The organism is Pantoea sp. Mhis (assembly GCF_009830015.1).
The window spans coordinates 1-57671 of the sequence record NZ_SZZX01000005.1 but is presented as its reverse complement, the minus strand read 5'-3'; the positions used below and the strand labels follow the sequence as shown (position 1 = coordinate 57671).

Here is a 57671-nt window from a genome sequence, read left to right as displayed (position 1 = left end):
TGATTGATCGATCAAGCGATGATCAAATGCTTTAAGACGGATACGGATCCTTTGATTTTGCATAAGACCATAGCTCCAAATATTTTATGAAATACCACTTACATCTATTATAATATAATGACGAACGTAACTTTTCAATATATAACTCTATGATTAAGAGTATTAGTGAGTAAAAATTTATTTTATCTTTATAATTAAATTGAGCAATGCTAACACAAATAAACTATGTAGTATAGTTAAATTAATTTAATTAAGCAATGCTTATAAAATATTTATATAATAAATATTTTTCTACAAAAAGAATAGTAAAATCTAATATAAAAAAGAGCACTTTGGTGCTCTTTTTTAGAAACATATAAAATTATTAAGAAATCAACTCAATAACAACACCCGCACCAACAGTACGACCACCTTCTCGAATTGCAAAACGCAAACCTACATCCATCGCGATAGGATGAATTAAAGCAACAGTTATTTTAATGTTATCTCCGGGCATCACCATTTCAACACCGTCTGGTAATTCAATATTACCAGTTACATCAGTTGTGCGAAAATAAAATTGCGGACGGTATCCTTTAAAAAAGGGAGTATGTCTACCTCCTTCATCCTTAGATAATACATATACTTCTGATATAAATTTAATATGTGGTTTAATGACACCTGGTTTAGCTAATACCTGACCACGTTGAATATCTTCTCGTTTAATACTACGTAGAAGAATACCACAATTTTCACCAGCTTGACCTTGATCTAATAATTTTCTAAACATTTCTACACCAGTACAAATAGATTTTGTAGTATTTTTAATGCCTACAATCTCAACTTCATCACCTACCTTAATTATACCACTTTCAACACGACCCGTAACAACTGTACCACGGCCAGAAATTGAAAAAACATCTTCGATCGGTAATAAAAATGGTTTATCAATAGCTCGAACTGGATCCGGGATATGTCTATCCAAATGACCAGCTAACTCAATAATTTTAGATTCCCATTTAGTATCACCTTCTAATGCTTTCAAGGCAGAACCACGAATAATTGGTGTATCATCACCTGGAAAATCGTATTGTGATAGCAAATCACGAACTTCCATCTCAACTAATTCCATTAATTCTTCGTCATCGACCATATCACATTTATTTAAAAATACAATCATGTATGGAACACCAACTTGACGCGCTAACAAAATATGCTCACGAGTCTGTGGCATTGGTCCATCAGTTGCAGCAACAACCAAAATCGCACCATCCATCTGTGCAGCACCTGTAATCATATTTTTCACGTAATCAGCATGACCAGGACAATCAACATGTGCATAGTGACGGTTTAAGGTTTCGTATTCAACATGAGAAGTGTTAATGGTAATTCCACGCGCTTTTTCTTCTGGAGCATTGTCTATTTGATCAAACGCACGAGCTTGACCACCATATTTTTTAGCAAGTACAGTAGTAATCGCTGCAGTTAAAGTGGTCTTACCATGGTCCACATGACCAATGGTACCTACATTTATGTGTAGTTTATTACGTTGAAATTGCTCTTTCGCCATCACAATAATCCTTACATTATATACCTTCATCAAGAATGATGAGATGAAAAACATTAGTGAACAATTTAAAATTGTTGTCTTATTTACTACGAGCTTCAATAACGGCTTGAGCAACGTTATTTGGTGCATCATCGTACCTCAAAAATTCCATAGAATAAGAAGCACGACCTCTGGTTAAAGATCTTAATTGAGTTGCATATCCAAACATTTCAGATAAAGGAACTTCGGCATGAATTTGAACTCCACTAGAGTTAGATTCTTGCCCTTTAAGCATACCTCGACGACGACTAAGATCACCGATAACGTCCCCTGTATTTTCTTCTGGCGTTTCTACTTCAACCTTCATAATTGGTTCAAGTAAAACAGGATCAGCTTTATTAAAAGCATTCTTAAAAGCTATAGAAGCAGCTATTTTAAAAGCTAATTCGGAAGAATCAACATCATGATAAGAACCAAAATGTAGACGAACGCCTAAATTAACTACTGGATATCCTGCCAATGGTCCTGATTTTAATTGTTCTTGTATACCCTTATCAACGGCAGGTATAAATTCGTTAGGAATTGAACCTCCTTTAATATCATTAATAAATTCATATCCTTTTGAATTTAAACCTGGTTCTAAAGGATACATATCAATAACAACATGACCATATTGTCCGCGACCTCCAGATTGCTTAGCATGTTTTCCTTCAATATTAGTTACTTTAAAACTGATTGCTTCACGATAAGCTACTTGTGGTTTACCTATGTTTGCTTCAACGTGAAACTCACGTTTCATGCGATCAACAATAATATCAAGATGTAATTCTCCCATACCAGCAATAATAGTTTGATTAGATTCTTCGTCAATCCATACACGAAATGATGGATCTTCTTTAGCTAAACGATTTAAAGCTAATCCCATTTTCTCCTGATCAGCTTTAGTTTTTGGTTCAACGGCAATAGATATAACCGGCTCAGGAAACTCCATGCGCTCCAATATAATTGGATTATTAGGATCACATAGAGTATCACCTGTAATTACATCTTTTAATCCAATTGCTGCTGCAATATCTCCAGCTCTAACTTCATTTATTTCTTCACGTTTATTAGCATGCATTTGAACAATGCGTCCAAAGCGCTCACGTATAGATTTTACAGAATTTAAAACTGTATCACCTGAATTAACTACACCAGAATATACGCGAAAGAATGTTAGATTACCTACAAATGGATCATTAGCAATTTTGAAAGCTAAAGCAGAAAAAGGTTCTTCATCAGCTGCCTTTCTCTCAGCTGAAGTATCGATTCCATCAACTAAAACACCATTGATTGCAGGAATATCAATCGGAGCTGGTAAATATTCAATAACTGCATCAAGCATTGCTTGTACACCTTTATTTTTAAATGCTGAACCACAAGTTACTAAAATAATTTCATTATTCAATACACGCTGACGTAATGCGCTTTTAAGCTCACTTTCGCTCAATTCTTCTCCATTTAGATATTTATCCATTAAATGTTCAGATGTTTCGACTGCAGATTCAATTAAATACTGACGCCATTCTTCTACTAAACCTTGCATATGAACAGGAATTTTTTCATAAAAGAAAGTCACTCCTGAATCTTGATCATTCCATTTAATGGCCTTCATCTTAATAAGATCGACGACACCAGTAAAGTTTTCTTCAGAACCAATTGCTAATTGTAATGGAACTGGATTTCTTCCTAAACGTTCTTTAATTTGTTTTACTACTTTTAAAAAGTTTGCACCTATCCGATCCATTTTATTAACAAATGCAATACTTGGTACTTTATATTTATTTGCTTGACGCCATACTGTTTCAGACTGTGGTTGCACTCCACCTACAGCACAATAAATCATAACTGCTCCATCAAGTACGCGCATAGAACGTTCTACCTCGATAGTAAAATCAACATGTCCTGGAGTATCTATGATATTTATACGATGAGGTTCAAATTGTTTAGCCATACCTGACCAAAATGCAGTAGTCGCTGCTGATGTAATAGTTATTCCACGTTCTTGCTCTTGTGCCATCCAATCCATGGTGGCAGCACCATCATGTACTTCACCAATTTTATGGTTAATACCTGTGTAGAATAAAATACGTTCTGTGGTAGTTGTTTTACCAGCGTCAATGTGCGCGCTGATACCAATATTACGATAGCGCGCAATAGGTGTTATACGAGCCATTTAATTCCTCAGTTTTCGAACGATGCCATCTGCTGGGCAGAGATAATTATTAATGTTTATGAAAATTTATCGCTAATAGCTGTTACCAGCGATAATGTGCAAATGCTTTATTAGCTTCTGCCATACGATGAACTTCTTCACGTTTTTTAACTGCAGAACCTTTGTTTTCTGAGGCTTCAATTAACTCATTTGCTAAACGTAAAAACATAGATTTATCAGTACGTTTACGTGCTGATTCTACTATCCAACGCATTGCTAATGCATTACGACGCACTGGACGAACCTCAACTGGAACCTGATAAGTAGAACCACCAACGCGACGTGATTTAACTTCAACAGTAGGGCGTACATTCTCTAGAGAAATTTCAAAAGCTTCTAATTCTTTTTTATTAGAACGTTGAGCTAAAATCTCAAGAGCATTATAAACTATTGATTCAGAAATAGATTTCTTGCCATCAACCATTAATATATTTATAAATTTAGCCAATAATTCTGATCCAAATTTAGGATCAGGTAAAATTTTACGTTGACCAATAATACGACGACGTGGCATTAGGAAAACTCCGTTGTTCAATCAACAATTACTAAAATATATGTTTTTATTTTAAATTGTATTTAGAATACAAGCTTTATCAAATAATCATTTAATTAAGTTTTTAATTTCTTTACACCATATTTAGAACGTCCTTGTTTACGATCTTTTACGCCAGAACAGTCTAATGCACCACGAACAGTATGATATCTTACTCCCGGTAAATCTTTAACACGTCCTCCACGAATAAGAATTACAGAATGTTCTTGTAAATTATGACCTTCACCACCTATATAAGAAGTAACTTCGAAACCATTAGTTAAACGCACCCGGCATACTTTACGTAAAGCTGAATTTGGTTTTTTGGGAGTAGTAGTATAGACACGAGTACAAACACCACGTTTTTGTGGACAACCTGCTAGGGCAGGTACATTACTTTTCATAATTTTTCTTACACGAGGTTTTCTAACCAGTTGGTTAACTGTTGCCATTAAATAGCTCCTAGATTGTCTTATCATTTATAAAAACACAGCAAGTCCCTTCATATTGCAACTGGATTTATAGAATTTTAGGACTGTGTCGATTAGAGTGTCAAGCAGGAAATTAATAAGATCTATGAATTACCATGCAACTTGTTGTTGATTTTTTATAGTCAATTCGACAAAACCTGCATAGTTTAATAATAGTACTTGAGATGAAATTTGTGTAACTAGGCCGCGTGCAATTACGTCTTCTTCTAGAATCCATAAATTTGCTAAAGTAGTATTTAACTTTAAATACATTTGACTATTTTTTAAAGCTGCTGTGACACCATCCTGTAACAGTAATAAATCATCACCTTCTTGTAAAAGCAATATTAAGCTATCAAAGTCGCATTGCCAAGGAGAATGAAATAATGTATAAAACATAATATTTTCTCAGAAGCGAATAATATGATTATATGTTTTGAGTTTTTGATAGAAATTATCCGATCTCAATATGACAGCAGACAAAATACGTTCATCAGTCATATTTTGGCCACGCATTTGCAATGATTCTTTACATATAAAAATTTGATTAATCTGACACAATTCTAAAACAGCAAAAGTTGTAATATAATTACGTGCTAAAATTTTTTCTGGTTTTTGATTACAATTCAGTTGTAAAATACCATCCCCAATGAAAAATAAACCTATATTTTTATTAAATACACCAGATGCTGCTAATACAGCATCTAATCCTTCTCTACCAGAACTATTACCATGAGGTACTTGAGTAAATAAAAATGCCAGTGTATTTTTCATTAAAATTGAATTAAACGTTCAGAATTTAATATTGCTTTTGCTAAAGTTCTTAAACCAGTCATTTTAAAACTTGAATATAAATTATTACTTATTAATTTGAAATCTATATCCTTATTATCATCAATATTCATCATCCCTCTTCGTAATGCTGATGCTATACAAATATTTAACGTTACTCCATATTGTAAATATAATTCTTGCCATGCACGTACCATATCAAATTCATCACTAACTGGTACATTTAATTGATTAGCATTTAAAACTCCTTCACGATAAAAGAAAATGCTTTTCAATTCATGTTCAGTTTCTAGCAAAGCTCTAGCAAATAATAATGCACTGCTAGCATGTTGTGTTCCATATGCTGGACCAGTAACTAATAAAGTATATTTCATTATCCTTTATGTTTCTAAACATACCTATTAATTCATCAGTTATATCTTAGTTAATAATCGTTAAAGATAGCATATTAGTTATCAATAATCTAATATTAATAATAATTACATGTATTTTAAATGTTCATACTTATCATTTAAAGGATTATTTTATTTATTTAATTCAATAAATTATTTCAAAAAATTAAAAATACTCATAAAGTATTAAATATATTTATTTTTAATACATAAAATTTAATACGCAAGAATATCAAACTAATTAAATTTATTTATTATGATTTATCTATAATTTTGACATACATTCTAATGAGATATGATCTTCATCATAATTAATTATAGTTTTCCTTATAAAAAAAATGAAATATGATATGTAAAGTACATATTTATTATTTTTGATATTAGCCAATGCTAAAATTCACTAGTTATAAAAAGTATCAATATCAATACTGATTTTAATTAAATAGTAATATTATAAATTTAAATTATTAATTTTAAATAAATTAATAATTTGTATAATAAATATTGATTATATAAATATTCAATATCATTATTGGTCAATTTATATAACATATGTTAATAATGTTATCTATAATCTAATGATATATAATGAAATATATCTAAAAACTGCTATATTAATTTAATTTATAAAATTAAATTAATAATAATAAATTTTATTATATGTTTTTAAAAATAATTTATTGCATTGATTTATTTACTCCTTTATCTAAAAGAATAAATACTAATATTATTAATTCTAGAGGTATATCATTTTCTTTCAATGGAAAGCCACCAGCGATCATATCAAAAATTAACTATTTATGATATAGTTAATTTTTACTTTATTCAAACAATAGATAATTTAAATTCATGCTTTAACTATATTTTTTGAAATAATTATTTTATTTTTTAATATTATTAAAAAATTTTATATCTATTATTCTCTATTCCAAAAAAGATATTTAATATTAGATATATATATTACTTTAATATTTATAAATATTAAAATATGATTTTTAATCAATCTGGTTATATAATATAGCTTCTAACAATATTATATATTAAACTCAACCATGCTAAATGAGCATTAAACATAATAATCTATATGTCAATAAAAATTATTTATTAGATCAGGATAAATATATAAATAATTGATTAGTTTATGTTTATAATTTTAAATACATGAATTATGATCAAATCTTGATTATATACGATATAACATAGTATTACAATTTTGATTATATACTAGTTATAGTAATCTTTAATTGTTAAGATTATCATAATAATAACCTTATCCATAACTAGCTTCATAAAAATGTTCGATTTTTCTTTGAATATATTGAAATACAATCAAAATGATATAAAGATAAATTTAAATAATTTAAAGAAAACAATAAAAATATTTTGCAAAAACTAAGTTACAACATAATATTGAACATATTTTTTTAAATAAGTAAATACAGTAGAAATATACTAGCAACTCAAGATATTTTTTAAAAATATCTTGATAAATTTAATATATTATGAAGAAATCTACTTATATTTTGTATGAATTATTTTTTTTTATTATTATAAAAGGTAAGAGCGCATGGTTCTTGATAAGCCACAAATAAATCCTACACTTGAATGGTTTTTATCTCATTGTAAAACACAGAGATTTTTATCTAAAAGTATATTAATACATGAAGGTGAAAAAGCAGAAAAATTATACTACCTCATAAAAGGTACAGTTGTAGTCCTAATTAAAAATGAAAATGGTAAGGAAATAATTCTTTCTTATCTCAATTCTGGAGATTTTATTGGTGAACTTGGTTTTTTTGAAGAAAGACAAGAACGTAGTGCATGGGTACGTACAAAAACATCTTGTGATATAGCAGAAATTTCTTATAAAAAATTTCGCCAATTAATTCAAATAAACCAAGATATTTTAATAAACTTATCGACACAGATGGCTAGGCGTTTAAAAATAACATCAGAAAAAGTTGGCAACTTAGCCTTTCTTGATGTTAATAGAAGAATTTCGCAAACTTTACTCAGTTTAACCAAGCAACCAGATGCAATAACTCATCCAGATGGGATGCAAATTAAAATAACCCGTCAAGAGATTGGTCAAATCGTTGGTTGTTCTCGAGAAACAGTAGGTCGCATTTTAAAAAATTTAGAAGTCCAAAACTTAATATCTGCTCGTGGTAAAACTATTGTTGTATATGGTACACGTTAATTATACAATTAATGACTAATTATATCATATAATTATATTATATTGATAATCTTAAAAGATTTTTATCTTGGATAGTATCCATTAATATGGTATATATAATAATTATTAGCAAAATACAATTGAATTGTATTTTACATGTATATGTATTTGTATAAATTTAAAAGCTTATTTTATATTCAATATGTAAAAGCTGTATCAGTTATCATAATTTAATTATATATTTAATATATTATTAAAATAATAAATATTTTATAATTTTTAGCATACTAAAATTAGTTAAAAACATTAATGTATAATACTAATAAATTATAATTATTTAGTTATTAATAAATTTAATTGATATTAAGATGAAATAATTATAAATAAGTTAACATATATATTAATAGTAATAGTTGTATTTTTAAATAAAAATATTATTCTAGAATTATTACTTAATATATAGAATAATTCTAATAAAATCAATAAATTAATATTGAACTTTAAAAATTATGATTTAAATTAATTCATTTTAATTAAGTTACAAATCCTATAGCATTATACACTTTGTCAAGTGTATCTTTAGATTGTACGTATGCTTTTGCTGCTCCCTCACGTATCACCTGATTAAGAAAGTTTTCGTCGCTGCGAAAAAAATAATAACGTTTTTGTATTTCTATTAAAATAGCAGAAATTTCATCAGCAACAGCATTTTTTAAATCCTTATACATTCTACCTTCAAATTCTTTTTCTAGTTGTACAATGCTTTTATTAGAAAGAGCAGAAAGAATATTTAATAAATTAGACACACCTGCTTTTTTTTTAAGATCATATCGGATTATTGGGGGATTATCTGAATCGGTTACTGCTTGATGGATTCTCTTAATAGCAATGTTAGTATTTTCAAGTAATCTAATTACATTATTTCGATTAGAGTCAGATTTTGACATCTTCTTAATAGGATTACATAATGACATTACGCGTGCTCCAGAATTTGCAATGAATGCTTCTGGAATTTTCAAGATATTACCATATATAGCATTAAATCGCTTAGCTATATTACGACTTAGTTCTAAATGTTGTTTTTGATCTTCCCCAATAGGAACTTTATTGGCTTGATATAATAAAATATCTGCTGCCATAAGTACAGGATAACTGAATAAACCATTGTTAATATTTTGTTTATAACTTATAATTTTTTCTTTAAATTGTGTCATTCGTCTTAATTCACCAAAATAAGTAAAACAATTTAATATCCAACTTAATTGAGTATGAGAAGGAACATGTGATTGAATAAAAACAATACTTTTATTAGGATCTAGACCACATGCAAGATATAATGCAAGATTATCGAACGTAACTTTACGTAAGGTAATTGGATCTTGACGCACGGTGATAGCATGTAAATCCACGAGACAATAAATACATTGAAAATCATCCTGCATTTGTACCCAATGACGTAATGCTCCTATATAGTTACCAATAGTAATATCCCCAGATGGTTGTGTTGCGCTAAAAACTATCGATTTATCCATATTTTTCCAGAAATTCAAATTTAAATAAAATTTATTTAAAAAAAAATATATAACTGATTAAAAAATCACTATATCATTTATCCTATGCTACTATGTATATACTTATACGAGCATATAACATTATTGTTTATTATGTTAATTTAACAATAGGTATTATTGCTATTATTGAAGTTCGAATAATTCATTCAACCATTATTATATGTAAGATTATATATAAATATTACAACCTTTAATAAAGGATATGCTATAAAATCATAATAACTTTACTGGATTGATAAATCTAAATATTTTAGTATGCAATATTAAAATATTTAATCTAAATTATTTATCAGTCACAACATAGCTAAATTAGCTATGAACTTTTTCTAACTCATTAGATATAAGATAAATAATTTTTTTATAATCTGGATAAGAAAAAATACCTGAACCAATCACAAATATATCTGCACCTGCTAATGCAATCTGATAGATGTTATCTATCTTTATACCTCCATCTACTTCTAATAATATATTATAACCCGTTTCATCAATTAATCGTCGCACTTGACTTAATTTATCAAGAGTTTTATAAATAAAATTTTGACCACTAAACCCAGGATTAACTGACATTAATAATATCAAATCTAATTTATCCATTACATAACTAAGATAGTTAATTGGAGTTGCTGGATTTAATGCTAATCCAGTTTTACAACCATTTTTTTTTATTAATTCTAATGTACGATCAATATGTTCACTAGCTTCTACATGAAAAGTAATGAAATCAGCACCGGCTTTAATAAAATCATAAATTAAAGAATCACTCACTGGTTTAATCATTAGATGTACATCAATAGGAGCTATAATACCATATGTACGTAACGCTTTCAGCACAATAGGTCCTACTGTTAAATTAGGTACATAATGGTTATCCATTACATCAAAATGAATGATATCACCGCCCGCTTCTAATACTTTAACTGTTTCTTCTCCTAAGCGAGCAAAATCTGCAGCCAGAATTGAAGGAGCTAAAAAAAATTGTTTCATTTTGATCTCTCAATTTTATTTCTAACCTAATTTCCTATCATTAAGTTTTTAATGAACTAATTTAATTAAAAATAGCTAATAGTTCATTAACTTTAGTTCGACTATTGATGTTTCGACTAATAGTTCTTCTAACTTTAATTACATATAAATTAGCTTTTTGATACCATTGCCGTGTTAATGATGTATCATTATTAGAAATCAAAACTGGTATACAATTATCTTTTGATAATTTAATAGCTAGATTAGCTAGATTTATTTGTTCAATCGAAGTAAAATTTTTTTTATAATAAGTAGTAAAATTTGCTGTCGTAGACAATGGAGAATATGGAGGATCACAATATACAACAGAACCGCTGTGAGCGTTGTTATTTAAAGTATTTTCATAAGATTCGCAAACAAAAGTGGCTTTTTGTGCTCGTTCCGCAAACAATAATAATTCGTATTCCGGAAAATATGGTTTATAATATCGACCAAAAGGTACATTGAATTCACCGCGAAGATTATAACGACATAGACCATTATAACCATGACGATTAAGATAAAGAAATAGTACTGAGCGTTGATATATATCTTTGCTAGTATTAAAGATCATACGATATGTATAATAATTTTCAGCTCTATTAGAATTAGAATTGAATAATTGCTTAGCATCCTTAATAAATTCTGTCGTGTGTGTCTTGACAATGTTAAAAAGATTAATGAGATCTTTATTAATATCTGCTAAGTAATAACTTTCATAATCAGTATTTAGAAATATTGAACCAGCACCAACAAATGGCTCAACCAAACATCTACCTGTAGGTAAATGATTACATATATCATTAATTAATAAATGTTTACCTCCAGCCCATTTCAAAAAAGCACGTTTCTTTTTCATCTATTATATTCAGTAAATAGTATTGTCAATGTTAATAAGAACCAATAAGTTATATTTTATATATAGAAAATAAATTTTTATGTTTCATAAATCTAAAAATATTATCTTTATTATATATAACTTAAAGATTTTAATATATGTTAATTATTAGTAAATAACTCATTACATTATACATTCTTTAACTTTAAATAAAATGCTCAATTTTTAATATATTTATAATCAATATAGATGTTTTTAATTTTGTAAAATTATAAAAATCATTATAATTTAAAATTAAATTAATAACTTTATTAAAAGTTAACATATCTAATAACATATATATCTATATATATTAGATATTAAATATTTAGTATTTATATTAACAAATATGAATTTACATTGATACTATCGGCTTTTTATTAATATTATTAAATTGTTATCAACAAATTGCGGCTCTTACTATATTAAGAGGCACATCTGTACATATTTCAGAATGACCAATCATAAGAGGTATAACTAATCGTAATTTACCTTGTACTACTTTTTTATCACGCATCATGTATTCTAGATATCTTTCTGCACTCATATTCTTGGGTCCACATACAGGTAACCCTGCACGTTGTAATAATTTAATAATACGTTTAGTATTACTTGAAGAAAATTGACCAAGATATTCAGCAACACGCGCTGCCATTACCATTCCTGCAGCTACTGCTTCGCCATGCAACCAATTCCCATATCCCATATATGCTTCGATGGCATGACCAAAAGTATGACCTAAATTAAGTAAACTACGTATACCATATTCATATTCATCAGCTATGACTAATTTTACTTTTAATTCACAACATCGACGTATACAATAGGCAATAACTTTACTATTTAATGATAAAATTAAATCAATATTTAGCTCTAACCATTCAAAAAATTCAGCATCAAGAATAATACCATATTTAATTACTTCCGCTAAGCCCGATACTAACTCACGCAAAGGTAAAGTAAACAAACAATCAGTATCTACCACTACAGATTGAGGTTGATAAAAAGAACCAATCATATTTTTACCAAGGGAATGATTAACAGAGGTTTTACCTCCTACCGAAGCATCAACTTGAGATAATAACGTAGTAGGGACCTGGATAAAACGTACTCCACGCTGATAACTAGCAGCAGCAAATCCAGTTAAATCACCAATAACTCCCCCACCTAATGCAATAAGTGTAGTATCACGACCATATAATCTTTCTAATAACGCAGTAAAAATTTTATTCATAATGAATAAAGTTTTATATTGTTCACCGTCTGGTAAAATTATTTTATCTACTATTATTCCAGCACTTTCAAGTAACGTTGATAATACTTTCAAATAGAGAGGAGCTACTGTTTGATTAGTTACTAACATTGCACTATCACCTTTTTTCAACGGCCAAAAAGAAGATGAGCTTTTGAAAAGTCCACTAGCAATATTAATTGAATAACTCCGTTTATCTAATGAAACGTTAATTTTCTCTATGATATCCATACCTATTAATTTTAAATCCTCAAAGTTTGAGATTATCTTGTTCTAAAAGAAAAATAATCTGATTAGCTACAACTTTTGCACTTTGGTTATCAGTACGAATACTAATATCAGCTATTTCTTGGTAAAGCGGATTACGATCATTTGCTAATTCTTCTAAAACTTCACGTTGAAGAGAGTTGACTTGTAGTAACGGTCGTTTTTTATCACGCTGTGTACGAATAAGTTGTTTTTCAATAGTAGTTTCAAGATAAACTACTACTCCACGGGAAGAAAGACGATTACGAGTTTTTCTAGATTTAATAGAACCTCCACCTGTAGCTAATACAATTCCTTGCTTTTCAGTTAGCTCGTTAATAATTTTTTCTTCACGCGCACGAAAGCCTACTTCTCCTTCCACATCAAATACCCAACTTATATCTGCTCCAGTACGTCGTTCAATTTCATGATCAGAATCGAAAAATTCCATACTAAGTTGATGCGCTAACTGACGACCAATAGTACTTTTACCTGCGCCCATTGGTCCAACCAGGAAGATATTACGTTTCTCTGCCATTTTGTCACTATTATTACTAATTTGTTGAGATAGAACCCCGCATTTTTTAAAATCTTACTAGCGGGCCAGAAACTAAGGTCTCATGAGAAATAAGGAAAGTGAGCAATAAATTTTATTAGTATGTAATGGTACGTCACGACCGAACAATTATCCTTTTTTTAAAAATCCATTTATAAATCTTTAATACATATTATATTTACACTTTATTTTCTTTGAAACCAATTTATTTAGTTAAATATATACTTAATAAGTACACTTTAAATACTTTATTTTTAACGATCATAAATTTTTTATTTTTTAAATTTATAATTCATAATTTATTATAGCTTATATGTTATATACTATAAAAAACATTATTGATGTAAAATATATATTTATATTTTAAACATTTATATTAAGATTTTTATATTATATATAATATAAAATACAATGGCTCATCTAATACTTTGCATAAGCATAATTTTATATTAACAAAATTAACAATGGAAGAAAACTCGAAAACAATTTATTACTATTTTATACTAATTTTTTAATATTTTAGAATCCAGTCATGTATTGGTTACACTTACTATATTGTACAGTATAATTAAAAGCAATAAATAAATAGACGATTAATAACAATATTTTGCCATGTATATAATCAATATACTATTAGTATATTGATTAATAGTATTTATCAACGACTAATTAAATATACATATTATTTCTAATATTTAATAAAATATCTTTATTTGAACTAATTTAAAAAAACATTATAATTTTTAGATAAAATTATGCAAATATACGAATATCATAATTTCTATTTATTACACTATGTATATGTTAGATATCATTATTGATTAATATGAATTTAAATTAGTTGCTAGTTTGTTATTAAACATCAATTTATTACTAAGATATTATTATTAACTAATAAACTCTAAAATATAATTTTTATTATTCTTATTCATTATTATTAATAAGTTAATCTTCCTTGCTTTACTAACCATTCTCTTACCATAAATAAAGCACTGACATTTCGTGCATCGCGAAAATTTGGTTCATCTAATAAAGATAAAAGATTATCAAGTGGCCATTTTTGTATAATGAGTGGTTCTGGTTCATCACCTTCTAATTTTTCTCTATACAATTCTTCTGCTATAAGAATATGCATTTCACTAGAAAAGTAAGATGGTGCCATAGTTAATTGTCCGAGTGTTTGAATTTTTTTTGAACCAAATCCTACTTCTTCTTTAAGCTCACGATTTGCGGCTTCATATGTATCTTCACCTGATTCAATTAATCCTTTAGGAAAACTTAATACATAATTTTCTAAAGCAACTGCATATTCTTGGATTAAAAGTATATCAGTATCATCAAGTATTGCTACAATCATTACTGATTCTCGTTTGAAAGATTTCATACGTTCATAAATACGCCGTACACCATTAGGAAAAGTAAGTTCCACTGCTTCAATGGTAAATAATCTAGATTGAGCTACTGATTGAACTTTAATGATTTTGGGTTTTTTAATTAAATTATTCATATAAATCTTAAAATTATCATATTATTTGTGCAATAAGATGATATCTGATATATATCAATTAATATTGATCTGATCAATATTAATTAAATATATTTTTATCAACTATTTCATATAATGAAGATATGTATATAACAATAAATTATATGAATTTAACACAATAAGATTTTATCTTTATAAGATTAAAGTTAATTAACTTAACATTCATAATGTTAATTGTATTTTATAGAACATATTATGTACTATATAAACATAATTATAGTAATAAAATTTTACAACGTAAGTAATTAGCATAATTAGTAAACATATTAGAAATTACTTTTCTGTAATAAAATATTGCATATTATTTATATAATAATTTACTTAACTTTTAATGATTGTATAAGAATAAAAATTCTTATGTTTTATATTACTTAATTATTTATTTGATAATAAATAATTATTTTTAAAAATTTTACTCATCAATTTTAATAATTTATTTATCAGTTAAAATATTTAATTTTATCTATTTAATGACAATATTTGAATTGAAATATTATTTCAATAATCGATTTGATATAGCACTATATTATAGTCATATACTAAACTGAATAATTTATCTTAATTAAAAAAATTAGATATATTTTTATAGTACTAACTAATAAAATACATAAATATTTTTATAAATAAAAATAATATATTATTGTTATTTAAACAACTATAATCAAAATTATATTATTGATAATATCAAATGTTATTAGAAATAATGCTTTTAGAGGATTGGCGGGTTCAATGATATTCATTTATTCAAGAAATTTAAATAAAATGCATAGTTTATCTATTAAAAATATTATAAATTAGGTATTTTAGTTTATATATAGGATATGCATATTAGTTAGTAAATTTCTTATAAAAAAATCATTTCTTAAGTCAAAACTAATTAATTATTCATTAGTATTTTAAATGAATATATTTTCTTTGATTATCTTTCATGTAGCATTTTGCCTTACAATATTTTACTAGTTTATAACAGATAGTAAACTATAAGAATATATTTTATACATAAATTATATTCTATTTATTATAAGTCATAATAAATACTGAAAAAATTAATAACTATACAGCACAAATATCGAGCAAGGAATATTCAAATGTGTGTTAACAACCTAATATGGAAAGAACTTAACACTATAGGTATTATTAATACTACAGAAATATTATATAATCCTGATTATGACACTTTATTTAAAGAAGAAATTAAACCAGGTTTAAAAGGATATGAGCGAGGGATTATAACAAAAAGCGGAGCAATAGCGGTAGATACCGGTATTTTTACTGGACGTTCTCCCAGAGATAGATATATTGTACATGATGTAAATACACGCGATATGCTATGGTGGAATAATACAAATAATATAAAAAATGATAATCAATCATTATCGCAAAAAACTTGGGAATATCTAAAAAAACTTTGTATAAAACAGCTTTCAGATAAACGTTTATTTATTATAGATGCTTTTTGTGGTTCTAGTCCTGATAATCGTTTACGAGTTCGTTTTATCATGGAAGTTGCATGGCAAGCACATTTTGTAAAGAATATGTTCATTCGTCCTAATAGACATGAATTAACTAACTTTAAACCAGATTTTATAGTATTAAATGCTTCAAAGTGTATAAATCCACACTGGAAGGAACAAGGTTTACATTCCGAAAATTTTATTGCTTTCAATCTAACTGAACATATGCAACTTATTGGCGGAACTTGGTATGGTGGTGAAATGAAAAAAGGTTTATTTTCAGTTATGAATTATTTACTTCCTCCAAAAAATATTGCTTCAATGCATTGCTCAGCAAATATGGGTAAAATGAATGATGTAGCAGTATTTTTCGGTTTATCCGGTACTGGAAAAACTACACTTTCCACAGATCCACAGCGTCAACTGATTGGAGATGATGAACATGGTTGGGATGATAATGGAATATTTAATTTTGAAGGAGGTTGTTATGCTAAGACTATTAATTTAGTTGAAAATACAGAACCAGAAATTTATAGAGCCATTCGTCGTAATGCATTATTAGAAAATGTTGTAGTAAATATAGATGGTTGTATTGATTATAGCGATAATAGTAAAACTGAAAATACTCGTGTATCTTATCCAATTGATCATATTGATAATATCGTACGACCCGTTTCCAGAGCTGGTCATGCTAAAAGAGTAATATTTCTTACTGCCGATGCTTTTGGTGTATTACCTCCAGTCTCATGTTTAACATCTGAACAAATTCAATATTATTTTTTGTCTGGATTTACTTCTAAAGTAGCAGGTACTGAACTAGGCATAAAACAACCAATTCCTACATTTTCTGCATGTTTTAGCGCAGCATTTCTAACATTGCATCCAATGCAATATGCAAGTGTGCTAATAAAACGTATACAAAATGCTCACGCACAAGCTTATCTTGTGAATACTGGATGGAATGGAAAGGGTAAGCGTATATCCTTAAAAGATACACGTGCTATAATCAATGCAATTCTTTCTGGTGAACTGGACAGTGTTCCAACAGAAACATTACCTATATTTAATTTAAAAATACCAAAAGAATTATCAAAAATAAATACAGCAATCCTTGACCCTAGAATCAGTTGGTCAAGTATGACTTCATGGCGATATGCTGCACAGAATTTAGGATATCGTTTCATTAGTAATTTTAAACAATATACTAATAATCATATATGTAAAACTCTCACACAATGTGGTCCACAATTGCATGGTAAAGATAGCTTATAAAATAAAATACATAATATGATAATGCAGGATATATTTTAATTAAAAAATATTAAAATATAAATATATAATATAATAAATATTATGTAATTAGCTTATAATAGTAATTTATTTAATATTAGGTATATAAATATAAATAATACTAATAAGTTATATTATATCTGAATTTATTAGAAACTCATTGTATTTATGATTAATTTAATTATTATGAATATAACTTTATCTTATATATAAATAAATATTATTTAACTTCTTAATTTAAAAAATTTAAATAATTAAAATAATTTTATATGTTTATAAATATTAAATTTAATGCTTTTTTATTAAAAGCAAATGCTATCAATTAGTTCTTATAACCTGTATATACATTTTTACTATTTCTATATGTTCGAAATATTATTTTTTATTACATTATGTAACTTCCTAAAGTTTATATTTATGTATTAACTTGATGAGATGCTTAATAGCAATGTACTATTGTAGTGATTTCGATAAATGATATAGCTGATGTAATTGTAATTAAATGTCAATTAATTTTATATAATTAATAATATTCAAACAAAATTCATCTGGATGTGAAAGAAATGGTATATGAGTAGCTTTTTGCATTACAATAGATAGAGAAGTTGGAATATCTTTGTCAAGATATGAAGCAATACAACATGGAACTATATTATCTAATGAACCATATAAACGCAAAAATGGCATTTTTAATTTAGGAAGTGCTTTACGAAAATCTATTTCACGCAGAATAGTTAAAGTAGCTTTTAGTACTACTACTGAGGGCATAGGTTTAGAAAGAACTACATTTTTTAATTGTTCTATATCAACATGGTTATTTTTAGTAAATTTATTACCCATTATCTGTAATTCTAGAAAACGTTCAATAGTACGTTGAAAATCATTACTCAATTGTTTTTGAAAGGTGTTAAGTCTATCTATTTTTATACCTGGCCAATCATCTCGAGCCGTAAAACAAGGAGAAGAGGCCACACTAATTAATGCTTTAACGTATTCAGGATAATTTAAAGCTATTTGAGTTGCAACTAATCCACCAAATGACCAACCCAGTAACAATGAATTATATGGTAAATAAGGCATAAGTTTTTTCTCTATTTCAGATAAAGTTAAAGCTTCCATTGCACGACTATGCCCAAATCCTGGTAAATCTACTAAATGCAATTTAAAATATGGACTGAGAAGAGGAATTATACTCTGCCATATGGCAGAATTTAAACCCCAACCATGTAATAATACAAGGTTATTAGGACCCTTACCAGTAATATTCCAATAAAGTGAATGCATTGCTTAAATTCCTAGAAAATAAATAATTAATTTACTATATTAGTATCTTTAGTAAAATTGTATTGTTATTTATTTAAATATCAAATATTGAAAGTAATATAATGGAATACAAAATATCTAAAATTTTGGTTTATTGTAGGAATTTATAATTAAGAGTATTATAAATTATAAAAATATAAAACTATTGAGTCATCTTCATGATAAAAATTACTGATGTAGCACAAAATCATTTTGTATCACTGTTATCAAGTAAACCTAATAACACTCAAATTCGTGTATTTGTTATTCATCCAGGAACTCCGTATGCTGAATGTGGAATTTCTTATTGTCCTCCAGATTCTGTTGAAATAACAGATACAAAGTTAAACTATAAAAATTTTTCAGTGTATGTGGATAATATTAGTATAAAATATATTAAGGATGCTGAAATTGATTTAATTACAGATCAGACAACTTCACAACTCTCATTAAAAGCACCAAATATTAGAATTTGTGAAATTTCAAAAAACACTCCTTTATCTGAACGTATAGAATATTTATTACAAGCTAAGATTAACTCACAACTTGCTGAACATGGTGGTCGTGTTTCTTTAATCAAAATTACCGACGACGGTTATGCTGTTTTACAATTCGATGGAGGTTGTAATGGTTGCTCAATGATTAATATTACTTTAAAAGGATGTATTGAAAAAGAGCTACTATTAGCTTTCCCTGAAGAACTTAAGGGAGTTAAAGATATTACTGAACATCAACATGGTGTTCATTCATATTATTAAATTTTAATATAAAATCGAATCTGTTAAGATTTGTGTATTAACGTATTAAATAAATCAGCAATGCAATATTAATTGCAATTAATTGTTAGATCATTCTCATGCTAATGATCATTCATTTATTACATATAACTAAAATAATATAAAATGATTATCATAATATCTTGATTTATTTATATAATAAATTTACTTCATATATTGATTTTGAATTTTAAATGCATTTAAATGCTATTTGCTGATAAATTCATGAACCAATAATATATATATATATATTTTATACCTTTATGACATATATAATACAATATAAAAATTTAAATATTGTTTATGTTAATCATATAATAATAATTATTAATAAACTTTAATATATTATTTAATATTTTTAATAAATAATATATTAAATATCATTTAACATAATTAAGCGTTAATTGGATCAATTTAATAATTGAATAACAAAAAATTTATTTATTTCTTTATTTATACATAGACAAATTATACCAATGAACATAGATTGATTTATTTATAAATACAATACATTGTTGTATATCAAAAGCATATAAAATAAATGTATATAATAGATGTACATATTTTATACAAGAGATATTAGCTGATTATAATAACTGTTGCTCAAACTAAATATTTAGTTACTTGATACAACAGCTTGCATTTTATACATATAATTACGTAATTTAATACCAACCAATTCTATTGGATGTTGCTGAATAAATTTATTAACATTATATAATTGCATATTATCAATTTGTACATCTATAATATGTTCTCCTAGATCGCTAGAGTTCAAGGTATTCATAAAATCTTTTAGTAAATTCATAGCGTTAAAAGCAAATAAGTAATTACCATATTCTGCCGTATCAGAAATAACTAAATTCATTTCATATAATCGCTTACGGGCTATAGTATTTGCAATTAATGGTAACTCATGTAGTGATTCATAATAAGCTGATTCTGCAGATATACCAGTATTTATCATAGTTTCAAAAGCTAACTCGACACCGGCTTTTACTATAGCTATCATTAATATGCCTTTATCATAATACTCCTGCTCTATAATATTTTTTTCATAATATGGTGCCTGTTCGAAAGCAGTTTTACGAGTTATTTTTCGCCCATGTAATAAATTTTGATCTCTATTGGCCCAATCATTCATCATTTTTTTAGAAAAATCACCAGATATAATCTCATCCATATGATTTTGAAATAGTTTAGCTAAAATAGTTTTTATTTGCTCTGATAATATATAAGCACGTAGTTTAGCTGAATTAGACAATCTATCCATCATTAAAGTAATACCACCTAATTTCAATGAACTTGTAATAACTTCCCAACCACATTGAATAAATTTAGCAGTGTATGCTGGATCGTAACCTTTATCTACTAAATGATTGAAACATAATATAGAACTTGCTTGTAATAAACCACACAAAATTGTTTGTTCTCCCATTAAATCAGATTTTACTTCTGCAATAAATGAAGATTCTAATATACCTGCGCGATCAGCACCAAGAGCAGATGCCCAAGCTTTAGCAACTAATATTCCTATTTGTTTATGATCGTTTTCTGGATGAACAGCAATTAAAGCTGGTACGCCAAAGCCACGCTTATATTCTTCACGTAATTGAGTACCTGGACACTTTGGAGCAACCATTACTACAGTAATATCTTTTCTAATAATTTCACCTACTTCAACGATATTAAAACCATGGGAATAACCCAATATAGCATTATTGTGCATTAATGGTTGAATAGTCTGTATTACAGCTGAATGTTGTTTATCTGGGGTTAAGTTGATAACTAAATCAGCATTTGGAATTAAATTTTCATAAGTATCTACTTTAAAACCATGAGCATTTGCTTTACAAAAAGAAATACTTTTCTGAATGATAGAATCATTACGTAGAGCATACGATACATCAAGACCGGAATCACGCATATTTAATCCTTGATTAAAACCTTGAGCACCACATCCAATTATAACAATTTTCTTTCCTTTTAAAAAAGTAATATTATCAGTAAATTCATCCCGTGACATGAAACGACATTTACTCAGTTGCATTAGCTTATTACGAAAATTTAATTGATTAAAATAATTAATCATATTTACTCCAAGTCTATACACAGTATATAACTGGTATTCATTTAATGACAATTTAACATTATAAATATATAACATTAAATGTTTATCTGTTTACTTGAAAAGTAAATTTAATAGGTCTTTTGGCTATATATAATATTTTATTTTCATAGAATAAAATATTGTTATATATAAAAAAAATAGAACACCTGTACAATTTTAGAACCTAACAAATTTATAAAAACTAAAGTTTTTTCTTAAAATTACTATGTAGATTGCATAAATTTACATATGCCTATTAATAAGTTAATAGTTAATATTTATTAATACAAGCTAATTTTGCCAGACTTATTATAACCAGTAATAAGTAATGGTAGTTAATAACTAATATTTAATTTTCTCTACAAAGAAAGCAATTAAATGATGAATTATTATCTTCATCATTCCGTTCATAACCTAATGTATTGAGATAATCTTCAAAATAAGTTTTATAGATGTTTATTCAAAAGCTGATAATACCGATCGTAGTCACTTCCATGGCTAAGATAATAAAATAAGGAAATATTCTAGTATGTTACAAATATTTGTAAAATTTTAATAATGCTTAAGAAGATTCTGCAAATTCAATGCTAACAAGACAATCATTTAATCGTTTTTAAGGTAATCCTCTAATAATATAACGTACATGTAACTTTGTGATTTCATCATTTGATAAATTTATCTCTATATAATCACTATGTTTTAATTCATTTATGATGGAATTACGTTCCTCTGGTGATCATGTGTTAAATGCATTCCAAGTAAAATATAAGCTTTTTTAGAATTAAAGTAACGAGAATTAAATTCTGTTATGATGCGCCTGTGTATTATTTGACAGAATTGCAGAAAACTTCTCGGGTTATCTGGAATAATTACCGCAATCCATGATTGAAGTTTTTTAACAGCTCTGCAATATTCAGATACATAACGCAAGTCATGAAAATTCAAATTCACACCAAATAGTATATGTGCTAATCTTTCTTCCATAATTTTATGATGAGGGGTATATTTTTTCATGCTCGCTAATGCTAAAGCACCAATAGGTGCTGCTACTGCTCTGATATTTTCAAATGAATCTTTCATAGCTAAGCAAATAGCACTATTATTATCTATAGTAATAATATCGTTAAGCTAACGTTGGCATAAACGAAATGTTTCAATATTAATATGCTTTACAGCAACACCTTTATCAAATAAACTTACAAGTGCTAAATCGACCAGTTTTCCAGCTTTAAATACTGCTTTTAGGTAAGCCAAGCTGAATCTTCAGTTTTAACTCAAATAATTTTAATTTACGGCATTAACTGTTTCATTAATACTCATACTCCAGTAGCTAAATCACCACATTCAACTGGTAGAAATACACGATCTAAATGTGCAACCATAGTCAACTATTACTGCTTCATTCTCCAAGGCTAAAATAAAATTAAAACCTTTTTAGCTAATTCTATTGCTTTGATTTTTGCTTTATCAAAATTATTTCCATATCAATAAACTTATCCACCAAAACTTTTACTGCATCCATTTTAATTTCACTTGCGGATATTGGCATTGCAAATAATAATTTAATTTGTAATTTACTACCTCAAAATATTACATCCTGAGCATAATTTCCAGCTAAAGGACTATATACCATGTCTGTTTTGTTCTTTAGTTAATACAGCAATGACTGGCATAACCTTTAAGTAGTTTAAAAGTATTATCTTACTGATAATCCTCACGCTTTACAAAAATATTATTTTCAAAACCATAGAAATTTTTGCATTTTTGTAAAGATGTAATTTGTATAACTTCATATACTGGTAAACGTAATACTGTACATAAATATTTTGCGGCATCAAGTTTTTCAGAAAATAATTGTGTTTGATGATACATAAATTAATTTCCTAATTTAGATTTATCACGTACCGCACCTTTATCAGCACTAGTTGCCAATAATGCATAGGCACGTAAAGCAAAAGAAACATGACGAATACGATTATAAGGAGTATAACTTATTGTACTACCACGTTTTTCTTCTTTAATCTGACGAATACGTAATTCCTTATTAGAAACCATTAATTTAATAATACGATTTGGAATATCAATTTTAATCATATCTCCATCTTTTACTAGTGCTATAGCTCCGCCACTGGCTGCTTCTGGAGAAGCATGACCGATTGAAAGACCTGAACTTCCACCTGAAAATCTACCATCTGTAAATAATGCACAACTTTTTTCTAATCCCATAGCTTTAAGATAACTAGTTGGATATAACATTTCTTGCATACCTGGTCCTCCCTTTGGACCTTCATAGCGAATTACTACTACATCTCCAGCTATTATTTTACAACCTAAGATTGCTTTAACAGCATCATCTTGACTTTCATATACTTTAGCTGTACCAGAAAATTTTAATTGATCTTTATCAATACCTGCAGTTTTTACAATACACCCATCTTTAGCTATATTTCCATATAATACAGCTAACCCACCTTCTTGTGAAAAGGCATGTTTATAATTACGAATACATCCTTTTTTACGATCATTATCTAGTGTATTCCATCTAAAATTTTGAGAAAATGCTTGAATAGTGTGAATACCTGCAGGAGCGGCAAGAAACATCTTTTTTATTGTTTCATTTTTGGTAATTAGAATATCATATTGCTCTAATGTTTCACGTAAATTTAAGCCTAATATATTATGTACATTAGTATGTAGTAAATTAGCACGATATAACTCCCCCAGGATACCGTATATTCCGCCAGCACGATGTACATCTTCCATATAATATTCTTTTGTACTAGGTGATACTTTGCAAAGTTGAGGAACTTTACGTGAAAGACGGTCAATATCATAAAGTGTAAAATCTACTTGACCTTCTTGAGCCGCAGCTAGTAAATGTAAAACTGTGTTGGTAGAACCTCCCATAGAAATATCTAACATCATAGCATTTTCAAATGCAGCCTTATTAGCAATATTACGTGGCAGTACGCAACTTTTATTTTGTTCATAGTATTCTTTAGTAAGTTTTACTATACGTTTACCAGCTTGGATGAATAAATTTTTACGATCAATATGAGTTGCCAGTAATGTTCCGTTGCCTGGTTGTGAAAGCCCTAGTGCTTCTGTTAAACAATTCATTGAATTTGCAGTAAACATCCCAGAACATGAACCACATGTGGGACATGCAACACGTTCAATCTGTTGACGTTCTATGTCATGAACATGCGGAGTTGCTCCTTGTAATATTGCATCTATTAAATCTAATTTAATAGTATTATCTGATGATTTAAATCTACCTGCCTCCATGGGACCACCCGATACAAAAATTACTGGAATATTAAGACGTAATGAAGCCATTAGCATTCCTGGAGTAATTTTATCGCAATTAGAAATACACACCATAGCATCAATACAATGTGCATTAATCATATATTCAACTGAATCAGCAATAAGTTCACGGGAAGGTAATGAATATAACATTCCGCTATGTCCCATGGCTATACCATCATCTATAGCAATAGTATTAAATTCTTTAGCAATACCACCTGCTTCTTTAATTTGTTCAGAAACTAATTTACCTAATTCACGTAAATGAATATGACCTGGAACTAGTTCTGTAAAAGAATTAACTATAGCAATAATTGGTTTACCAAAATCTTCTTCTCTCACTCCTGTAGCACGCCATAAAGCACGAGCTCCGGACATATTTTGACCAGAGGTAGTAGTCATAGAACGATAATTAGGCATGCTTGTACTCCTATCTAGAAATTAAGCTAATGATTATATTACATACACGTAATTTTATACATTAACCAGATCTAACCAACCATGTGTATCTTTGGTTTCACCAGTAAAAAGTCCAAAAAAAGTTTTTTGAATTTGTGTAGTCACTGGGCCAGGTTGACCAACACCAATTTGAATACCATCAACACTACATACTGGAGTAATCTCAGCTGCAGTGCCACACATGAAGATTTCATCTGCTAAATATAATGATTCACGTGATAATATTTTTTCTTGTGCTTTTATACCAAGATCTTCTGCTAATTTAATTACCGAATCACGCGTAATACCAGGTAATATTGAAGAAATCAACGGTGGTGTTAATAAAATATTATTTTTTACTTCAAATAAATTTTCACCAGCTCCTTCTGAAATATAACCATTAGTATCAAGTGTAATGCCCTCTTGATATCCATGACGTCGCGCTTCACTACTTACCAGTAATGAGGAAAGATAATTACCGCCAGCTTTAGCTGCAGTTGGAAGTGTGTTAGGTGCTACACGGTTCCAAGAGGAAACCATTGCATGAATACCATTTTCTAATGCTTCTGTTCCAAAATATGAACTCCAAGGAAAAGCAGCAATAATTACATCAGTGTTATAACTATTTGGTGGATTCATACCTAAACCAACATCTCCTACAAATGCTAAAGGACGAATGTATGCATTATCTAATTTATTAGATATTAATACATTATGAGTAGCTTCCATTAATTCTTTTATTTTATATTTTAAAGGAAAACGGTAAATTTTTGCTGAATCGTGTAAACGTTGCATATGATCATAATGACGAAATATTACTGAACCTTTATATGAGTTATAACAACGTAAGCCTTCAAAAACTGAAGTACCATAATGTAAAGCATGGGACATTACGCTAATTTTTGCATCTTCCCATTTCACTATATTACCGTTAAACCAAATAAACTTTGCTTTTTCATTACTCATTATTATTTCCTTGAGTAGCTAGATATGAATTTATTATGTAATATATTGTTAATTATCATAATGATATATATAGGTGTGTCTAATATTATTTAATTACGAAAACATTAATAGATCAATCTACACTTAAGTAAAAAACAATTAGTTTGATATTTTTATTTTTAAAAAATAATAAAAGTTGAAGAGGTAAATAACATAGAAAATATACAATCTTTATCTAGATTAAGATATATTCGTACAAGATATTAAATTTTGATTTAATATTAAAAATATAATATATAAACAACATTATATAATTTTATTCAATAACATTCATTTAGATAAATACATCTTGTATAGATTAAAACAAATTATGAAATAAAAGAATATATATAATATGCAAAATTGATATTGTAATATATGATTTAAATAATATTTTATATAAATAATGATAAATGAAATTTTCATTAATACTGTAAAATATATGGATATTTTAATTTTTAATCATAGCTATCAAAGTCTTCCGTAGTTTCCATTTGTGCGTTTCCTCCAGATAATGTATGGAAACGTTTAGGACGTTTAATACGTTTGATATATTTTAACCATACAATTTCAGCTTCTGTTTGTGGTTTACGTAAACCTTTACATACTTGTAGGAATAGACGTTCGTCTTCTGTTATAGGTGCACGTTTTTCTGAATGCAATTCATTAAATGCATAACCATAACGTTCTAAAATCTGAGCTTCTTTAATAGTGAAATCGCCATGACGAGAAAAACCATGAGGATAATGTTTGTTATCAAAAAACCTTTTTATTGTTATAAAACTATCTACCATGATAATATCTCTAATTTTATATAACAGAACCTATCATTAATGCATAGAATATTAAATGAAATAGACAATATATTAAAATATATTTTAATTAATAAATAAAAACTAATATAATGTATTAGGTAATGAGTTACTCAACTAATAAAGATTATTAAATAATAAAATGAATCATAGAACATTTAATTGCCATTATATGGTGATACCATATTTTCATATGAAAAAACTCTTATTTCTAGTCGCTTATGTATTTTGCTAGTAAGTTTGTTATTCTTTGAGATACTTATAACTAGTTAATATTACTTAAATATTGTTTATATTAAGAATATACCTAATTGATTTTTTGAAATTAATTAGATAAAATATTATTATATTTTTTAAACCTTTCTAATATTATAAATATTGCTTTTATCTATTATTAGATTTAATTAATTTTACATATTATTATAGTTAGATCTCTAATCTATCAAAAATATAATATATTTCAAACTTATTTTAGAACACTATTACTTTCATAGCTAATCTATGTTAAGTAAAGAATTATACTTAAATATTTTTAACATTTATCTGTTACAATTTGAAGAATTGAATAACATTATCAGTATTGTAATTGAAATATTCATGCTATCTACTCTGAGATATTTTATATTAAAATAAAGGATGTTAATTGTCTAAGTTCCAAAATAGATAAGTAATAAACAGTATTATACTCTTACAATAATTAGTTTTAATATACTTTAAACGTCAAAAACAATCCTTTACTCTTGCAACTGAATATAGATTCAGAGTATAAGCAGCGCTGCTGCGCATTAAAATGATTAAACATGATCGTTGATATGAATGTTCTTAAACATTATACTCAAATTGTCCTTGAGCTCTAATTCATTACACGTTATAAGGAAAATAAGCTAAGTAAATTATATGCTAAATACTCTTCATAATACGTATAATGAGTTTAAATTAGTACTTGAAATACTGTAGGATATTTTTCGAAAATATCTTTATATAAGCTCAAACTAACTAACTATGCTTATATTTCATTATTAAATTATATCAAAGTAAGAAGTAATCTTACTATTATTTTCATGTTCGTAGACTATAGTTTTAAACTAATTTGAATTCTTCTAGTGAATCTTAGTTGAAAACTATCGACTCTAGCATTATGCTATTTTCTAATTACAAATTAACGTTGATAAAGGATTTTATTATCTTAAAATCATTAAAGTGACTAATTACCAATTAGTAATTAAAATCAAAAGTTTATGCATTAATAAACAATATTGACTATTAATTAAGCTTACATAATTTAGCTGATAATCATATTCTGTATATGTATAATTTTTTATTTGTAGAGTACTATATAGTTAAGAACTAACTGTTATAACACCTCTTATTTTCAATTGATTTCAAGTATAGAATCAAATTCTTTTAGCAATATTAAAGGATATTATTCTTTTTAGATGATAATAATATTTGCTCCAATACCTTTTTACTTTAGTTTTCTCAAAAATAGAAATAATTTTATCTAATTAACTGCAACTGATTAATTTATCATTTCATATTATATGTATCTTAAAGATTTTTCTATATGTATAGAATTAATTATTTTACGCACATGATAGTCATGATTATTTTTTAACTTTAACTTTTACAATTTATTCTAAGAATTAGTATTAATGTTATTTAGCCAGTTATGTTAACTTACGTTAATTCTACTGTCTCTTACGATAATAATCATATTCATAGTAATATGAATATATTGTTGTTCATTAAGTGAATATTTTATCCTAATCGTATATTTAGTTTAAATGACTTACATTTGATAAAAATTCTTAATTTTTCAAAAAGTACGTTTTTATCTAACTTATAAATACTTATGCAGAAATTATCATTTCTGGACTTTTTAATAAATGTTATAATTTATCTTCAATAGTTTATAAAATCATCCTCTAATTAATAACATCTTAGTTATTATTGTACTTGTATTGTTTAATTTAGATGCATCACATTGTGTAATAAGCTACATATCAATAATAAGCTAATAATTAGCTTTTTTAAAAATGCTATTTTCAAGCTAATATCATGAACATTTATATTTGCTAGTTAATTGATTACTTAATTATAAATTAATATACTTTAGCTAGTAATATTAGAAAAAATTTATTTTTTAGCGATATAAGTTATATTTATTGTTTGTTTTATATAAAGATATATACTAGTTATTATTAATAATTTAATTGAAATTAAAATTCAAGATATTCTATAACCAAAATGGTGCTATAACTTAACCTATTATTTTATCAGATATTATCTAAGTAATTTTAAATGGAGATGAACTATAATCAATTTTGATAGGATTGTATCCTTATACTAATCATATTTCATAAATTAATTTTAATTTTATTCAGTTTGCTTCCTTAGATATGTTATTTAAGATACATTTATTTATAATTAACTTATCGAGCTAAGTTATGTATTTTGTAACTAAAAACTTCTACTATGTTGTCCTATAATTATTTTTTATACAGTTATAAATTATCTTTTATTGATTTGAGCTAAATTTTACCTTTATTGTATAATACTAGTTACTAACTAGTAGTTAAGAAAATACTAATCTGAAAGATAAAATGTTCTATATAGATATAGATATAGATATAGATATAGATATAGATATAGATATAGATATATATATAGATATAGATATAGATGGAGATGGAGATAGTAATTCTATATATACTTATCTAAATCATAAGTTAAAATATTCTTTTATGTACAAAGTTATTCTACAATGTTAACTGATTTTTTAATATTTTAATAGTTTTAGGTTAACTAATAATTTTAAATTATTAGTTTTCTATTTCATACTATTAATAAAATATTGATATATTTGTTTTAAAATACTATATGTCTATCTCAAGCTAATATACTTCAATATAATTAGATTCTTACGTTAATTTATTCCGAATAATAACAATTATTAATATTAGTTAATTTGACTTTTTAAGAATTTATATTTACTTTTTGACTATAATGACTTGAATATCCACATGTTATAGTGGTTAGTTAATTAAAATTAATGCTATAATATTATTAATTTTTTTAGTAAGCAGCTACAAATATGTTATAATCTATTAGTTAAGAGTCAATAGACACACAATTTTAATTTAATTTTATTCTAACTGATTTAAAATAAATAACAAATATCAATGTACAATATTATGAGTGTATTTGTCAAAGAAATTAAATATTAAACTATTTTATATAAAATAGATCTTTTTAAATTGAATTATAGTTTTCATGAAATAGTATGGTATATCTTTTAATATTCCATGTAATCAAAATACATAAAAATAATTATACTTGCTGATAATTTATAAAAATTTTGACATAAAATATATTAAAATAAAAAGTTAATCTAAGTGTACTTTTCATCATTTTGATGATTATAAATTACTTCAAAATTAATCAATATTTTTTCTAATGTAGTTAATATACATATTTATTTTACAATTAACTATAGTATAAATAAGTTTGATAGACACAAAATACAGACTTATTTATTATAAGATTTAACCTGGGATTATTGTCAATTAAAATTTGATATCATCAAGTTATAATCTCAATCTAGATTATGTTATGTTTTATAACATATAGTTGTTTTGAGTAATCCTTTATTTTAAAATATAACACATATATGTTACATATATATAATCTTAATAGTATTTTATTTTCATAGACGATGTAATATCCTCTATAATACCTTTTAACATTTTATTATTTATACTTTATTTTATGTTATTTGATTAGAAGATGATAATAAAATATAGGTGTGTGATATATCGATGATATCATGTTTTATAACATGATGTTGATCAGAGGTTCAAACAATACATATTTCAAAACTTTTAACAATAGCATTCTATAGATAAAATATTTATATATACCAATATTAATTAAAAATTAAAAGTTACACTAAATAAATTAAAATCATTTTGTTTATTTTTAAATTTTATAAACATATTCTGTAGTAGAATAACTTAATCTATCAATTTTTAAATTATATTGACAGGATACACCCTCAACTTGATATTATTTATACAGTGTTAACATGATTTATTATCATATTTAATATGCCTTATTTAATTATGATATTGAGTATCAATAGCAGTTTTGTTAAATTCAATCGATTGTTACCATTAGCTTTTGTAAAAATTTAATTATTCAAGTATTGTATTCAGAATTCTGCTAATTTATTGTTATAATAAATATATTGGTTGTAAATATAAGAGTTCAATTAAAAATTGAATGGGATTTATTTATATCTCGCTTAACAAGCTATTCGCATACTCTTTAAATTATTTTAATTAATATTTTTGGTCTATTTCTTATTATTACGAATTACTGGTATATTATTAGTAATAATCTAATAGTAATAATTTATACTTATTTGAGATATATAGTATCAATAAATAGTAAAAAATATTAGTTTTTTGTCATAAATGCGATGCAATTTCAATCGTTTTATATATATAGGCACATAAGAAACTACCTATTATATTCATTGTAAATATGATTTACAATGAAATATTACTTTCAATGAATTTTTGAATTGTCTCTTAGCATCTAACATGTTTAGAGGTTATAACTTTACTACTCACAGTAACCAAAAAATTTGCCTATATAAGCATTTATCATTATCTCCTAACCACATATTATCTAAAACTTTACATATATCTAATAACATGAAACTTATCTGAGTGTAATATTTGATAATAATGATTTTTATATTATTGGTTAGTTCTATATATTAATTTCTTAATTAGTAATCTTTAATCAGATAGTCATTGCTTTATAATAAGTTAAATTGATTTTATAATCATGTACTTTTAGTTATGATCAAGCTATTTAATCAAAGTTTGATTAATTTTAATTTATAAAATTGAATTCTATTTATTAAAATAAATTATTATATGTAATATTTTATTTTAATAAGTAACTTATTATTACTATCGTTGAAATATAAAAATCAATGACACGAATATCCAGATATATTATCTAATCAATTGTTAAAGACTGACATAATTAATATTGATTAAATTAATTGTTATGATATTGCAATACATCTATTGTGTTTTTAAATTTTTTATTTTTTTAATTATTTTATCTATAATTGTATACATAAAGTATATAAGAACATTATTTATATATATGGATAATATTTAATCTACCTAAAAGATAAATAAATTATATTTAATTGTAAAAATATAGAAATGTATTTTATACAATATTTTATTTATATTTATAATATAAATAAAATATTACAACTTAATATCTTCATTTTCATTTAAGTGAACTATATTAAAAATATTATTTTTTATTTCATATTGCGTATATTAATAAATATACCAATTCAATTAATATATTTATTAATATTTAAGGATTCCAAGAGATGGGACAAGAAAGTCCAATTCGCCGTGCCTTACTGAGTGTATCGGAAAGAAAAGGTATTGTAAAATTTGCTCAAGAATTATCTAATAGAGGTATTGAGTTATTATCAACTGGTAGTACTGCTGTACTATTAAGCAGTGTAGGAGTTCCGGTTATTAATATTTCTGATTATACTGGTTTTCCAGAAATGATGGATGGAAGAATTAAAACGTTACATCCAAAAATACATGGAGGTATTCTTGGTCGTCGTGGTGAAGACGATAAACTTATGAGTGAATATAATATCAATCCAATTGATATGGTTATAGTAAATTTTTATCCATTTAATAACTCTATACAAAAAAATAATTTTACTTTACAAGATGTAATTGAATCAATTGATATTGGAGGACCAGCTATGGTCCGTGCTGCTGCTAAAAATTATAAAGATGTAGTAATTGTCGTTGATCATAATGATTATAATGATGTCATTGCAGAAATGGATACTAATATAAATTTCCTAACATTAGAAAGCAAATTACATTATGCAACTAAAGCATTTGAATATACAGCGTCTTATGATAGTACAATTGCCAATTACTTTGGTAAAATAGTACCAGATTACTTTAATAAAAGTAAAAATCCATCTGGTCATTTTCCAAGAACATTAAATCTTAATTTTATTAAAAAACACAATGTATGTTATGGCGAAAATAAACATCAACGTGCTGCTTTTTATATTGAAGAAAAATCAATAAACTATTCTACTATTGCAACTTCAAAACAAATACAGGGTAAAGAATTATCTTACAACAATATCGTTGATATCGATACTGCACTTCAGTGTGTAAAAGAATTTCATGAACCAACGTGTGTTATTGTTAAACATGCTAATCCATGCGCAGTAGCTATTGGAAATACAATCTTTCATGCTTACCAACGAGCTTATTTAGCTGATCCAACATCTGCTTTTGGCGGTATTATTGCTTTTAATAGAGAATTAGATGAATGTACTGTACAATCTATTATAACACAACAATTTGTAGAAGTAATTATAGCTCCTTCTATTAAGAAATCTGTCTTAAAGATTACTAAATCAAAAGAAAACTTAAGATTATTAATCTGTGATTATCTGAATAATAGTAATCAAATTACTAGTTTAGATTTTAAATGTGTTTATGGCGGTTTATTAGTACAAGATAGGGATTTAGCCATGATCACTTCTAAGCAATTAAATATAGTTACTAATCGACAACCAACTGATCAAGAACTAGAAGATGCGTTATTTTCCTGGAAAGTCGTAAAGTTTGTAAGGTCTAATGCTATTGTTTTTGCTCATGATAATATGACTATTGGTATTGGCGCTGGACAAATGAGTCGTATCTATGCTGCTAAAATAGCTAATTTAAAAGCTAAAGATCAACATTTAAACATTAAGGGTTCTACAATGGCTTCTGATGCTTTTTTGCCGTTTAGAGATAGTATAGATACAGCTTTTAGTATTGGTGTTAGTTGTGTTATTCAACCAGGTGGTTCAATACGTGATAGTGAAATTATCGATGCTGCTAATGAACATAATATTTCTATGATGTTTACTGGTATACGACATTTTCGTCATTAATGTTTAGGAATTATATAGGTGAAAATACTAATAGTTGGTAACGGTGCTCGTGAACATGCTTTAGCATGGAAAGCTGCTCAATCACCTATGGTGAAAATTGTATTTGTTGCACCTGGTAATGCTGGAACTGCATCAGAATTAAAATTACAAAATATAGCTATTAATGCTACAAATATACCTTTATTATTAGAATTTGCAAAAGCAAAAAATATCGATTTAACAATTGTTGGTCCTGAAATGCCTTTGGTTCTAGGTATAGTAGATATATTTCGTAATGCAGGGCTAAGAATTTTTGGTCCCACTAAGGCTGCTTCTCAATTAGAAGGATCGAAAACTTTTGCGAAAGAATTTTTTATTAGACATCATATTCCTACTGGAATATACAAAAGTTTTACTGATCTAGATGCTGCATTAAATTATTTAAGTACACAAAGTATACCAATTGTTATTAAAGCTGATGGAATAGCAAGCGGAAAAGGTGTTATTGTTGCAAAGACACGAAAAGAAGCAGAAGTAGCAATATATAACTTATTAATCAATCATATTGTAGAACATCATCAAGAATCTATAAATCGTATTATTATCGAGGAATATCTTGACGGTGAAGAAGCTAGTTTTATTGTAATAGTAGATGGAGAGAATGTATTACCATTAGCTACTAGTCAAGATCATAAACAAGTTGGTAATGGAGATACCGGACCAAATACCGGTGGAATGGGTGCATATTCACCTGCTACAGTAATAAATAACGCAGTTCATCAGAGAATAATGAATCAGATTATTTTACCTACTGTAAAAGGTATGAAAGAGGAAGGAAATATTTATACCGGTATCCTCTATGCTGGTGTAATCATTGATAAGGTTGGTCAACCTAAGGTAATTGAATTTAATTGTCGTTTTGGTGATCCTGAAGCACAAACACTTATGATGCGTTTACGTTCTGATTTAATTACGTTATGTTTATTTGCTCTCCGTAAACAATTAAATAAACAAATTATCCAATGGGACGCCCGGACTTCAATTAGTGTTGTATTGGCTACAAAAGGTTATCCTGGTAAATATGCTATAGGTTCTGAAATTCATGGTGTACCATTATTTGAATCTAATGATAAGAAAATATTTCATGCAGGTACTATTATTACAGACAATAATATACTAGTTACTAATGGAGGAAGGGTGTTATGTATAACAACTTTAGGTAAAGATATTGCAGAAGCACGAAAAAATGCTTATGACTTAGCAAAAAGTATTTTTTGGGAAGATATGTTTTATAGAACAGATATTGGACATCGTGCTATGAAAATTATAAATTAATATCATGTATTTATTATGAATTGTTATTTCATATTGATTTTAGATAAATCAATATAATTTAATTATTAATTTCATTTTTTATTTATTAATAAATGAAATTATATTAGGAGGTATATGCTTATAGCATATACCTCCTGATATACATAAAATATACAATTAAAATAATATTTATATATTTTAAGATATATAGATAATTTTATATCCTATCCTACTCTTATCTGTAATGCTATCAAATTTAATATTTTAATTTAAATTTAATTTAAAGCATCTTTAAGTGTTTTTCCTGATATAAAGGTAGGTACATTTGCTGATGCAATTCTAATTACTTTACCAGTTTGTGGATTACGACCTGGTCTTTCAGAACGAAAATTAACTTTAAATGTTCCAAAACCAATTAGTTGTACACTATTACCATTTTTTAGAGACTCAGTTATTGCAGTTAATATGCAATCTAATGCAGCTTTAGCTTGTATTTTAGATAAATCCACTTTTTCTGCGATTACATTAATTAATTGAGTCTTATTCATAAATTATCCTTGAATTGTATTTATTTATTTATTATCTATTAAAAATATGTGCGAATAATATTCATATTTTAAAAAAAAATAACTATATCTATGAATTTATATTACTAATTAGTATATATTACTAAATGCAAAATAAATTTGCAGATAATATAAAAATTAAGGAGATTTTTATTTTTATTTTAAAATAAAAATTTATATAATTTCGTTATATAAATTTAAATAAAATATGTATCTCTTAAATTCAACCGTAACGATTTTAAATTATAATATAAATTTTATGATATTCTGCTTAATTACAATTAATAGTTATTAATATTAATTAACAGTTATCGTTTATACGATATTCAAATTAATTTATTTATTTTTAATAATTTTATAAAAATTATATAACTTTTTATTTTGTATATATTACATTTTATACTTATTTTAAATGATAGTTAGTAGATAAACGATGTACAGCATTAACACAAACTTTTACATGATTGTAGGATATATCTTGATATACACCATGACCTAAGCTAAATATATGTCCTTCACCTATACCAAAATTTTTTAGAATATAAGCAACTTCAAGTTCAATACGTTCAGGTGAAGCATAGAGTATTGAAGGATCCATATTGCCCTGTAAAGCAACTTTATTACCTACTCGGCGTCGAGCATCTGCAATATCAGTCATCCAATCGATTCCCAAGGCATTACAACCAGTTGCTGCCATTAATTCTAACCATTGTCCTCCTCCTTTAGTAAATAATGTAATTGGCACGTAACACCCTTCATTTTTTTTAATTATATTATCAATAATTTTATGCATATAATATAATGAAAATTCTATATAATCTCGTTTACTCAATACTCCTCCGCACGTATCAAATATAATAACTGATTGTATACCGGCTTTAATCTGGGCATTAAGATAAAGTATAATACTATCTGCTAATTTATTTAATAATAAATGTAAGATTTTAGATTCACAATACATCATTCTCTTAATTTTAGAAAAGAATTTACTGCTAGTACCTTCAATCATATAAGTTGCTAATGTCCATGGACTACCGGAAAATCCAATTAATGGTATTGTATTATTAAGTTCATAACGAACTTTACGAATTATATCAGTAATATATCCTAATTCTAGTTCGGGATCTGGTATTGATAATTTATTAATATCATTAAGAGAAGTAATTGGAATAGAAAATCTTGGACCTATATTAGCCTCAAAAGATAACTCCATTCCCATGGCTTCAGAAATAATAAGAATATCACTAAATAAAATTGCAGCATCTAATTCATAACGTTGTAATGGTTGTAATGTAACTTCAGAAGCTAATTCAATATTTTTGCATAATGCAATAAAATTACCAGCTTCAATTAATTTAACTTTATACTCAGGTAAATAACGTCCTGCTTGTCTCATCATCCATATAGGAGTTATATCTATAGGTTGGCGTAGTAATGCTCGTAAATAACGATCATTTTTTAATCTATTCATAATAATGAAATGTGTAATTATATTATACAATAACTTAATAAATAATCTTTCTATTATAACAATTTTTAATTAAAATTATTATAATAGAATAATAATGTGTAATTTGATATATTAACACTTATGCTTATAAATATTAAAAATAAAAATGTTAGCAATATATAACCATTATATAAACAATATATGTAATTATTAGTTTTAATTTATAGAACTTATATATTTATTACAGTTAACTACATCAATTACTAATTAATATACTTTTAAAAATATAAAATTTAAATTAATAAACAAACATTATCATTTATTATAAAATAAATGATAATTTTAAAAATATTTCACATTAAATCTAATATTATTTAATATATTAAATTTAAACTAATCATCTTAAGATATAAATCTTATTTCTTTTAAAAGGGTATTACATCATCTATAAAATATAATATTTTATATCTTTAAAATTATGAAGATACTATAATGTACATTTCTAGTAGTAACAAAAGATAAATAACTTTAATTAAAAAATATAAATAATTGATTGCTATTCAATCATTAATGAAATGGAAAGATATTATCTAACATGAAAAATTTATTATTTTAAAAATATGCTGAATTTATACAATAACGCATTAAAGTTATTTATTATAAATAATTTTAATTAAACTTCACAGCATCTATTAAAGGACTAGATCTGTAAAACAAATTAATTTCATACTAAGTTAAAAATTGAGAAATGGCATTTGTCTCTTGAAATAAATGAATAACAAATGATTATTTTTGATCATTATTTATCTATTTTAAAAATATTATAGTTGCAAACTATGTTATCACACTTTTAAATTTATTTAAGCATTCAGATAATTTATACTAATTTAGTTATTTAAATTTGTATATTAACTTGAGTTCAGTTCAACTTATATGGTTACTATTAATATACTGAAAGATACATAATATAATCATAAAAGATTAATAAATGATAAATCAAATTTTGTATAAGAGAAAGGTAATCCAGCAAAATCAATTATATTACATGCTTTAATTAATAAAATTACTTGATATTACGATTAGTATATTAATACATTGTTAAATCAATAACATCTTACAAGATGTCTAAAATTAGACATTATTTCAAATATTGAGTTTAGTCTTGGACTAAATATAGTTAAGTTAGTAATGCAAGAATCGCAAATTATTAGATTTGTATGAAAAATAAATCTTTGTAAAAAAATAAAATATATTATATCAATTGTGTATATAATAAAGTTATACTAAAATAAAATATTAATCATAATTTATTTAATTTTTAGACAAAAACTATCACAATATAATCTGTAGAATAAGATATTACAAATGCTCGATTTTATTATTAGGTCTAATATTAATAAACTATGATTAAATTTAATAAAATTAATATATATATTTTTTAACATAGATATGAATGTTATAAATTCAATATTTAGTCTTATATTAAAAAAATTAAGAAATTAATTGAACCAATATATTAGTTATAGAATGAAATGTATTATATTCATGAAATACTAGAAAGTATAATACTTAATGAAAATATACATATTTAGTAAATTACTTGAGTTCTTAATTGAAAAAATTTATTGATACATCTGTTAGATTATGTGATATAACATACCTTTATTGCTTATATTGTACATATGAAAATAAATAAAATTTGACCATGAAACTTTACTTCATATAATCGATCTATAAAGACTAATGTTCACAGCTAATATCCATAGCTATTAACATCATTAGTAATAGCTATGGATATAGGTATATTATATTTAATATAGGTATTTTAATACTAATGTAATAATTTTCTTTTGTATACTTTGCTATACAATAGCTAATAAATATTTAGGTCTATTGTTAGACAAAGCAAATGTAAAATAGTAAGATTTTAAGCTAATAAAGCTGTTATCAATTATATTAACAATATAACTATAGATATAGATTATATTAGCCAATAAATTTAAGATAATATGATATTAAAAATCTATTGTTTATTTCATAAACATCTTATATGCTTAAGTAAAATTCATCTTAAGCATATAAAAAATCCATAAACATTGATTATCTGTATATTATAAATAATACTAATAATTATTTAAAAAATAATGATCAATCACTTTCCTCCAACTGATGCTCAACTAGGATTATATCCGATAGTTGATAATGTCACATGGATCGCACGTTTATTAGATATAGGTGTACGTACTATTCAATTACGTATTAAAAATGTTAAATGCATATCAATAGAAGATAACATTCATCAAGCTATCATATTAACCAAACAATATAACGCTCGTTTATTTATTAATGATTATTGGCGTTTAGCAATTAAATATAATGCCTATGGTGTTCATCTTGGACAAGAAGATTTAAAATATGCTGATTTAAAAGCTATTTCTCAAGCTGGTTTACGCTTAGGATTATCAACTCATAATGATAATGAATTAAATTATGCATTAATGTTTCATCCTTCCTATATTGCATTAGGACATATTTTTCCTACTAAAACAAAAAAAATGGCTTCATCTCCTCAAGGATTAGATATGTTGCGTAAACAATCAGCACATCTTAAGAGTAAAGGTATTCCTAGTGTAGCAATAGGCGGAATTTCCCTCCAACGTGCACCAGAAGTATTATTAACTGGTGTAGGTAGTATTGCTGTGATAAGCGCTATTACTGAATCTATTGATTGGTATACAGTTACACAAAAATTTCTAAATTTATTTGAAAACAAACAAAAATATATATAATATAAGTGTTTTTTTAAAAACTATGTATTATCTTTATTTCCTAAGCTTGCATTTAGTAATTCAGCCAAATTTGCAGAAGCTTGTTCAGCGGTAACTTGTGCTGATTCTATAGAAAGTCCGGTTGCTTGACGACGTCGAGCTCGATTTTTGTGATAAGCATAACCAGTACCAGCTGGAATTAATCGACCTACGATAACATTTTCTTTTAGTCCTCGTAATTCATCACTCTTACCAGCTACTGCCGATTCAGTTAAAACACGGGTAGTCTCCTGGAAGGATGCAGCTGAAATGAACGACTCAGTTGCCAATGATGCTTTAGTAATACCTAGTAAGTCACGAACATAAGTTGCTTTTGTCTTTCCATTTATTTGCAAAGCATGGTTCGTAATTTTAATACGAGATACTTCTACTTGTTCTCCTTCTAAAAATTCTGAATTTCCTGAATCTAAAATAGTTGCTTTACGTAACATCTGGCGAACTACAACTTCAATATGTTTATCATTAATTTTAACACCTTGTAAACGATATACTTCTTGAACTTCATTAGTAATGTAACGAGTAACAGCATGAACTCCACGTAATCGTAAAATATCATGCGGCGATTCAGGCCCATCTGAAATAACATCACCCCGTTCCACTCGTTCTCCTTCAAATACATTTAGTTGACGCCATTTAGGAATCATCTCTTCATATATTTCACTACCATCAACTGGTGTAATCACTAAACGACGCTTACCCTTAGTTTCTTTTCCAAAAGAAATAATACCGCTCACTTCAGCTAAAATAGCTGGTTCTTTTGGTCGACGAGCCTCAAATAAATCCGCAACGCGTGGTAAACCTCCAGTAATATCCTTAGTGCCTCCAGATTCCTGTGGAATACGCGCTAAAGTATCACCTGAACTAATCTTAACACCATCTTCCAATTGTACAATTGCCTTACCGGGTAAAAAATACTGAGCTGGCATATCAGTACCTGGAATCATAACAGGTTCACCTTGGGCATTAACAATTTTTAATGCTGGTCGTAGATCTTTCCCGCCAGATGTACGTTCCGCGGTGTCTAAAACTACTAATGAAGATAAACCAGTTAAATCATCAGTTTGTCGAATTATAGTTTGACCATCTAGCATATCAGTAAAACGAATAAAACCACATACTTCAGTAATTACTGGCATAGTATGTGGATCCCAATTTGCTACTGTTTCACCTGCTATTACTTGCTCACCATCACCTTTGAACATTACTGCACCATAAGGTAATTTATAGCTCTCTTTTATACGACCAAAATCATCAATCATCTTTAACTCAACATTACGTGAAATTATAATTAATTTACCAGAAGAATTAGTTACTGATTTTGCATTAGTTAGTTTAATCACACCTTTATTTTTCACCTGAATACTAGATTCAGCTGCTGCACGCGATGCAGCTCCACCAATATGAAAAGTACGCATAGTTAATTGAGTGCCGGGTTCACCAATAGATTGTGCTGCAATAACACCGATAGCTTCACCTTTATTTATAATATGTCCACGTGCTAAATCTCGTCCATAACATTTTGCACAAACACCAAAATTAGTTTCACAACTTACAACTGAACGTACTTTGATATAATCAATAGAATTTTGTTCAATTATATCACACCAATGTTCATCAATTAAAAGATTACGTAAAATTAAAATTTCTGTTGTTCCCGGTTTCAATATATTTTCTGCTGATACACGACCTAGTACACGTTCACGTAATGACTCTTTAACATCACCACCTTCAATAACCGGTGTCATCATAATACCTTCAAAGGTACCACAATCATCTTCGGTTACAACTAAATCCTGTGCTACATCTACTAAACGACGAGTTAAATAACCGGAATTTGCAGTTTTCAATGCGGTATCAGCTAATCCTTTACGTGCACCATGAGTTGAAATAAAATATTGAAGAACATTTAATCCTTCACGAAAGTTAGCAGTGATTGGAGTTTCTATAATAGATCCATCCGGTTTTGCCATTAATCCACGCATACCAGCAAGTTGACGAATTTGAGCAGCAGAACCTCGTGCACCTGAATCAGACATCATATGTATGCTATTAAATGACATCTGTCTTTCCGTTTTACCATATCGATTAATTACTTCTTCAATTTGTAAATTATTCATCATAGCTTTAGAAACACGTTCATTAGCTGCAGCCCAAATATCAATTACTTTATTATAACGTTCTCCAGCTGTTACTAAACCAGATTGAAATTGTTCTTGAATTTCAGCGACCTCTGTTTCTGCTTCAGCAATAATTCCTGCTTTTTTTTCTGGAATAACCATATCATCAATTCCAACAGAAGAACCAGAACGAGCTGCATATGCAAATCCAGTATACATAATTTGATCAGCAAAAATAACCGTAGGTTTTAATCCTAAGACTCTATAACAAGTATTTAACATTTTAGAAATTGCTTTCTTACCTAATACTTGATTAATAAGAGAAAATGATAAACCTTTAGGTACAATCATCCATAAAATTGCGCGACCAACTGTCGTATTAATTAGACTAGTTTTTTCGATATACTCATTGTTAGAAGTATTTTTGATATATTCAGTAATACGTACTTTAACACATGCGTGAAGCTCAGCTTGACCGGTACGATATAAACGTTCAGCTTCTTTTGGTCCAGTTAATGCCATACCTTCACCATGAGCATTAACCTTATCTCTAGTCATATAATATAAACCAAGAACAACATCTTGAGAAGGAACAATAATCGGATCTCCATTTGCTGGAGACAAAATATTATTTGTTGACATCATTAGTGCACGAGCTTCCAACTGCGCTTCTAGTGTTAAAGGTACATGAACGGCCATTTGATCACCGTCAAAATCAGCATTATAAGCTGCACATACTAATGGATGTAATTGAATAGCTTTACCCTCAATAAGTACAGGTTCAAATGCCTGGATACCTAATCTATGTAAAGTTGGAGCTCTATTCAGTAAAACAGGATGCTCACGAATAACCTCATCGAGAATATCCCATACTACTGCTTCTTCACGTTCAACCATTTTCTTTGCAGCTTTAATAGTAGTAGCCAAACCACGTAGTTCTAATTTTCCATAAATAAAAGGTTTAAACAATTCAAGAGCCATTTTTTTAGGCAATCCACATTGATGTAAACGTAAATATGGACCAACTGTAATAACGGATCTACCGGAATAATCAACACGTTTGCCTAGTAAATTTTGACGGAAACGACCTTGCTTACCTTTGATCATATCAGCTAAGGATTTTAAAGGTCGTTTATTAGAACCAGTTATAGCACGACCACGTCGTCCATTATCTAATAGTGCATCAACTGCTTCTTGCAGCATGCGTTTTTCATTACGAACTATAATATCCGGTGCGGCTAAATCGAGAAGACGTTTTAAACGATTATTACGATTAATCACTCGACGATATAAATCATTTAGATCGGAGGTAGCAAAACGTCCTCCATCTAAAGGTACTAATGGTCGTAAATCTGGAGGTAAAACAGGTAAAACTGTCATTACCATCCATTCTGGCTTATTACCCGATTGAATAAACGCTTCTAAAAGTTTAATACGTTTAGTCAATTTTTTACGTTTTGTTTCAGAATTAGTATCATTTAGTTCGTTACGCAAAAATTCACATTCTTGTTCTAAATCCATGTTTTTTAATAATGCTTGAATAGCTTCAGCACCCATTTTTGCATCAAATTCATCACCAAATTCCTCTAATGCATCGAGATATTGATCTTCAGTTAAAATTTGACATTTTTCTAAATTGGTCATACCAGTTTTAATAACTACATAGGATTCAAAATATAATACTCGTTCTATATCACGCAGGGGCATATCCAACAATAAACCAATACGTGAGGGTAATGATTTTAGAAACCAAATATGCGCAGTTGGTGAAGCTAACTCAATATGTCCCATTCTATCACGACGAACTTTAGTTTGAGTAACTTCTACACCACACTTTTCGCAAATTACACCTCGATGTTTTAAACGTTTATATTTACCGCATAGGCATTCATAATCTTTGATAGGGCCAAAAATACGCGCACAAAATAGCCCATCACGCTCTGGTTTAAAAGTACGATAATTAATCGTTTCTGGTTTTTTAACTTCACCAAAGGACCAAGAACGGATCATATCCGGTGACGCTAAAGAAATTTTGATTGAGTCAAATTCTTCATTTTTAACTTGAACTTTTAAAAATTTTAGTAAATCTTTCACGGATCAGATCTCGTTAGAGGGATTCCACAAAAACTAATATTTATATATAAAATATTAGTTTCATATTAAATAGTGTTATTGAATATTTAATTATCTTCTAGTTCAATATTGATTCCTAATGAACGAATCTCTTTTAATAATACATTAAATGATTCAGGCATACCAGGTTCCATCTGATGATTATCGTCAACTATATTTTTGTACATTTTTGTACGTCCATTAACATCATCAGATTTGACAGTCAGCATTTCTTGTAAAGTATAAGATGCACCATATGCTTCTAGTGCCCAAACTTCCATTTCACCAAAACGTTGCCCACCGAACTGCGCTTTTCCACCAAGAGGTTGTTGAGTAACTAAGCTATATGAACCAGTAGAACGTGCATGCATTTTATCATCAACTAAATGATTTAATTTTAACATATACATATACCCTACAGTTACTTGACGTTCAAAAGCTTCACCTGTACGTCCATCAAAAAGAGTAATTTGTCCTGAAGACGGTAAATCACCTAATTGTAATAATGCCTTAATTTCACTTTCTTTCGCACCATCAAATACAGGTGTTGCGATCGGCATACCTTTCTTTAAATTTTCTGCTAATTGTAATATTTCTTTATCAGAAAAAGTACTTAAATTTACTTTTTGACGTATATTAGTACCTAAATCATAAGCTCGTTGAATAAAATCACGTAATTTACTAATTTTTTCTTGCTTTTTAAGCATTGAATTGATCTTGTCTCCAATACCTTTAGCAGCCATGCCTAAATGAGTTTCTAGTATTTGACCAATATTCATACGTGAAGGTACACCTAGCGGGTTCAAAACAATATCTACTGGAGTACCATGTTCATCATAAGGCATATCTTCTATAGGATTAATTTTAGAGATTACACCTTTATTGCCGTGACGACCAGCCATTTTATCGCCAGGTTGGATTTGACGTTTTACTGCTAAATAAACCTTAACAATTTTTAAAACACCAGGTGCCAAATCATCACCTTGAGTGATTTTTCGATGTTTAGCTTCAAGCTTTTTTTTAAATTCATGTTTTAGATCATTATATTGATCACTTAATTGCTCTAACATACTTTGTATTTCTAAATTAGATATTTTAAAATCTAACCATTTTTCACAAGGTAATTTTAAAAGTTTAGTAGATTCTACTCCTCCGGAAATTAATAATGATTTGATTCGATTAAATAAAGCAGATTCAAGAATATGTAATTCTTCAGATAAATCTTTTTTCACTTTCTTAAGCTGCATCTCTTCAATTTCTAAAGCACGTCTATCTTTTTCTACACCATCACGAGTAAATATTTGTACATCAATTACTGTTCCAGATACACCATTAGGAACTCTTAACGATGAATCTTTTACGTCAGATGCTTTTTCTCCAAAAATTGCACGTAATAATTTTTCTTCCGGTGTTAATTGAGTTTCACCTTTTGGTGTTACTTTGCCAACCATAATATCACCACCGGTTACTTCTGCACCAATATATACAATACCTGATTCATCTAGTTTAGATAGTGCTGCTTCACCAACATTAGGGATATCAGCAGTAATTTCTTCCGCTCCTAATTTAGTATCACGAGATATGCAAGATAATTCTTGAATATGAATAGTAGTAAATCGATCTTCTTGTACTACACGTTCAGAAACTAATATAGAATCTTCAAAATTATAACCATTCCACGGCATAAATGCCACTCTCATGTTTTGTCCAAGTGCTAATTCACCAAGATCTGTAGATGCACCATCAGCTAAAACATCACCACGTTCAATAATTTCTCCTAAAGCAACACTTGGCATTTGATTAATACAAGTATTTTGATTAGAACGTGTATATTTGATTAAATTATAAATATCGATACCAGCTTCTCCAGAGAATGTTTCATTTTCATTAACTTTTATAACTATTCTAGAAGCATCAACATACTGAACTATACCACTTCTTTTGGCAACAACAGTTACACCAGAATCCACTGCAACTGCACGTTCCATGCCAGTACCAACCAATGGTTTATCAGCACGTAAGGTTGGAACTGCCTGACGTTGCATATTTGCCCCCATTAGTGCACGATTGGCATCATCATGCTCTAAAAATGGAATTAATGATGCTCCTACAGAAACTATTTGTTGAGTAGAAACATCCATATAATCAATTTGTTCACGGCTAAATAACCCTGATTCACCTTTAGTTCTACATGTAACTAAATCATCTACAAATACACTATTTACATCTAACTCAGAATTTGCTTGAGCAATAACATAATTACCTTCTTCAATTGCAGAAAGATAATCAATTTCATCAGAAACTACACCATTAAAAACACGACGGTATGGAGTTTCTAAAAAACCATATTCGTTAGTCTGCGCGTATACAGATAATGAATTAATCAAACCAATATTTGGACCTTCAGGTGTTTCAATGGGACATACTCTACCATAGTGTGTTGGATGTACATCACGAACTTCAAAACCAGCACGTTCTCGCGTTAATCCACCTGGACCGAGAGCAGAGATGCGTCGCTTATGTGTAATCTCAGATAATGGATTATTTTGATCCATGAATTGAGATAATTGACTAGAGCCAAAGAATTCTTTTACAGCTGCAGAAATTGGTTTTGCATTTATCATATCTTGAGGCATTAGAATATCTAAGTCCCCTAAAGAAAGACGTTCCTTTACTGCACGTTCTACACGAACTAAACCTACTCGAAATTGATTTTCTGCCATTTCACCTACTGAACGGATACGACGATTACCAAGATGATCTATATCGTCTACTTCTCCTTTACCATTACGAATATCGATAAGTTTTTTCATTACATCAACTATATCATTTTTACTTAAAGTACCAGGACCTTCAACTGTATTACGTAGTAAAGAAGAGTTAAATTTCATTCGGCCAACTGAAGATAAATCATATCTATCTTCAACAAAAAATAAATTTTCAAATAAGATTTCTGCCGCTTCACGAGTTGGTGGTTCACCAGGACGCATCATACGATAAATTTCTACTAATGCACTCAAGCGATCAGTGGTTGGATCAATACGTAATGTTTCAGAAATATATGAACCATGATCTAAATCATTTGTAAATAAAATTTCAATGTCATAGCAGTTTGCTTGATTTAGTTTAGTTAGAAGTTCTAGTGATAGTTCCATATTTGCTGAAATAATAAGCTCACCAGTACGTAAATCTATATAATCCTTAGCAGCAACCTTGCCGATGATATACTCAATTGGTACTTCAATATGCTTAACTTTATCTTTCTTTAACTCTCGAATATGTCGAGCAGTAATTCTACGACCTTTTTCAACATAAACTACATCATTATACTCAATATTGAATGAAGCTGTTTCGCCACGAAGACGATCAGCTACTAGTTCCATTTGTAATTTATTATCATAAATTTTAAATAATACTGTTTCAAAAAACAGATTGAGAATTTCTTCAGTACTATAATTTAATGCACGTAAAATTATAGTAGAAGGTAGTTTGCGCCGACGATCAATACGAACAAATAAATTATCTTTAGGATCAAACTCAAAATCAAGCCATGAACCGCGGTAAGGAATAATACGTGCATTATATAATACTTTGCCAGAAGAATGTGTTTTTCCTTTATCGCTATCAAAAAATACACCAGGACTACGGTGTAACTGAGATACAATCACACGTTCAGTACCATTAATCACAAAAGTCCCATTATTAGTCATGAGAGGAATTTCACCCATATAGACTTCTTGTTCTTTAATATCTTTAACCGTTCCTTGTTGTGCTTCCCGCTCATAGATTACTAGACGTAATTTAACTCTCAATGGAGCAGAATATGTTACTCCACGTATTTGACATTCATGTAAATCAAAAATAGGTTCACCCAAACGATAATTTACATACTGTAATTCAGCATTACCACTATAACTTACTATGGGAAATACAGAGCGAAATGCTGCTTCTAGACCATATTGGCCATCTGGATCTCGCTCGACAAACTTCTGAAAAGAATCAAGTTGAATAGATAAAAGATAAGGTATATCCAAAACTTGTGGACGTTTACCAAAATCTTTACGAATACGTTTTTTTTCGGTATAGGAGTAAACCATAGGGTTCCTCAGCTAGCAGACAACAAATCGATCCATGTTAGATTATCCTTCCTGGAAGGGAGATTTCATATAATATTTTATCTAAAAATTTTATTTAATGAAGTTACTAAATGTTTTATTATGTATAAATAATTTTACATATAATATATCTTTTACTTACTTTTAAGTAAATCAAAGATTGATAATCATACGTCTTCTAAAAAGTTAAATATATTTAAACATATAAACAATAAATAAATCAGATTAAAGTAATAAGTTTTTACAATATAAATGCTGGTGACACATAGATAATCACCAGCTTAACTGATAGTTAAATTAGATTAAGACTCTAATATAATAAATTTTATTTAACTTCAACTTCAGCACCAGCTTCTTTTAATAGAGCTTCCAATGCAGTTGCATCATCTTTATTGAGAGCTCCTTTGATTACGATAGGAGCTGATTCCACTAAATCTTTAGCTTCTTTTAAACCTAAACCTGTTGCACTTCTTGCAGCTTTTATTACTGCAATTTTATTTGCACCAACTCCTTTTAAAATCACATCAAATTCAGTTTTTTCTTCAATAGGTTCTGCCATTGCTCCCATCGCTACAGAATTAGCAATAGGACTAGTAGCAGAAACGCCAAATTTTTCTTCCATAGCAGAAACCAATTCAGCTACTTCCATTACGGACATAGCAGCCACGGCTTCCAAAATTTGATTTTTGGTGAAAGACATAACAATTGTTCCTAAAATAAGTGTTTCAATAATAATAATAATTATGAAGAAAATTTTTTATTATATTAAGTCATTTTTTTCTTTTGTATCACGAATAACAACTAAAGTACGAACTAATTTACCTGCTGCAGCTTCTTTCATAACTAACATCAGATGTATTAGTGCTTCTTCATAAGTAGGAAGTGCTGCCAAAATATCAATTTGCGTTGCTGGGATTATTTTACCTTCAAAAGCTGCAAATTTAATTTTAAAGTTTGTATTTGTTTCTGAAAATTTTTTAAACAAACGAGCAGCAGCACCTGCATATTCCATAGAATATGCAATTAGGGTAGGACCAACGAATGTATCTTTCAAACACTCAAATTGTGTTCCTTCAACAATTCGGCGTAATAAAGTATTGCGAATAACCCTCATATAGATAGAAATTTTACGCGCAGCTTGGCGTAATTCATTCATTTTATTGACAGTCATACCACGTGAATCTACAATTACTGCCGAAAGTGCATCTTTGCTTATTTTGCTAACTTCCGCAACTATTGTTTTTTTTCTTTGAAGATTTAATACCATTAATTCTGCTCCTGAATTTAACAGGAAAATTATTCGAAAATTACTTTATTAGAAGAATATATGCTACGTAAATAACATATAAGTAGAGAACTAATTATGAAAAGTTCTTTTTTAATATTAAGTTCATTAATACATAAATTTCTAGAAATTTAAATTTTATATTTTAAATAAAATTTAAATTATCGTTTTACCTAACACCGATATGATTATATCATTGTATAAATAGTAATCATTGTCAGCTCTTTATGATTTTTTTATATTTACTATTCGAACATAAAATAACGAATGTAAGATTCTAGATAAATTTTACGTGTTTTACAAGTAAGAATTAATTTAATGGTATATTCAAACTACATGGATCGATTGCAACACCAACTCCCATTGTAGTTGATATAGTAATTTTTTTAAAATATAACCCTTTTACTGATATTGGCTTTATTTTTTTTAAAGTAATCAATAAAGCTTCTAAATTTTCTTGTATTTTGTTAATATCAAAATTTAATTTGCCAATAGTAGTATGAATAATACCGTTTTTATCGTTTCGGTAACTGACTTGACCAGATTTGATATTTCTAACAGACGAAGCAACATTTGTAGTTACAGTACCCATCTTAGGATTTGGCATTAATCCACGTGGACCTAAAATTTGGCCTAATTGGCTGACTATATGCATTGCATCTGGAGATGCAATGATAACGTCAAATTTTATGACATTATTTTTAATGTCTTCTGCTAGATCTTCCATACCTACTCGTTCAGCACCAGCTATCTTAGCTGATTCAGCATGTATGCCTTGAGCAAAAACAGCTACACGTACTAAACGTCCAGTTCCATGTGGTAATAAAGTTACACCTCGTAAATTTTGTTCAGATTTACGTGGATCTATATTAAGACTAATAGCAACATCTACACTTTCTATGAACTTAACAATAGATATTTCTTTCAAAAGCATCATAGCATCTTTAATATCATATTGTTTGAATACATTAACTTTATCACGTATAACATGCATACGTTTACTCATGCTCACCACACTTAATCCTCCACTAATAAACCTATAGAACGAGCAGTTCCTTCAATAGATCTAGTCATTGCTTCTATGTCAACTCCAGTCATATCTGCAGCTTTAGTTTTAGCTATCTCACGTAATTGAGAACGATTTATTTTTCCAACTTTATCTTTATTAGGATTGCTAGAACCAGATTTAATTTGCGCAATTTTTTTAATTAGTATAGCTGCTGGAGGAGTTTTAGTAACAAAAGTAAAAGAACGATCATTATATACGGTAATTATAACAGGAATTGGCAAACCTTTTTCTAAAAGCTCTGTTTTTGCATTAAATATTTTACAGAATTCCATAATGTTAACACCTTGTTGACCTAAGGCTGGACCAACAGGAGGGCTTGGATTTGCCATGCCTGCTGCAATTTGCAATTTAACATATGCTTGTACTTTTTTAGCCATAATATTCCTAATTGTGATTCGCAATGAACATACATTACCATTAATAGTAATAAATTACAGTTATTTTAAAATAAAAAATTACAATTTTAACCCTTTTCTACTTGATCAAAATCCAATTCAACTGGTGTTGCACGACCAAAAATTGATACAGATACTTTTAGACGACTTTTTTCATAATCTACTTCTTCAACTACACCATTAAAATCAGCGAACGGACCATCATTAACACGTATTACTTCTCCTGGCTCAAATATGGTTTTAGGTCGAGGTTTATCTCCTATTTGTTGTAAACGATTCATAATTGCATTAACTTCTTTATCACTAATTGGTGCAGGGCAGTCAGATGTACCACCAATGAATCCCATAACACGTGGTATATTACGTACTAAATGCCAACTAGCTTCATTCATGGTCATTTGTACTAGCACATAACCAGGGAAAAATTTACGTTCACTTTTACGACGTTGACCGCCGCGAATTTCAACAACTTCTTCAGTAGGTACCATGATCTCACCGAATAGTTCTTCCATGTCATGTAATTTGACATGCTCTTGCAAAGATTTTGCTACACGAGCTTCAAAACCAGAAAACGCTTGAACGACATACCAGCGTTTTTTTGGAGATTCATACATCTCAGAACCTCAACACAGTAATAAAGGATACTAAGCGGACCAGGATACTATCTAATCCCCATAAAATTAGTGATACTATAGTAGTTACAAAAAAAACTACTAACGTAGTATGAAATGTTTCTTGAAAGGTTGGCCAAATAACCCTACGCATTTCATTTTTTGCTTCACGTATAAAAGTTGTAGTTACTTTACCTTGTTTTGTAAATAGAGCAATAGTGCCTGCTATAAGCATTAGTACTACAACAACTAGAGCACGTAAAGACAATGCTACGTTACGATAAACATAGTTTCCAACAATTGCTATTATTAGTAATATAACGATAACTATCCAAGTTAGTATTTCTAAGCATCGTTGTTTTCCTCCTCGATCTTCAGTATTTTCACTCATAAGCTAACCGCCACAATAAATAATTTAAAAATAATTTTATCTTTAATGCAAAATTTCATGTAGCAGAAGAGTAGAAATCTAAAATAGAACGAAATTCTTATCTTTTATATATATTTGTATAAATATATATAAATTTTAAAGTTCATGCTCATAAATTAACAATTTATATCTATATAGTATTTTACTTGTATTAATTCATACATAATATTTGTATATAGAAACAGATTTTATTTATTTTAAAAAATATATATATTTTGATATTTACTAATATGACAGTATAGTTATTAATATGAATATTAATGATGTAACATTGGTAAATTACTAATTCAGTATATTAAAATCAAATAGTTTTAAGAAATTATTAAAATCTAATTGATTATTTTACAATATTCATAATGTGTTAATTGACAATGAAAGCTATATTCACATATAGATGATTAATTTACTATATGTATTTTATATAATAAAATACATATAGTAAAAAATACCGTTATAGATTAGATCTATCTAATATTCGTAAATATAAAGTAAGTGTTAAATTAATACATAAAATTAGAAATAAATAATAAGCTGAAAAAGAATTCATAATAAAGCACTTGCTGATACCCAGAATCGAACTGGGGACCTCACTCTTACCAAGAGTGCGCTCTAACCAACTGAGCCATATCAGCATCATTCTAAAGCGGGTAACGGGAATCGAACCCGTATCTTCAGCTTGGAAGGCTGAGGTAATGACCTTTATACAATACCCGCATTTTAAAATTTAAATATTTACAATTGTTCTATTTATATTAATATTCAACATATTTGTTATATATAGTAAATATGTTGAATATTATACTAAATTTTTCTTCATGATATCATCAGATAATGGTGGGAGAAGGATTCGAACCTTCGAAGTCAATGACGGCAGATTTACAGTCTGCTCCCTTTAACCACTCGGGAATCCCACCGCTATAGTATTATGCCGGCTACCGGAATCGAACTGGTGACCTACTGATTACAAGTCAGTTGCTCTACCAACTGAGCTAAGCCGGCATTTAATGCATTGTATTTTACGAATAATTTTTGTAAAATGCAATAAAAATCATTATTCATTTATAAGACAATTAACTTCACTTTACATAAATATAAAAAACATTTCATTTATTTTATTATGTTCTTATTTTTAATAAACTTTAAATTATTTAATTAAGATTTTATCTTCTATAAATAATAGAGTATAGTGAGTTAATAAATTAATACTCTATATAAAATATATAATATTATATATATTTTAAAAAATTTAACCATATATTTTGTATTGGATTAATTTTTTATGTAAACACAATTAATAAAATTTTAAATACATAAGCAATTACATAATTCTGAATGTCCATTAATACTAACAACATGAAAATATTATTTTTTTGAAAATTATTCGAATCCTATATATTTTACATTATGAATAAATTATATATTTAATATTAATAATACATTATTGAATTAAAATTTGTGGTTAAATGCATATTTATGAGTAGAAAACTCAATCTATCAACAACTCATTATTTGCAATTTAGTCGTCAACAATGGGCTACTTTGCGTAATTCTGTACCTATGACATTAAAAGAACAAGAAATTAACAGTCTTCGTGGAATCAATGAAGATTTATCTTTAACAGAAGTAGCTGAAATTTATTTACCACTTTCCCGTTTACTTAATTTTTATATAAGTTTTAATTTACGTAGACAAGTAGTCCTTGACCAATTTTTAGGCACTATTAAACAAAAAATTCCTTATATCATTAGTATTGCTGGTAGTGTCGCTGTTGGCAAAAGTACAACTGCACGAGTTTTAAAAGCATTATTGAGTAGATGGCCTAAATATCGTTCAGTAGAATTAATGACAACTGATGGTTTTTTACATCCGAATAACATACTAAAAAAAAGAGGTTTAATGAAAAAAAAAGGTTTCCCACAATCTTATGATATGCACAGTTTAGTAAACTTTATTGCTGATTTAAAATCAGGTGTTGATCAAGTAAGTGCACCTATATATTCACATCTAATGTACGATATTATTCCAGGTAGTGTTAAAATTATTAAAAAACCAGATATTCTAATCTTAGAAGGATTGAATGTTCTTCAAAGTGGAATGGATTATCCACATGATCCTCATCATGTATTTGTTTCTGACTTTGTGGATTTTTCAATCTATGTTGATGCTTCTGAAACTCTATTAGAACATTGGTATGTTAATCGTTTTTTAAAATTTCGTAAAGGAGCTTTCAATAATCCAGATTCTTACTTTCATAACTATGCTCATTTATCTAAAAAGAAAACAATTAAGATTGCAAGATCATTGTGGAAAGAAATTAATTGGTTAAATCTTAAAAAAAATATACTACCAACTCGTGAACGAGCTCATCTAATTATGAGTAAATCTGTCAATCATGCTGTAAAAAGATTATATTTAAGAAAATAATTATCGAAATAAAATTTAACTTCATTAACTTTAAACTAGAATAATTTTCTTAATGTTATTCTTAATAGTTTAATTCTAAGGAAAGATCTCCGCTAACCCAAGATTTTATTTTTTTATTTTGCTCTAATAATAAATTACCTACTTTATCTATACCACGTTCGATACCATATATTTCTCGATTTTCAATAACTAATTTTACTGATCGATTTATAAAATTATCTAAACATAGCCAACGTTGAATAAAAGGATTAAGTCCATCACGTTCAAATATTGGTAAAATTTCACGTAAATTATTAATAATTTTTACTGCTAATTCGTTACGATTTATCTTAGTACCTGATTCCTCTAAGTTAGCTGCATTAATATCCATTTGTAAAAAATGCTTATTTTTCATAAAAAGATTCATGCCTATACCTATAATAACTCTAGCTGAATCATCAAGATTTCTGATACATTCAATTAAAATACCACCTAGTTTACGTTCATATAAATAAAGATCATTTGGCCATTTTACGCGTATGTCAACTACTCCTAATGATTGAATTAGTTCTGCTATTATGACACCAACTGCTAAACTAAGACCAGTTGTAGACATTAATCCATGCTTAAAATACCAATGAACTGATAAATAAAGATTAGCAGCAAAAGGTGAATACCATGTTCTTCCACGGCGACCACGTCCGGATTGTTGGTACTCTGCAATACAAGCATCACCAGATAAAAGATAATTTACTCTATCAAGTAAATATTGATTAGTTGAATCAGTAAGTGAAAGTATCGATAATTTTGGTTGATTCAAATGTGATAAAATATATTTTTCATTTAAAAGTTGAAGTGGTTTAAATAAACTATAACCTTTTCCGTCTAAAGTATGAAGATCTAAACCCCAACTTTTTAATATTAAAATATATTTATTAATATTATTTTGATTAATATTTAACATTATTTTTAATTCGTTATCTGAATGATAATTTCCATCAGATAACAAAGAAATTAAATCTAATGCAATGTTATCATTATTCATGATATGAGCTCAACAGCATCACATTCACCATAGGCTCCAATAAAACGTACTTCTGGTTCTAACCAAACATTAAATTTTTTACCAACTTTATTTCTTACTTCTTGTGCTAAGATAATAATATCTTGAGAAGTAGCTTTATATTGATTAATAATAACTAGCGCGTGTTTACGATATACTGCTGCACCACCTACTCTATATCCTTTTAAATGACACTGTTCTATCAACCAGCCAGCGGCTAATTTTATTTTATTATTATAATAATGACGATAATATGGCATGCTTGGCCATTGTTCAATTAATACATCAGATAATTCTTGAGTAATAAATGGATTTTTAAAAAAACTACCAACATTTCCTATCCTACTAGGATTAGGAAATTTATTTTTGCGTATATATTGAATAAGTTTAAAAATATCTTTAGCACATACAGTATTAGGATCGAGAGTAACCAAATCTCCATAATTTATTACTGGTTTCCAACGCTTTTTTATACATAAACCTACTGCAATAATAGCATAGTTACGTTTCATAGCATGTTTAAATACACTATCTCGATAACCAAATTGACATTCTTCTCGATATAAACGAACTATCTGCTGTGTAGGTAAATGTAATACTTCAACATAATTACAAACATTTTTAAATTCTACACCATATGCACCTATATTCTGAATGGGAGCAGAACCTACTTTGCCAGGAATGAAAGCAAGATTTTCTAATCCATAAATACCTTTTATTAAAGTTAATTCAACTAATGCATGCCAATTTTCACCTGCTGCTACATGTAAATACCAAGCTGTATCATGTTCGTTAATCTCTATACCTTTAACCGAATTAATTACTACACTACCATTAAAATTTTCTAAAAAAAGTATGTTACTGCCTTCTCCCAATATAATAAACGGTTCATTGACTTGTTGACTGATTTGCCACGCTGAAATAATATCTTTAAGATTACGAGCAATAATAAGATTATGTGCGCTAACATCAATCCCTAGCGTATTGAATGGTTTTAATGATGGTTTACTATTATACATTTATGACCCTTTATTAATTAATATAAGGTATAGCCACTTATTTAATTAATAGATATAGCCAGAGATTATAAAAAATAAATTATTAAATAATTAATTAATGCCTGGCAGTTCCCTACTCTCACATGGGGAAACCCCACACTACCATCGGCGCTACAGCATTTCACTTCTGAGTTCGGAATGGTTTCAGGTGGTTCTACTGCGCTAATGCTACCAGGC

The 57671-nt window shown here is 27.7% G+C and carries 41 protein-coding genes, 4 tRNA genes and 1 rRNA gene (1 of these 46 running past the window's edge); 7 read left to right on the top strand and 39 right to left on the bottom strand.

Features of this window, described 5'->3' with window-relative positions:
* From rpsJ to tusD, 8 genes are all read right to left on the bottom strand, one after another.
* A protein-coding gene (gene rpsJ / locus FD727_RS02655; protein WP_159938617.1) for a 30S ribosomal protein S10 crosses the window boundary here: on the bottom strand, nucleotides 1-63 show its start. 249 nt of this gene lie to the left of the window's left edge; the window shows 63 of its 312 coding nt (coding positions 1-63); its start codon is at nucleotides 61-63; its stop codon lies off the left edge, out of view.
* Between the two features lie 301 nt (nucleotides 64-364).
* A complete protein-coding gene (gene tuf / locus FD727_RS02650; protein ID WP_159938616.1) occupies nucleotides 365-1549 on the bottom strand; it encodes an elongation factor Tu in 1185 nt (394 codons plus the stop codon).
* 79 nt (nucleotides 1550-1628) lie between these two features.
* Nucleotides 1629-3743: an elongation factor G gene (gene fusA, locus FD727_RS02645; RefSeq protein ID WP_159938615.1), complete on the bottom strand. Its 2115-nt coding sequence runs from the start codon at nucleotides 3741-3743 to the stop codon at nucleotides 1629-1631.
* An 82-nt stretch (nucleotides 3744-3825) separates the two neighbouring features.
* Nucleotides 3826-4296 carry a 30S ribosomal protein S7 gene (gene rpsG / locus FD727_RS02640; protein WP_159938614.1) on the bottom strand — a complete coding sequence of 157 codons (471 nt, stop codon included), beginning with the start codon at nucleotides 4294-4296 and terminating at the stop codon, nucleotides 3826-3828.
* A 95-nt stretch (nucleotides 4297-4391) separates the two neighbouring features.
* On the bottom strand, nucleotides 4392-4766 hold the full coding sequence (gene rpsL / locus FD727_RS02635; protein ID WP_159938613.1) for a 30S ribosomal protein S12: 375 nt from the start codon (nucleotides 4764-4766) through the stop codon (nucleotides 4392-4394).
* Nucleotides 4767-4895: 129 nt separating this feature from the next.
* Nucleotides 4896-5183, bottom strand: a complete 288-nt coding sequence (gene tusB / locus FD727_RS02630; protein ID WP_159938612.1) for a sulfurtransferase complex subunit TusB — start codon at nucleotides 5181-5183, stop codon at nucleotides 4896-4898.
* A gap of 9 nt (nucleotides 5184-5192) precedes the next feature.
* Complete coding sequence (tusC, locus tag FD727_RS02625) at nucleotides 5193-5558, bottom strand: sulfurtransferase complex subunit TusC (RefSeq protein ID WP_159938611.1); 366 nt, start codon at nucleotides 5556-5558, stop codon at nucleotides 5193-5195.
* Nucleotides 5558-5950: a sulfurtransferase complex subunit TusD gene (gene tusD, locus FD727_RS02620; protein ID WP_159938610.1), complete on the bottom strand. Its 393-nt coding sequence runs from the start codon at nucleotides 5948-5950 to the stop codon at nucleotides 5558-5560. Before tusD ends, tusC begins: the two co-directional genes overlap by 1 nt.
* A 1585-nt stretch (nucleotides 5951-7535) precedes the next feature.
* Between tusD and crp the strand changes: the two genes are divergently transcribed.
* The gene (gene crp, locus FD727_RS02615) at nucleotides 7536-8168 is read left to right on the top strand and encodes a cAMP-activated global transcriptional regulator CRP (RefSeq protein WP_159938609.1); all 633 of its coding nucleotides are present in this window, start codon (nucleotides 7536-7538) and stop codon (nucleotides 8166-8168) included.
* Between the two features lie 512 nt (nucleotides 8169-8680).
* On the opposite strand, the gene trpS is transcribed toward crp, so the two are convergent.
* The 6 genes from trpS to nudE form a co-directional block, all read right to left on the bottom strand.
* A complete protein-coding gene (gene trpS / locus FD727_RS02610; RefSeq protein WP_159938608.1) occupies nucleotides 8681-9679 on the bottom strand; it encodes a tryptophan--tRNA ligase in 999 nt (332 codons plus the stop codon).
* 348 nt (nucleotides 9680-10027) lie between these two features.
* Nucleotides 10028-10705: a ribulose-phosphate 3-epimerase gene (gene rpe, locus FD727_RS02605; RefSeq protein ID WP_159938607.1), complete on the bottom strand. Its 678-nt coding sequence runs from the start codon at nucleotides 10703-10705 to the stop codon at nucleotides 10028-10030.
* Nucleotides 10706-10766: 61 nt separating this feature from the next.
* A complete protein-coding gene (gene dam / locus FD727_RS02600; protein WP_159938606.1) occupies nucleotides 10767-11582 on the bottom strand; it encodes an adenine-specific DNA-methyltransferase in 816 nt (271 codons plus the stop codon).
* Nucleotides 11583-12000: 418 nt separating this feature from the next.
* Nucleotides 12001-13074: a 3-dehydroquinate synthase gene (gene aroB / locus FD727_RS02595; RefSeq protein WP_159938654.1), complete on the bottom strand. Its 1074-nt coding sequence runs from the start codon at nucleotides 13072-13074 to the stop codon at nucleotides 12001-12003.
* A gap of 28 nt (nucleotides 13075-13102) precedes the next feature.
* Complete coding sequence (gene aroK / locus FD727_RS02590) at nucleotides 13103-13636, bottom strand: shikimate kinase AroK (RefSeq protein ID WP_159938605.1); 534 nt, start codon at nucleotides 13634-13636, stop codon at nucleotides 13103-13105.
* A gap of 955 nt (nucleotides 13637-14591) precedes the next feature.
* On the bottom strand, nucleotides 14592-15161 hold the full coding sequence (gene nudE / locus FD727_RS02585) for an ADP compounds hydrolase NudE (RefSeq protein ID WP_159938604.1): 570 nt from the start codon (nucleotides 15159-15161) through the stop codon (nucleotides 14592-14594).
* A 1127-nt stretch (nucleotides 15162-16288) separates the two neighbouring features.
* Here nudE and pckA point away from each other — a divergent pair.
* A complete protein-coding gene (pckA, locus tag FD727_RS02580) occupies nucleotides 16289-17926 on the top strand; it encodes a phosphoenolpyruvate carboxykinase (ATP) (RefSeq protein WP_159938603.1) in 1638 nt (545 codons plus the stop codon).
* Between the two features lie 516 nt (nucleotides 17927-18442).
* Here the strand turns inward: pckA and bioH are convergent.
* The gene (gene bioH / locus FD727_RS02575) at nucleotides 18443-19228 is read right to left on the bottom strand and encodes a pimeloyl-ACP methyl ester esterase BioH (RefSeq protein ID WP_159938602.1); all 786 of its coding nucleotides are present in this window, start codon (nucleotides 19226-19228) and stop codon (nucleotides 18443-18445) included.
* A gap of 197 nt (nucleotides 19229-19425) precedes the next feature.
* Here bioH and nfuA point away from each other — a divergent pair, with 197 nt between their 5' ends.
* Nucleotides 19426-20004, top strand: a complete 579-nt coding sequence (nfuA, locus tag FD727_RS02570; protein ID WP_159938601.1) for a Fe-S biogenesis protein NfuA — start codon at nucleotides 19426-19428, stop codon at nucleotides 20002-20004.
* Nucleotides 20005-20638: 634 nt separating this feature from the next.
* Here nfuA and ilvC read toward each other — a convergent pair.
* The 7 genes from ilvC to FD727_RS02545 form a co-directional block, all read right to left on the bottom strand.
* The gene (gene ilvC, locus FD727_RS02565) at nucleotides 20639-22114 is read right to left on the bottom strand and encodes a ketol-acid reductoisomerase (RefSeq protein WP_159938600.1); all 1476 of its coding nucleotides are present in this window, start codon (nucleotides 22112-22114) and stop codon (nucleotides 20639-20641) included.
* Between the two features lie 726 nt (nucleotides 22115-22840).
* Nucleotides 22841-23212 (bottom strand): hypothetical protein, encoded by a 372-nt coding sequence (locus tag FD727_RS04180; protein WP_370515965.1) that lies wholly within the window; start codon nucleotides 23210-23212, stop codon nucleotides 22841-22843.
* Nucleotides 23213-23260: 48 nt separating this feature from the next.
* Nucleotides 23261-23386 carry a hypothetical protein gene (locus FD727_RS04175; RefSeq protein ID WP_370515964.1) on the bottom strand — a complete coding sequence of 42 codons (126 nt, stop codon included), beginning with the start codon at nucleotides 23384-23386 and terminating at the stop codon, nucleotides 23261-23263.
* A gap of 447 nt (nucleotides 23387-23833) precedes the next feature.
* A complete protein-coding gene (locus FD727_RS04170) occupies nucleotides 23834-24004 on the bottom strand; it encodes a hypothetical protein (RefSeq protein ID WP_370515963.1) in 171 nt (56 codons plus the stop codon).
* A 3-nt stretch (nucleotides 24005-24007) separates the two neighbouring features.
* Nucleotides 24008-25861 (bottom strand): dihydroxy-acid dehydratase, encoded by a 1854-nt coding sequence (ilvD, locus tag FD727_RS02555; RefSeq protein ID WP_159938599.1) that lies wholly within the window; start codon nucleotides 25859-25861, stop codon nucleotides 24008-24010.
* 54 nt (nucleotides 25862-25915) lie between these two features.
* On the bottom strand, nucleotides 25916-26845 hold the full coding sequence (locus FD727_RS02550; RefSeq protein ID WP_159938598.1) for a branched-chain amino acid transaminase: 930 nt from the start codon (nucleotides 26843-26845) through the stop codon (nucleotides 25916-25918).
* Between the two features lie 476 nt (nucleotides 26846-27321).
* Nucleotides 27322-27657: a DUF413 domain-containing protein gene (locus FD727_RS02545; RefSeq protein ID WP_159938597.1), complete on the bottom strand. Its 336-nt coding sequence runs from the start codon at nucleotides 27655-27657 to the stop codon at nucleotides 27322-27324.
* 5443 nt (nucleotides 27658-33100) lie between these two features.
* Between FD727_RS02545 and purH the strand changes: the two genes are divergently transcribed.
* Nucleotides 33101-34699, top strand: a complete 1599-nt coding sequence (gene purH, locus FD727_RS02535; protein ID WP_159938595.1) for a bifunctional phosphoribosylaminoimidazolecarboxamide formyltransferase/IMP cyclohydrolase — start codon at nucleotides 33101-33103, stop codon at nucleotides 34697-34699.
* An 18-nt stretch (nucleotides 34700-34717) separates the two neighbouring features.
* Nucleotides 34718-36013 (top strand): phosphoribosylamine--glycine ligase, encoded by a 1296-nt coding sequence (gene purD, locus FD727_RS02530; protein WP_159938594.1) that lies wholly within the window; start codon nucleotides 34718-34720, stop codon nucleotides 36011-36013.
* 254 nt (nucleotides 36014-36267) lie between these two features.
* Here the strand turns inward: purD and FD727_RS02525 are convergent, their stop codons facing one another.
* Nucleotides 36268-36540 carry an HU family DNA-binding protein gene (locus FD727_RS02525; RefSeq protein WP_159938593.1) on the bottom strand — a complete coding sequence of 91 codons (273 nt, stop codon included), beginning with the start codon at nucleotides 36538-36540 and terminating at the stop codon, nucleotides 36268-36270.
* Nucleotides 36541-36961: 421 nt separating this feature from the next.
* The gene (gene hemE, locus FD727_RS02520; RefSeq protein WP_159938592.1) at nucleotides 36962-38029 is read right to left on the bottom strand and encodes a uroporphyrinogen decarboxylase; all 1068 of its coding nucleotides are present in this window, start codon (nucleotides 38027-38029) and stop codon (nucleotides 36962-36964) included.
* Between the two features lie 2123 nt (nucleotides 38030-40152).
* On the opposite strand from hemE, the gene thiE reads away from it, so the two are divergent.
* Nucleotides 40153-40797, top strand: coding sequence for a thiamine phosphate synthase (gene thiE / locus FD727_RS02515; protein WP_159938591.1), 645 nt, complete (start codon nucleotides 40153-40155; stop codon nucleotides 40795-40797).
* Nucleotides 40798-40817: 20 nt separating this feature from the next.
* On the opposite strand, the gene rpoC is transcribed toward thiE, so the two are convergent.
* The 12 genes from rpoC to FD727_RS02455 all read right to left on the bottom strand — a co-directional run bounded on the left by rpoC (nucleotide 40818) and on the right by FD727_RS02455 (nucleotide 53969).
* A complete protein-coding gene (gene rpoC, locus FD727_RS02510; RefSeq protein WP_159938590.1) occupies nucleotides 40818-45047 on the bottom strand; it encodes a DNA-directed RNA polymerase subunit beta' in 4230 nt (1409 codons plus the stop codon).
* An 86-nt stretch (nucleotides 45048-45133) separates the two neighbouring features.
* Nucleotides 45134-49162: a DNA-directed RNA polymerase subunit beta gene (gene rpoB, locus FD727_RS02505; protein WP_159938589.1), complete on the bottom strand. Its 4029-nt coding sequence runs from the start codon at nucleotides 49160-49162 to the stop codon at nucleotides 45134-45136.
* A gap of 343 nt (nucleotides 49163-49505) precedes the next feature.
* Complete coding sequence (rplL, locus tag FD727_RS02500; protein ID WP_159938588.1) at nucleotides 49506-49880, bottom strand: 50S ribosomal protein L7/L12; 375 nt, start codon at nucleotides 49878-49880, stop codon at nucleotides 49506-49508.
* Between the two features lie 60 nt (nucleotides 49881-49940).
* Nucleotides 49941-50447 carry a 50S ribosomal protein L10 gene (gene rplJ / locus FD727_RS02495; RefSeq protein WP_159938587.1) on the bottom strand — a complete coding sequence of 169 codons (507 nt, stop codon included), beginning with the start codon at nucleotides 50445-50447 and terminating at the stop codon, nucleotides 49941-49943.
* A 328-nt stretch (nucleotides 50448-50775) separates the two neighbouring features.
* On the bottom strand, nucleotides 50776-51480 hold the full coding sequence (gene rplA, locus FD727_RS02490; protein ID WP_159938586.1) for a 50S ribosomal protein L1: 705 nt from the start codon (nucleotides 51478-51480) through the stop codon (nucleotides 50776-50778).
* Nucleotides 51481-51482: 2 nt separating this feature from the next.
* Nucleotides 51483-51911 carry a 50S ribosomal protein L11 gene (gene rplK / locus FD727_RS02485; protein WP_159938585.1) on the bottom strand — a complete coding sequence of 143 codons (429 nt, stop codon included), beginning with the start codon at nucleotides 51909-51911 and terminating at the stop codon, nucleotides 51483-51485.
* An 86-nt stretch (nucleotides 51912-51997) separates the two neighbouring features.
* The gene (gene nusG, locus FD727_RS02480) at nucleotides 51998-52543 is read right to left on the bottom strand and encodes a transcription termination/antitermination protein NusG (RefSeq protein WP_159938584.1); all 546 of its coding nucleotides are present in this window, start codon (nucleotides 52541-52543) and stop codon (nucleotides 51998-52000) included.
* Nucleotide 52544: 1 nt separating this feature from the next.
* Nucleotides 52545-52931, bottom strand: a complete 387-nt coding sequence (gene secE / locus FD727_RS02475; RefSeq protein ID WP_159938583.1) for a preprotein translocase subunit SecE — start codon at nucleotides 52929-52931, stop codon at nucleotides 52545-52547.
* Nucleotides 52932-53528: 597 nt separating this feature from the next.
* Nucleotides 53529-53602 (bottom strand) — tRNA-Thr (locus FD727_RS02470).
* A gap of 10 nt (nucleotides 53603-53612) precedes the next feature.
* Nucleotides 53613-53684, bottom strand: a tRNA-Gly gene (locus FD727_RS02465).
* 118 nt (nucleotides 53685-53802) lie between these two features.
* A tRNA-Tyr gene (locus tag FD727_RS02460) sits at nucleotides 53803-53884 on the bottom strand.
* A 12-nt stretch (nucleotides 53885-53896) separates the two neighbouring features.
* Nucleotides 53897-53969, bottom strand: a tRNA-Thr gene (locus tag FD727_RS02455).
* A 474-nt stretch (nucleotides 53970-54443) separates the two neighbouring features.
* Here FD727_RS02455 and coaA point away from each other — a divergent pair.
* A complete protein-coding gene (gene coaA / locus FD727_RS02450) occupies nucleotides 54444-55394 on the top strand; it encodes a type I pantothenate kinase (protein WP_159938582.1) in 951 nt (316 codons plus the stop codon).
* A gap of 61 nt (nucleotides 55395-55455) precedes the next feature.
* Here coaA and birA read toward each other — a convergent pair whose 3' ends face one another.
* From birA to rrf, 3 genes are all read right to left on the bottom strand, one after another.
* A complete protein-coding gene (gene birA / locus FD727_RS02445) occupies nucleotides 55456-56418 on the bottom strand; it encodes a bifunctional biotin--[acetyl-CoA-carboxylase] ligase/biotin operon repressor BirA (protein ID WP_159938581.1) in 963 nt (320 codons plus the stop codon).
* Nucleotides 56415-57455 (bottom strand): UDP-N-acetylmuramate dehydrogenase, encoded by a 1041-nt coding sequence (murB, locus tag FD727_RS02440; RefSeq protein ID WP_159938580.1) that lies wholly within the window; start codon nucleotides 57453-57455, stop codon nucleotides 56415-56417. The genes birA and murB overlap by 4 nt, the downstream gene beginning before the upstream one ends.
* 99 nt (nucleotides 57456-57554) lie before the next feature.
* Nucleotides 57555-57670 (bottom strand): 5S ribosomal RNA (gene rrf, locus FD727_RS02435).
* Nucleotide 57671: the final 1 nt, after the last annotated feature.

Bases quoted from the DNA above. Each gene is read 5' to 3' on its own strand.
- hemE (WP_159938592.1), bottom strand. From the start codon at position 38,029: ATGAATAGATTAAAAAATGATCGTTATTTACGAGCATTACTACGCCAA.
- FD727_RS02550 (WP_159938598.1), bottom strand. From the start codon at position 26,845: ATGAGTAATGAAAAAGCAAAGTTTATTTGGTTTAACGGTAATATAGTG.
- aroK (WP_159938605.1), bottom strand. From the start codon at position 13,636: ATGGCAGAGAAACGTAATATCTTCCTGGTTGGACCAATGGGCGCAGGT.
- ilvD (WP_159938599.1), bottom strand. From the start codon at position 25,861: ATGCCTAATTATCGTTCTATGACTACTACCTCTGGTCAAAATATGTCC.
- nudE (WP_159938604.1), bottom strand. From the start codon at position 15,161: ATGAATAATTTAATTAAAAAACCCAAAATCATTAAAGTTCAATCAGTA.
- tuf (WP_159938616.1), bottom strand. From the start codon at position 1,549: ATGGCGAAAGAGCAATTTCAACGTAATAAACTACACATAAATGTAGGT.
- FD727_RS02525 (WP_159938593.1), bottom strand. From the start codon at position 36,540: ATGAATAAGACTCAATTAATTAATGTAATCGCAGAAAAAGTGGATTTA.
- pckA (WP_159938603.1), top strand. From the start codon at position 16,289: ATGTGTGTTAACAACCTAATATGGAAAGAACTTAACACTATAGGTATT.
- bioH (WP_159938602.1), bottom strand. From the start codon at position 19,228: ATGCATTCACTTTATTGGAATATTACTGGTAAGGGTCCTAATAACCTT.
- FD727_RS02545 (WP_159938597.1), bottom strand. From the start codon at position 27,657: ATGGTAGATAGTTTTATAACAATAAAAAGGTTTTTTGATAACAAACAT.
- tusC (WP_159938611.1), bottom strand. From the start codon at position 5,558: ATGAAAAATACACTGGCATTTTTATTTACTCAAGTACCTCATGGTAAT.
- rpsG (WP_159938614.1), bottom strand. From the start codon at position 4,296: ATGCCACGTCGTCGTATTATTGGTCAACGTAAAATTTTACCTGATCCT.
- rpe (WP_159938607.1), bottom strand. From the start codon at position 10,705: ATGAAACAATTTTTTTTAGCTCCTTCAATTCTGGCTGCAGATTTTGCT.
- trpS (WP_159938608.1), bottom strand. From the start codon at position 9,679: ATGGATAAATCGATAGTTTTTAGCGCAACACAACCATCTGGGGATATT.
- FD727_RS04170 (WP_370515963.1), bottom strand. From the start codon at position 24,004: ATGTATCATCAAACACAATTATTTTCTGAAAAACTTGATGCCGCAAAA.
- fusA (WP_159938615.1), bottom strand. From the start codon at position 3,743: ATGGCTCGTATAACACCTATTGCGCGCTATCGTAATATTGGTATCAGC.
- FD727_RS04180 (WP_370515965.1), bottom strand. From the start codon at position 23,212: ATGAAAGATTCATTTGAAAATATCAGAGCAGTAGCAGCACCTATTGGT.
- tusD (WP_159938610.1), bottom strand. From the start codon at position 5,950: ATGAAATATACTTTATTAGTTACTGGTCCAGCATATGGAACACAACAT.
- purH (WP_159938595.1), top strand. From the start codon at position 33,101: ATGGGACAAGAAAGTCCAATTCGCCGTGCCTTACTGAGTGTATCGGAA.
- nfuA (WP_159938601.1), top strand. From the start codon at position 19,426: ATGATAAAAATTACTGATGTAGCACAAAATCATTTTGTATCACTGTTA.
- murB (WP_159938580.1), bottom strand. From the start codon at position 57,455: ATGTATAATAGTAAACCATCATTAAAACCATTCAATACGCTAGGGATT.
- nusG (WP_159938584.1), bottom strand. From the start codon at position 52,543: ATGTATGAATCTCCAAAAAAACGCTGGTATGTCGTTCAAGCGTTTTCT.
- rpoB (WP_159938589.1), bottom strand. From the start codon at position 49,162: ATGGTTTACTCCTATACCGAAAAAAAACGTATTCGTAAAGATTTTGGT.
- secE (WP_159938583.1), bottom strand. From the start codon at position 52,931: ATGAGTGAAAATACTGAAGATCGAGGAGGAAAACAACGATGCTTAGAA.
- ilvC (WP_159938600.1), bottom strand. From the start codon at position 22,114: ATGATTAATTATTTTAATCAATTAAATTTTCGTAATAAGCTAATGCAA.
- crp (WP_159938609.1), top strand. From the start codon at position 7,536: ATGGTTCTTGATAAGCCACAAATAAATCCTACACTTGAATGGTTTTTA.
- rplL (WP_159938588.1), bottom strand. From the start codon at position 49,880: ATGTCTTTCACCAAAAATCAAATTTTGGAAGCCGTGGCTGCTATGTCC.
- rplK (WP_159938585.1), bottom strand. From the start codon at position 51,911: ATGGCTAAAAAAGTACAAGCATATGTTAAATTGCAAATTGCAGCAGGC.
- birA (WP_159938581.1), bottom strand. From the start codon at position 56,418: ATGAATAATGATAACATTGCATTAGATTTAATTTCTTTGTTATCTGAT.
- rpsL (WP_159938613.1), bottom strand. From the start codon at position 4,766: ATGGCAACAGTTAACCAACTGGTTAGAAAACCTCGTGTAAGAAAAATT.
- rplJ (WP_159938587.1), bottom strand. From the start codon at position 50,447: ATGGTATTAAATCTTCAAAGAAAAAAAACAATAGTTGCGGAAGTTAGC.
- tusB (WP_159938612.1), bottom strand. From the start codon at position 5,183: ATGTTTTATACATTATTTCATTCTCCTTGGCAATGCGACTTTGATAGC.
- coaA (WP_159938582.1), top strand. From the start codon at position 54,444: ATGAGTAGAAAACTCAATCTATCAACAACTCATTATTTGCAATTTAGT.
- dam (WP_159938606.1), bottom strand. From the start codon at position 11,582: ATGAAAAAGAAACGTGCTTTTTTGAAATGGGCTGGAGGTAAACATTTA.
- thiE (WP_159938591.1), top strand. From the start codon at position 40,153: ATGATCAATCACTTTCCTCCAACTGATGCTCAACTAGGATTATATCCG.